Genomic DNA, 57,671 nt, shown 5'->3' with positions numbered 1-57,671 from the left:
AAATGATATGTACATAAACCAAGTAAAAATCAATAAACTTAAAAAAGAGCTAGAAATACTTAAAGAAGATTATGCTCGAATGATTGTTAAGTCCTATAAAAGTAGGTCAGAAGAGAGTAGAGCGATGTTTTTATTGTCTTCTGAAAATTTCTTGCAAGCTTACAAGCGAGCGCAATACATGAAGCAGTATTCTAGTTTTCGAAAAATGCAAGGTGAAGAGATTAAATCCAAATCACTCGAATTGCAAGACTACAATGGCCGTTTAGCTATTCAGAAAAAGGAAAAGCAAAAGATTATTGCCGAAAGAGAAAAAGAGCGTTTAGCATTAGAAAAACAGAAGAAAGAACAATTGCGTTTGGTCAATGCTATCAAGAAAGACAAAAACAAAATTATGGCTGCGATTCGTAAAAAACAATCCGAAACCAAAGCCATTGACCGTCAGATCGATCGATTGATTAGAGAAGCCATTGCCGAGGCTAACAGAAAAGCGGCCAAAGACGGAACGGCAACAGGTGGATCGTCCTCAAGAATTGCATTAACAGCTGAGGCTAAAATTTTGGCCGATAACTTTAGAGCCAACAAAGGCAAGTTACCTTGGCCAGTAGAAAAAGGGTTTGTGTCTCTAGGTTTTGGTAAACAGCCACATCCAGTTTATCCAACACTTGTAATCAACAATAGTGGTGTAGAGATTACTACAGAGTCAGGAGCTTATGCACGTTCTGTTTTTGCTGGAGAAGTGACCAACATTATGGTGCTTTCTCCTGTAAACAAAGCGGTAATGATTCAGCATGGAGATTGTTTTACGGTTTATCAAAACTTAAGTTCTGTAACGGTTTCTAAAGGTGATAAAGTAGGGATTAAGCAAAATTTAGGAAAAATTAGAACCAACAGCGAAGGGAAAACGGTACTTAAATTTACCATCTCTCAAAATGCTACTTATAATAATCCAGCAAGTTGGTTATACAATATGTAATCTTTTTTTAAGTTATACTAAAAGCACTATTTTATCTTAAGATTAAATAGTGCTTTTTTAAATTCTACTTTAGAAATAACTATTTTTGCAAAAAAAATAAAGCTACATGCCTAAGTCTCTTTTTAGTTTAGTATTACTTGGTTTTACCACTTTTGTATTTGCTCAAAAATCCCAACAAGAAAATCTAGAACTCCGAAAAGCTAAGATTCAAAAAGAGATTATTGATAATGAAAAGAAGTTACTGACCGTAAAAAAGAAAGAAAAAACGGCCGTTGAAGTAATGGATTTGCAAACGAAAAAGATAAAACTCAAAGAAACTTTAATTCAAACTACCGAGAAGCAAACACAATTGTTAAGCAATGATATGCAGACCAACGAGTTGAAAATTGACCGTTTAGACAATGAATTGAATTTGCTAAAAGTTGATTATGCTGAGATGATTCTCAAATCCTACAAGAGTCGTTCAGAAGAGAGTAAGGCGATGTTTATACTGTCGTCTTCTAGTTTTTTGCAAGCCTATAAAAGACTTCAATATATGAAGCAATATGCGAGTTATCGCAAAGCACAAGGCAAAGAAATTGAACTCAAATCAAAAGAATTAATGAGCTTTTATCAACAGTTGAAAGCTCAAAAAAATCAAAAAGAACGTCTTATAGCCGAAAATGAAAAAGAAAAACAATCATTGGAGGAGGCCAAAAAGGAACAACAGAAAATTGTGAATTTGCTACAAAAGGACAAAAAAAAGATTGCTGCTGATATCAAAAAGAAACAGCAAGAGGCTCGTAATATCGACAGAGAAATAGACCGATTAATACGTAAGGCTATAGCCGAAGCCAATAGAAAAGCAGCTTTAGCCAGAGCTGCCAAAGAAAAAGCACTCAAAGAAAAAGCTGCTAAAGAGAAGGCTTTGGCAGATAAATTGGCTAAGGAAAAAGCTTTGGCCGAAAAAGCCAAAAGTGGGAGTAAGAAAGATGCTAAACCGAAAGAAATAGTTGTTCCTGTTAAAGACAATCCATCCAAAGCTGTAGCCATTGCCCCCGTTTCATCAACCAAAATGGAGTTGACTTCAGAAAGTAAATTAGTTTCTGATAATTTTAAAGCAAATAAAGGAAGATTACCTTGGCCAGTAGATCGAGGCGAGGTTTTTATTGGTTTTGGTACCCAGGCCCATCCCGTATATAAAACTCTTACGATTCAAAATAGTGGATTGTCTATTGCGACTTATAATGGCGCTCACGCAAGAGCGGTTTTTGCAGGAGAAGTATTTTCGGTTATTGCTATTTCAAATAACAAGGCGGTGATGATTCAGCATGGGGATTATTTTACCGTGTACCAAAACTTGAGTACAATTAATGTCAGTAAGGGCGATAAGGTAAGCACTAAACAAAGTCTAGGAACTATTCGTACCAATTCTGATGGAAAGACCATCTTGAAATTTACTTTATGTCAAAACGTGCATTACATTAATCCTAAACCTTGGTTGTCTCCAAAATAATGTAGGATTTAAATTTTCTTGCTCGATTTTTTTTACAATTCGTATTCAAAATTCCTTACTTTTGAAACCATGAGAATTTTGAAAGTATTTTTTTGGATAATTTGGAGGGTTTGGTTTTACATTTTGATAACCATTCCTATTTTGGTAATGTTTCCTTTTTTGGTTATCTCGATTCTTACAGAAAGTGGGTATCCATATTTTTTTAAGATGGCCCGAGTTTGGGCAAAATTTATTTTGTTTGGAATGGGTTTTACTTACAAAGTAAATCAAGAGCCAATTTTAGAGGCTAAAACAAGTTATATGATTGTGGCCAATCATACTTCGATGGTAGACATTATGTTGATGTTGGCCATCATAAAAAATCCTTTTGTTTTTGTTGGAAAACAGGAATTGTCTAAGATTCCGTTGTTTGGATTTTTCTATAAAAGAACTTGTATTTTGGTTGATCGTGGTTCAGCTAAAAGTAGAAGAGATGTTTTTGAAGCTGCCCAGCAGAGAATTAACAGAGGTCTAAGTGTTTGTATTTTTCCAGAAGGGGGCGTTCCTGACGATGAATCTATTGTGTTAGATGAATTTAAAGATGGCGCTTTTAGACTAGCCATTGAACATCAGATACCGATTTTGCCCATAACTTTTCCAGACAACAAAAAGCGTTTTTCTTATACTTTTTTTAGTGGAAGTCCGGGTTTAATGCGTGCATATATTCATGCTATTGTACAAACCAATGGTTTGACAAGTGAATATAGAAAAGAAATAAAAGAAAAGGTCCGTTCGATTATACTTAAAAAATTAATAGACTTTGAAAAGTAAGGTAGAACTATTTTTTCTGTTCTTCTTTATTTTTTAATATTTCGACACGCTACTCAAATTTTTTTAAATATGCGATTCTCAATGATTTTAAAATTAAGTTTTTTTCTTTCTTTTATGAGATAGTATGGTAAAAAAAAGCTATCTGTTCATAAACAAAGTAGAAAACAGATAGCTTTTTTTATTTTTTGAATGGTTTATTCGTTAGCCAATTCTTTGATATGTGCTTTTATTTTTATTTCTAATTCATCGGCTAATTCTGGATTATCTTTGATTAAAGTTTTTACCGCATCACGACCTTGACCTAATTTGGTTTCACCATAGCTAAACCAAGACCCAGCTTTTTTGATAATTTCAAATTCTACAGCAAGATCTAGAATTTCTCCAGTTTTAGAAATTCCTTCACCATACATGATGTCAAACTCAGCCACTTTAAATGGTGGTGCTACTTTGTTTTTTACAATTTTGACTTTGGTACGGTTTCCTAAAACATTTTCGCCATCTTTAATTTGTGTAGAACGACGAATGTCTAAACGAACAGAAGCATAAAATTTCAAAGCATTACCACCTGTTGTTGTTTCTGGGTTGCCAAACATCACACCGATTTTCTCTCTTAATTGATTGATAAAAAACACGGTACAGTTTGTTTTGCTAATTGTTCCAGTTAATTTTCTTAAGGCTTGTGACATTAAACGAGCATGTAAACCCATTTTTGAATCTCCCATTTCACCTTCAATTTCACTTTTTGGAGTTAAGGCAGCAACAGAGTCGACTACTACAATATCGATGGCTCCAGAACGAATTAAATTTTCGGCAATTTCTAGGGCCTGTTCTCCATTATCGGGTTGAGAAATAATTAAATTTTCAATATCAACTCCTAATTTTTCAGCATAATTTCTATCAAAAGCATGTTCAGCATCTATAAATGCTGCAATTCCACCAGCTTTTTGTGCTTCTGCTATAGCGTGTAAAGTTAGTGTGGTTTTACCCGAAGATTCAGGACCAAAAATTTCGATGATTCTCCCTTTTGGATATCCATTAACTCCTAAGGCTAAGTCAACGCCCAAAGAACCAGAAGAAATGGTTTCTACTTCTTCGATGGCTTTATCGCCCATTTTCATTACAGTTCCTTTACCGTAAGTTTTGTCTAATTTGTCTAGCGTTAATTGTAACGCTTTTAATTTGGCTTCTTTATCTGAACTCATCTTTTCTTTCATCTAATTTTATAGGTTTATAACTAATTATTGGCGTATAGGTTACTATTTTTTATGGTCACAACAAAAGGGTTGTTATATTTAAGTTGAAGTAAAAATACATTTTTTTTTCATGCTAATGATGCATCATTGAGTATTCAACATAAAAAGAAATTTTATTATGTCTAACTAAATAAGGCTTTCAATTCTGTAGCGTCATGAGGGTTCATTTTTCCTGCTAGAACCAGGCTTAATTGCTTTCTTCGTAAAGCGGCATCAAATCGTTGTTTCTCTAATTCGGTCTCTGGAATAATTGCAGGTACTTCTACAGGTCTACCCGTATCGTCCACAGCAACAAAAGTGTAGATTCCTTCATTTGCCTTAGTTCGGTTACCAGATTCTCTATCTTCAATCCATACGTCAATATAAATTTCCATAGAGGATTTGAAGGATCGGGACACTTTGGCTTCTACCGTAACTACACTACCAATAGGGACTGCTCTGTTGAATGCAACATGATTTACAGAAGCCGTTACAACGATTCTTCTTGAGTGCCTGCGTGCTGCTATACTTGCTGCACGATCCATACGGGCCAAAAGTTCCCCGCCAAAAAGGTTGTTCAAGGGATTAGTTTCACTTGGTAAAACTAAATCGGTCAAAATGGTTAACGACTCTGAAGGATGTTTTGGAATCATATCGGTAATAATATATTAAAATTAAATTAGTTGAGCCAATAAACAGCAATTACAGCTGGTATAAAATAAATTACTATAGTTCTTGCTCCATCATAATCTTTGGCTAAACGCTGGCCAAAAAGCAACATTAGCAAAGTAATACACGAGAATAAGGCACCATAGTATCCGTACAGTTTTCCATTAGTCATGTATAATTCGATGCTTCCAACAATACATAGAATGCCAGAAATTAATTCGAGTACTAATATATGTGCCAAAGCAAGAGGTACTTGATTTTTTAATTGTGTTTTCGAAAAGTGTTCTTTAAGCCAGTTTACATTGTCTTTCCAATAGAATATCTTGTCATATCCTGATTGGATGAAGGTAATGGCCAAAAATACTAATAATAGAAGTGAGGCTGTATTGTTCATAATTGTTATTTTTTATGTAATAATCGAGTTAATTGAATGGATAAATCAGTTAAAATAATCTTTGCATTTCCATTTCTTTCGATATGGTACAATGCCTCCGAAAGTTGATGAAAAATATCATTGATGTTATTTCCATGAATGAATGGAGCAAAATTTTCCAATTTAAATTTATCAACTTTAGGAGATAAATAAACTAATGGATGAGCTTGATAATTAAATAATAAAGCTTGACGAAACATTTCGATGCAGAACTCTAAGAATTTTTTTTGTTTTTCTCTACCCAATAGAGCGATCTGTTCACTCCATTGTATCAGATCTTGAATAGCCGATGCATTTCCTTTTGCTTTAAATGCGGCTCTGACCCAAACGACAAACCATTCTTCAAAAACCAAATCATCAGCATCTTGATTAAGTAAATGCAAGGCTTTATTATAATTTCCTTGAGCTTGATGCGCTAGATTTTGAGCCAAGCTTGGGTCAAGTTTGTGCAAATCGATTAAGGCTTGAGTGATTTCTTGTTCAGGAATACCGTTAAAATGAATGGCTTGACATCGGGAACGAATGGTCGATATGATGGCTTCTTCATTTTCAGTAATCAATAAGAAAACAGTTTTTTCAGGAGGTTCTTCCAAAAGTTTTAACAACTTGTTTGCCGCTGCCGTATTCAATTTATCGGCCATCCATATAATCATTATTTTGTAGCCGCCTTCGTAGGATTTTAATGCTAAAGATTTTAGCATTTCTTGTGCGTCATCTACTCTAATTTCTCCTTGTTTGTTTTGTACACCCAAAAAAGTGTACCAGTCCAGTAAGCTACCATAAGGATTTTGTAGTACAAATGAACGCCAATCTGAGACGAAATCGATGCTTTTAGGTTTGCTTTTTACCTCTTCTGTACTAACTGTTGGGTAAATAAAATGAAGATCTGGATGAGCTAAATTTTGAAATTTCAAATTGCAGCTTTCATTCCCATGTTCATTCACGCCATTTGAATTATTACACAATATATATTGAGCATAGGCTATTGCCAAGGCTAATGTGCCACAGCCCTCTGGTCCTACAAATAACTGTGCATGAGGTATTCTTCCAGATTCGGCACTTCTAATGAGGTGATTTTTAATGTGTTGTTGACCTAAGATAGATGAAAATTGCATGAAGCAAAGATAAAAGAAAATGATTGAGACGAAAACTTTCTAGATTAAACTTTCAGTCGAATACTAAGCCAAGTTAGACTTTTTTTATTTGTAAATAATTACTGTTTATTAACAATTTGTAATTGTTAAATTTTTGATTTTTTCAACTCAGGTTCTTGTTAAATTAAGGTTAATGCATTACGTATAAACACCTATAAAACAAAGGATTAACTTCTGTTTTTATCGACGAACTACATTTTTTTTTAATATATGTACTATTTTTTATTCATAAAATTATCGTAAAAAGTTGTGAGTTAAGTTAATTTGTTTATTTTTGTTATTAACATTTTAATTAACAAAAAAGAAAAGCATGAAAGGGAAAATTATTTTTTTTGGGTTAGTATTATTTTTAATGGTTGGATTCGCTTCGGCTCAAACCAAAGTGCCTCAAAGTATTATTAGTAGAACAGCTTTAGTAAAGAAATACTACTCGAAGCCGGAATTGGAGCAATTACAGAAAGGACCTTTGTTGGAATTGTACATCGAGAGAATTAAAGTATTAGTTAAAACGTTACCTTATATTGCATTAGTAAGTAAGCCAGGTGTTACATTGACAGATTTAGGTATTCCTGAAGATGCTAATAACACGAAAGCTTTGACTGTTCAATCAGAAAGTATGAACTCTTTCTTGGATGTTACAGTTGATTTTCAAAGAAAAATGGTGCCTTATGCAGACAAAGGAAATTTAATTTCTGCCATTTTGTTTTATGAAGAAACTTTAAAATCATTGAATTCTTTAGGTGAAAACTAGAAGTTTTCTTTAAATAAAAGTTTTATTCGTTTAACCAATGTCTTAAACTTTTATCACTCTTTAATAGGAGTGAAAAAATAACCCACCCCTAAATCTTAACCTTATGAAAAAGAGTATTCAATTTTTAGCTTTGTTGCTATTAGTTTTTTGTGGTGCTTCGGCACAACAAGAGAAAGGTATCATAGGTTCTACAAATTGGTTGAGCAATTGGACTGAGTTTAAACCTGCAAAAGTAGATTATGGTGAGCCAAATCAAATTTTGGCTGGAAATATTTCGACCAACACCAAGTTGTTAAAGAAGAATGTGTACCTGTTACAAGGACCAGTTTATGTAGACAACAATGCAGTACTTACTATTGAGCCAGGAACAGTAATTATTGGTGATTTTGATTCTGGAGCAGCATTAGTAATTACGAAAGGTGCTTCTATCATAGCAGATGGTTTAGAAACCGATCCTATTGTTTTTACTTCTAATCGTAGTGTTAAAAAAGCAGGTGATTGGGGAGGTATTGTAATTTTAGGAGATGCTCCAATCAATAAATTTGGTGGTGTAGCTTCAGTTAATTATGATTTAGATAATGCCATGACAGTTTATGGAGGAAATAATCCTGTTGCTTCATCTGGTGTTTTACGCTTTGTACGTATTGAGTATGCTGGTAAAAAAGTAAGAGGTAGTGGTAACTTTAATGGATTGTTTTTAGGTGGCGTTGGAAACAAAACAGTTATTGAAAATGTAATGGTAAGCTATTGTGCTGGAGATTCTTACGAAGTGTATGGTGGCGATGTAGTAATGAATAAAATGGTATCATTGAAAGCTAACGGAATTGATTACAAATTCAATTATGGTGCACAATGTAAAATAGATAATTCATTAGCCATTCGCTCTTCTTATATTTCAAGCAACACTTCAGCTTCAAGATGTTTTGACCTAGCTTCTTATGAGCAAAAAAGTGAAGTAGATTTTAATAAAAAACAAACTAATGTAGTAGCTACTAATCTTACTTTTGTTAATGATAGTGGAGATTTAGCAGCAGATATGCAAAATGGTTTAATTAAAGACGCAGTTCGAGTAGCTGAAAACACCTTTTTGGAATTAAAGAAAAGTGTTATTTCAGGTTTCAATCCTGCTGTAGTTCTGGATGCTAAAATCGAGGTTACGGCACCAAACTTGAAGAAAATTAAATTAGAACAATTGTACATTAATTTCTGTAAAGGAAATATTTTTACCGAGTTTAACCCAGAGAATGAAGAGTTAGAAAATTGGTATGGAAATAGTGCCTTCTTTAATGTATACGATAAAAAGAACAACTCCGAAGCATTTATTGATTTTTCAAATGAAAAAAGACCTGATTTCAGATTAAGAATCTCTAAAATTACAGCTTCAAACAACAACTAAATTGTTATAATAAATAAAAACTTTGGTTGCCCCCCAACAATCGAAGTTTTTATTTTTTTATCTAAAAACCTTGTAAAAACCCCCAAATTTAAGCATGAAAAGGTACAATAAGGTCTTTTTTTTGGTACAATTTTTTTTTTATTTTTCAATTGGCTTAACCCCTTTTGTAAATAAACTTCAGGCACAAATCGCAATAGGAAAACCTACTTTCCCATTTACTCAGATTTGTGCAAATCCATCTTTCAATACTTTTGATGTAAATTTTAGTTTCACTCCAACGAATGGAATTAATGCTTCTAATCAATTTATTGTAGAGATGTCTGATGGTAACGGAAGTTTTGCTTCACCCACAGTTTTACATACTTCTGTTGCAGGAGCTATAACGACTTCGCCTGCCAAAATTACTTTTGCTGTTCCAGTTACAACAAGTGGAGAGGGGTATAGATTACGTATCCGAAGTACTTCACCTGCAGCAACCAGTCAGCTTTCAAATCCTTTTCCTGCATATTACAAACCACAAGACAGTCAATTTACCATCAATAATAGTGTTTCTAATGTGGTAATTTGTTCTGGTGGATCATATGTACTTTCGATTGACAACCCTGGAGTAGGAACCAATGATTCACCGTTAAAATATCCAGGTCTTACTTTTAATTGGTTTAGGGACAACGGACCGACAGTTTTGCCTACTAAAGTTGCTGCTGCAACAGGTGGAAATTATACTGTGACTTCTCCCGGAGTCTATTATGCCGAAACCAATTATGGCACATGTACTTCCGATTCCTATTCTAATCGTGTTACCGTAACTTCTTCAAGTTCTGGAGCTACAGCTGTTATTACTTCTAGTTTGGGTAATCCTTTTTGTACTAGTCAAGGTCCAACAACTTTGTCGGTTACCAAAGGGAATACCTATCAATGGTATAAAGATAATATTGCGATAGCCAATGCTACGAATCAGACCTATTTGGCTTCTACACCGGGTCAGTATAGTGTGAAAGTTGGTTTTGGTACATGTGAAGCCAATGCTAGTATTAATTTGCAAGAAATAACATTTAATGCAAGTCTAAATGTGGCTGCTACTAATGCTATTGTTCCTGGAGAAAGTTTAGCAGTGGCTGTAACTACAGATGCAACTAATCCAAGCTATAAGTGGTTTTTAAATGGAGTTCAAATTCCTAACGTTACTGCTAACTCATATAGTGCCACAGTCAAAGGAACATATAAAGTTACCATTACACAACCCGGAAGTTGTACGGTTGCCAAAGATTTAATTTTTGATATAACCTATACAACAGATCCTGATCCTTTCCCTAATGTTGCCGAAATCCCTAATGTAATCAGTCCAAATGGAGATTTTATCAATGATACTTGGGTGATTCCACAAGCATACGTTAGCGGCACTAATACCGAGGTTTTAATTATTAGTGCTTTGGGTGAGGTTGTAGTTCAAACCAATGACTATCAAAATGATTGGCCTAATGTAACGAGCCCTATCGATTTTAAAAATGTAAATCCCATTTATTATTATATTATCACTACACCAGATAAAAAGGTAAAAAAAGGGTCAATAACTGTGATAAAATAATATGAAGAAAATTTTACTATTCATTGCTTTTTTTTATGGTATGCACCACGAACTCTATGCTCAAGCTACACCCGCTGAGGATGGAGTTGTTTCGTTTTCACTGCCTATTCGTACTTCCTTAAAATATAATCGTTTTGTACTTAATCCTGCATTTAGTTTTGTTCGTGAACAAAATGCTGTAGCTACGCTATTTAGCAAACGACAATGGGTTCAATTTGATAATGCTCCGACCACTTATTTTGCTAGTTTTTCTGGGCGTTTTTTAGAAAATCAAGGTATTGGTTTAGGTGTTTTTAAACAAAATTATGGTGTACTTGCTACCTTTGGCGCAGTAGCCAATTTTACACATAACGTCATTTTAGAACAAGATAGCAACCTTACATTTGGTTTAAATTTAGGAGCATATAAAAGTGGTTTGGATGCTGGTAAAGTTATTACTAATGGTGTTTCAGATCCTTCATTGAACACTATTCCTTCTAATTTTTTATTGACAGTTAGTCCAGGGATTAACTACGGAACCACTTTTTTTGATTTCGGTTTAGCATTAAACAACATAGTAAGTTATAATTTCAGCTCTTCCAACATCCTAAAGAATGATCCAGAAAAAGCGGTACAAGCACATATCATGTACACGGGTTATTTGGACACTTACGGTTTTTTTGATAAAAGTAAATTTTCTACTCTGATACGTTCGGAATTCAAAAAAGATAAAACAGTTTTATCTGGCTTAGCCATGTTTTCCATTCCTTTAGGAGTATGGGCACAGGCTGGATATAATTCCTTATATGGTGTGTCTGGTGGGATTGGGATGAATATTACTTCTAATATCTCAATTGAATACAATTTTGAAAAAGCTATGGGTGGCTTTGATAATTTTGGAGCATCTCATGATATCGTTTTGGCTTATAAATTTAAGAATAAGACATACTATTATGGTGACGATGAGGAAGAAGGTGCTTTAATTAAGCCTAGTGAAGCACCATCTAAGCCAACTACTACACAACCGAAACAAAGTACCTTATTATCTCCTGTTGATAAAGCTAATTTAGAAGCAGCAAGAAAAGAAGCTCAAGCAGCTAGAGAGCAAATGCGTTTGGCTAAATTAAAAGAAATTGCTGATGCTAAAGCGAAAGCAGAGGCTGAAGCGAAAGCTAAGTTAGCTGCAGATGCTAAAACTAAGGCTGATGCAGAAGCAGCACAGAAAGCAGCGCTGGAAACCGAGCGATTAAATAAAGAAAGATTGGTAGCTGAAGCCAAAGCTAAAGCAGATGCCGAAGCAAAAGCGAAAGCAGCTGTTCCAACGGCTGCTCAAAAAGCAGCAGCTGAAAAAGCTCGTTTGGCTAAGTTAGCTGCGGATGCTAAAGTTAAAGCTGATGCAGAAGCTGCCCAAAAAGCAGTAGAGGCAGAGCGTCAACGTCAAGCCAAATTGGCTGCTGATGCTAAAGCTAAAGCTGATGCAGAAGCCGCTCAAAAAGCAGCGGCTGAAAAAGCTCGATTAGCGAAATTAGCAGCAGACGCTAAAGTAAAAGCCGATGCTGAAGCCGCACAAAAAGCAGCTGCAGAAGCGAAAGCCAAAGCTGATGCTGAAGCAGAGCGTTTACGTCAAGAGAAATTAGCAGCAGATGCTAAGGCTAAAGCCGATGCAGAAGCCGCACAAAAAGCAGCTGCCGAAGCGAAAGCCAAAGCTGATGCTGAAGCAGAGCGTTTGCGTCAAGAGAAATTAGCAGCAGATGCTAAGGCCAAAGCCGATGCAGAAGCCGCCCAAAAAGCAGCAGCAGAAGCGAAAGCCAAAGCGGATGCTGAAGCAGAGCGTTTGCGTCAAGAGAAATTAGCAGCAGATGCTAAGGCCAAAGCCGATGCAGAAGCCGCACAAAAAGCAGCAGCAGAAGCGAAAGCCAAAGCGGATGCTGAAGCAGAGCGTTTGCGTCAAGAGAAATTAGCAGCAGATGCTAAGGCCAAAGCCGATGCAGAAGCCGCACAAAAAGTAGCCGCAGAAGCCAAAGCAAAAGCTGATGCTGAAGCAGAGCGTTTACGTCAAGAGAAATTAGCAGCAGATGCTAAGGCTAAAGCCGATGCAGAAGCCGCCCAAAAAGCAGCAGCAGAAGCGAAAGCAAAAGCTGATGCTGAAGCAGAGCGTTTGCGTCAAGAGAAATTAGCAGCAGATGCTAAGGCCAAAGCCGATGCAGAAGCCGCACAAAAAGCAGCCGCGGAAGCCAAAGCAAAAGCTGATGCTGAAGCAGAGCGTTTACGTCAAGAGAAATTAGCAGCAGATGCTAAAGCTAAAGCCGATGCAGAAGCCGCTCAAAAAGCTGCCGCGGAAGCCAAAGCAAAAGCTGATGCTGAAGCAGAGCGTTTACGTCAAGAGAAACTAGCAGCAGATGCTAAGGCTAAAGCCGATGCAGAAGCAGCCCAAAAAGCAGCCGCGGAAGCCAAAGCAAAAGCTGATGCTGAAGCAGAGCGTTTACGTCAAGAGAAATTAGCAGCAGATGCTAAAGCTAAAGCCGATGCAGAAGCAGAAAAAATACGCTTGGCTAAGTTAGCCGCAGCAGCTCCAGTTGTTAAAGATGAGAGTGCCAAAGCAATAGATAATTTAGCGAAACAAGCAGAAGAATCGAGTAAAATGCAGCAATCGTTAATCGCTCAATTGGATCAAAAAGTAGCCAACAAAGCGAAAGAGTTGCGAGACATGAAAGAGGAAAATGATTTGAGTGAGCAAGGTATAGTAAGAGAGCCACAAGAAATTAAGAGCACTTCAAATGATAATGCAGCTATTGAATCGTTGAAATCTCAAATTGCGGCCTTGAACAAAATGCAAGAAGACAACATTGCAAAAATCAAGAATTTGTATGATGATCGTATCAAAAAAGGAGCTAGTGCTACAGATGCCTTGAGTGTAAGTTATTTAAAATCGATAGATCAATTAAAAGCAGAACAAGCTGCTAGTGTTCAAAGTAATAGCAAATTGGTTCAAACTTTAGAGAACATAAAAGTAGCAGTTGAGATTGAGAAAAAACGTAGAATCAAACGAGCAAATTCGTTGAATGATACCGACCGATTGGCGCAAGATCAAGCTACTTTGAAACGTATTAAAGAAACCACCAAAGTAAGTGCAACCCCACTTAAAGAAAGTGATTTTGATTTTGGTGAAGAACAATCCAACATGCAAATTATGAAGCGTGTAGCTAATACACCAAGTGGCTATTATATGATTATGGCGGTACATAAAGATATTGCTAAACGTGATGCCTTCTTGACAAAAGCCGTAGCTTCAGGAATGAAAAATGTAGCGTTCTATTATGATGCGAATACAAGTAGCTATTACATTTATAGTACGATGTTTGATAATTTACAAGAAGCGCAACAAGAAATGAAAACGAAGGCAAACAATCCATCAACAAGTAAAATGGTGATTGTAAAAGTTGAAAATTAATGACATAAGCATGAGATTGGGATCTCATTACAGATAGTTTTTTAAGTTAATTAATAGTAACCGTTACAAAAATTATATAAAAATATTTGGAACAAAATTATAAATAGTCTTTTCTTTAATGCTGGTTCCTTCCCCAAGGGAATTAGCTTGAAGATTTTTAATACAATGCCAAAACCATGAAAAAACCTACGATTTTACACCTACTATTTTTGGAGTGTTTTGCTTTTATGTCCAAGAATTTATCTTTGTTACTCAGGAGGCAAATATCTGAAATACAATTATTTAGCAATAATAAAAAAAGATTCCTATCCAATGCTATTGCAATGGTGGGAATTTTGCTTTTTATGACCCAAGCGTCGTATGGGCAGGTTGGAAAAACATTTTCTCCAAGATTACCAGGAGGTAATATGAGAATCAAAGGAGATGTAATTTTCGTTGGTAATAGTATGATGAGTAGAACCGTTACTCAGCCCACATTCAGTGCTTCTGATCCTAATGGTACCCCAACCAATTTAGCAACTCTTACTGCCGAAGCTAATCAGAATTTCAATACAGCTGCAAACAACAATGGTTTTAATCAGGAATATACAGATATTGATTCGGATCCAACTACTTTTGCTTCAAGTAGTGCAGAATTGCGAATCAATCAATCCTGTAAACGAATAGTGTATGCAGGTTTATATTGGACAGCTATTTATCCTTATGAAAGGAGTACTAACCCAAATTCTAATACACAAGGAACTCCAAGAAGAGATGATTGGAACCAAATAAAGTTTAAAGTACCAGGAGCGGCTAATTATATAGATATAGTAGCAGACAATAATCCTGATCCGGCTGGGGATGAAGATGATATCATTTATGATGATAATGCCGCTCCAGCATCAAGTAAAATGCCAAATACGCCTTATGCATGTTACAAAAATGTAACTGGACTTTTGCAATCTTTAGCAGATCCAAATGGTAATTATTTTGCAGCAAACATTAGAGCAGCGAAAGGGAAAAAAAGTTCTGGTTCTATGGCTGGTTGGACCTTAGTTGTCATCTATGAAAGCCCAACTTTACCGAGTCGTTATATTTCTACTTTTGATGGTTTTGTAGGAATTACTTCGGCTTTAAGGAATATTGATTTTACTGTTAATGGTTTTAGAACCCTTCCGGCTCCCCTACCGGTTAGAGCAACAATTGGAGTTGCGACACAAGAGGGAGAATCACGATTATTTGGAGATGATTTGCTGATTAAGGCCAATTCAAGACCTACTTTTACTTATGTAAATAACAATCTTAACCCGTTGAATAACGTTTTCAATTCGAGTATTACTGTTCCCACAACTACAGCACCATTTTCAGCTAATGTAAACACAAGGGTGCCCAATAGTTTAAATACCTTGGGATTTGATATGGATTTGATTAATGTTAATAATCCGAATAATGGTGTAATTCCAAATGGTGAAACAGGTGCTACTTATCGACTTACTTCTACATCAGATACTTATGCGGCTTACTTGACTACATTTGCTGTTGATATTATCGAACCTAAAATAGTATTGACAAAAGTCGTTAAAAATGCTGCAGGTGTTGATATTGGTAATCAAAATGTTACCCTTGGTGATTATTTAAATTATGAAATTGGATTTAAAAATGTTGGTAATGATGATGCCGATCAATTTACTATTAAAGATGTTTTGCCTATTAACATACTTTTTGATCCTAATTCAATTGTTATTCCAAACGGATCAGGTATCACTTATACCTACACAGCAGCAACTAGAACATTAATTTTTACTATTCCTAATGATTTAGTAAAGATTAATGGAAATCAATGGTTTATCAAATTTGGAGTACAAGTAGTTCCTAATTGTAATGATTTAAGTGATGCTTGTTCAGATCGAATTCAAAATCAGGCATTTGCTACTTATCGAGGGATAACAAATCCTTCTGTTATAACTGATGACCCTAGTATTTCTGTTTTTGGAAGTTGTAATTTGGCTGTTGCTGCTCCTACGAACTTTTTGGTAGGTGTTGATGGTTGTAAATACACCAAAAAGTATCAGTTATGTGGTTCAAGTGTTGCTATTTCGGCTGCCAATGGATATAACAAATATGAGTGGTCTACAAGTCCTTTTGTTAATGGCGTAGCAACAGGACCAATTATTGGTAATACGCAAACCATAACTGTTACTAATGTTGGGACTTATTATGTAAGAAATACAGCTTTAGCGCCATGTATTTCTATCGATGAGACGGTTACAGTTGAGCCATTTGGTACCACGGTAGTCAATCCAGTAATTCCATTTGCTTCAGAAGTAGTAACCTGCCCAAATAACGGTAAACCACTACCAAATATTTATTTATGCGGTGCCAATGCCAAAAAATATATTAGAACAGGTGTTACAGATACTGCAGATATAGTCTGGGAAAAAAGTAGTTGTGTTTTAGTTCCTAATACACTTTGTGCCGATGAAACAAATACTTGTACATGGACACAAGTGGCAACGGGACCCGATTATAATGTGGGCGATCAGGGTCAGTATAGAATTACTTTACGTTATGCAAATGGTTGTTTTAACCGTTACTTTTTTAATGTATATGAAAATAATTTAACACCAACCGCAACCTCAAGAGATATTATTTGTACAACTAATGGAGAAATTGTGGTGGGAACACCTGCTGCGGGTACGGGATATGAGTATAGTTTAGATGGTACCAATTACCAAGCTAGTAATATATTGCCTATTACTACTCCAAATATTTATACGGTTTACATTCGTTCAACTGCAAATGTGGCTAATGCGTGTGTCTTTACCATTCCTGGTATTCAAATAAGAAAACGTGATTTTACAGTAACTACTACAGTAAATAATCCTTTGTGTAATGGAGGAAAAGGTTCTGTGAAATTAGCAGCAAATGATGTAAGAGCTCAATACTTTTTTGAAATTTTTAATGCATCTGGAGTATCTGTTAGTAAAGTGGGTCCAATTACTCCAAACGACTACACTTTCAATAATCTCAATCCAGGTACTTATACTGTTACTGTTAAAACGGAAGACGGTTGTGATTATACTGGCACGGTAACTTTGGTAGAACCTGGTGTGTTAACAGCTACAGCTGCTATTACCAAACCCTTAACTTGTGAAAATGGTGAAATAACCGTGACACCAGTGGGGGGTACTGGTCCATTTACTTATTTTGTGAATAGTACTACTGATTTTCAAGGTTCACCAATAATTGATGTGGCAACACCTGGAGTCTATAACATACGAGTTGTTGATTTTAATAACTGCGAATTCACTTTAGCTCCTATCACTATTAATGCTACTCCAAAACCAGTATTCACAGTAACCAAAACCGATGTTCTGTGTTATGGTGCGAATTCAGGAGCCATCAATTTTAATGTGACTAACGCTAATGGCTATACCTTAGCCTATAGTATAGATAACGGAGCAACCTATGTGGCTAATGGTGCCTTCACTAATTTAGCTCCGGGAACCTACACCCCAATTCTTAGATATAGTTTGGGTGGAGTAGATTGTTTTGATCCTCAACCAGCTGTTACTATCACAGAACCTGCTGCTGCACTAACAGCTTCTGCTGGGGTATCTGAATTAGCGGGTTGTGGTATAGCTCCAAATCCTAAAAGTTATGGGAAAGTGCGAATCACCAACCCTCAGGGAGGTGTTGCACCATACGAATATAGTTTCGACAATCAGGCAACTTGGACAACGGTTAACGATGCTTATAAAGCACCAGGAACGTATACTTTGTATGTAAGAGATGCTAACGGTTGTATTTTTAGTGCACCAGTTACTTTAGATCCTGAACCTGCGGCACCGCAAATAGATGTTGCCACACCAGTAGATTTTAATTGTGATGGTACGGCTACAAGCACTGTTACAGTGGCAAATCCAGGAGGTTCAACCTATACTTATGATTATTATATGGATGGGGTAAAAAATACCAATACCCCTAATAATGTGTTTTTGAATGTGCCTCCAGGGACTCACTCTATTAAAGTTGAATACAAGCTAAATGCCGTTCCTACTTTTAGTAATTTGTTGTTTGAAAACTTTGGCTATGGGGACGATACGACTTCTCCTGGTATGAATGCTACTTATTATTGTTTTGAACGCCAAGTAGTAGCTACCCAATGTAGAGGAAGTATTCAAATAAATGATGGAGACTATTCTGTTACAGCAAGAATTGTCAGCCCTTTTGGTCCTTGGTTGCAACCAGGTGATCATACGCCTCCAACGGTTCCTCCAACACCTAAAGGAAGATGCTTGGTAGTGAATATTGGAGATAAAATACCAGTTACCGAGATTTTATACGAAAAAGTAATTAATAACATCATTCCAAATCAACCGATAAATGTCGAGTTTTTTGCAATGAATTTATTAAATAAAACTAATACACAATTTAATCCTGATTTAAGAGTGGCTCTTGTAGATGCTACTGGCACTGAAATTTCTTGGTACAATACAGGCGATATTCCAAAATCTGAAAAATGGGAAAATTATCCTAAAACGCCTATTACATTAAATCCAGGATCCAATACTACATTAAAGTTTATTGTACGTTCTAATGTTAGACAAACCAGTGGTAACGATGTAGCCATAGACGACATCAAAGTTTTCCAATTACCAAAAACTTGTTTGTCTACTAAAGACTTTACAATCGTTGTACCTACAGGTAAAGCCTTTACCGCTCAAATTTCTGGAACGAAAAACGTAACTTGTAATGGATTGACCAATGGTGAAATCACTATTAGTGCTACTAATTTTGATACCACTACAGGCTACCAATATTCTTTAGATAACGGAACGACTTGGAGTGCTGCTTTATTTACTTCTCCTGTAACTGTAAATAATTTGGCGGGTAACTTATACAAAGTAATCGTACGTCCTGTTGGCTCTTCTGTGGCGGCTTGTGCTAAACCATTTGATGTAACCATTAGTGCACCAGCAGCATTAACATTGAGTGCTTCGGTTACTAAATCAGCGACTTGTACTACTGGAGCTACTATCACAGCTATTGGTGGCGGCGGTACCCCAGCCTATCAGTACGAATTACGCCAGTCTAACGGAACAACTGTAGTAACAGCTTATAGTAACAACGGAGGTGTTTTTACCAATGTTCCTTCTGGAAACTATACTGTTTTTGTTCGTGATGCTAATTCCTGCCAGATTCCTGTTGGTGTAGCTGTTGCAGTAACCGCACCACCAGCATTAACTGCTGCCTTGGCAACTACGACAGACTATTGCTATACTACTGCTAATCCTGCTACTTTTGACGTAACGGTTACCGGTGGAACAGGACCATTTACGTATAAATTAAATAGCAATGCAGCGGTTGCTTCTGCGGCTACAAGTTATTCTTTTACTAATGTGGCACCAGGTACGCACACTATAGTGGTAACCGATAGCAACAATTGTACGGCGACTATTTCTAGTATTGTAATTGCACCACAAATAGGATTTACCGTTTCTTTAATCAATGACTTAACTTGTTTGGCTGATGCCACTATTGGTAACCCAGTAGTTACAGGAGGAAATGGAACTCCTTATACTTATACGGTTTCGCATAATGGAGGTGCTGCAACTGCCGTAACATCATTCCCTTACACAGCAACTACTCACGGTACTTATGTGTTTACTGTAAATGATAGTAGAGGTTGTCCGGCTACTAGTAACACTATTACTGTAACCCAAAAAACTACCCCAACGATTACCACGAGCAAAACCGATATTACGTGCAACAATGCCAACGACGGCACCATTACCGTAACGGCTTCGGGTGGGTTTACAAGTGCTTATACCTACGAAATCGCAGGACCAGTTAACATTTCTCAAACTACTAATAAATTTACTGGTTTGGCTGCCGGAGTATATGATGTAAAAGTAATTGATAGTAAAGGTTGTGAATCGGCAGTAACACAAGTGACGATTGTCAATCCGCCAGTTGTAACTGCTTCAATTGCAGCTACCGATATAGGATGTAGTCCAACAGGAACAGTACCGGCTGTAGTAACAGTTACTGCTTCTGGTGGTACAGGAATCTTACGATATAGCTTTAATGGAAATCCTTATACTACATCTAACACTTTTTCAACCACAACAGCAGGACCAGTAAACGTTCTTGTACGCGATGCCAACAACTGTCAGATTGGCCCATTGACTATTTCGATTACAGCCCCAGAACAATTTACAGGTATAACAATCACTGATTTTGGTTGGGATTGTAGAACCTCTCCTGCTGGTGGTCATGTGAATATTGCAGCTTCAGGGGTTTCGGCACCTAAAAGATACAGTATCATTTCTGGACCCGCTGGTTTTGATCCGGCAGAAAATTCAGATGGAGAATTCAAAGCCTTAGCTCCTGGAGCCTATGTCTTCCAAGTAAGAGATACCAAAACCAATTGTACACTAACCAGAGCTTATACCGTTAAAGGTACTCCAGACATCGTTGCTGGAGGTAATGTTACTACGCCAATACTTTGTTTTGGAAATTTAGGAGCGATACAATTTACCGTAAGTGGATTGAACGGACATCGTTATGATTATGTAGTTACTAATACTGCAGGTGCGACAGTTGATAGTAATAACAATCAATCGGCACCTACTATTAGTTTAGCTAATTTACCAGCTAGTGCATACACTATTGTAGTGAAAGATCGTACTACTGATTGTACGGCTACTTACACTATCAATTTAACGCAACCAACAGCTGGATTAGCGATTGTATCAGCAACACCTACAAAGGTATTTTGTAGCAAATATACTTCGCAAGTTACGGTAGTAGCTACTGGAGGAACCCTAAGCTATACCTATGCTTATTTACCTGCTGGAAGTACCGCAACTCCAACGTATGCCCCTGGTAATGTTTTGAACATTAATACCAATAACGGAGCAGATTTATCTTGGGATATTTATGTTCGTGATGCGAATGGTTGTACCACTAAAATAGTTACGCCAGTAACAATACCAATAGATGCAACACCTACTATTTCTGCCACGGCTAACCAATGTACCGCCACTAGCAATAGTTTTACCATTACGGCCACAGGAATAGGATTTGCACCATTAACGTATAGTTTAAACGGAGGGGCATTCCAAACGAGCAATACATTTACCAATCTAGCGCCAGGAAGCTATACGGTAACGGTAAAAGACGGTAACGGTTGTACAGCAACTACTGCACCTTTGAATATAGCATCACGACTAACTTTAAGTGCTGCTTTAGATAAAGATATTACTTGTGTGGTAGGTGACGAACCTGCGAGAATCACACTTACCAAAGTTGGTGGTGCTGGTACCTTTACTTATGAGTTTTCAACAGATAATGGAGTAAATTGGACTACGACAACTGCTACAGCGCCTTTTACAACGACTAGCACAGGAAGTTATATCTTTAGAGTTACTGATAGTAATGGATGTACAGTAACTACAACTATTCCTGTTATCGTTTCTGCACCAACGCCAGTTACAGCAACTGAAACACATGTTGACCCAACTTGTAATGGATTTACTGACGGCTCAATTAGATTAACGGCTACTGCAGGCGTTGCTCCATTTACTTATGCCATCGCATTTTCACCAACAACACCATCTTCATTTGGTTCAGCAAATGTTTTTGGTGGATTAGCTTCGGGTATTTATAATTATATTGTAAGAGACGCCAAGGGTTGTGAGGCAACAGGAACTATTGTATTGAATAATCCACCAGCAATTGTTGCAAATATTGTTTCTAATCCAATTCAATGTAATTCTAATGCTCCTGGTAGCATTGATGCATCAATAACTTCAGGTGGTGTAGGACCTTTTACATATACTCTTTACAATAATACTTTTACACAAATTGCTACAACAGGTCCTATCGCAGCAACAACACATAATTTTGGAGGCTTAAATTTTGGTGATTATTTTGTAATTATAGTTGATTCAAAAGGATGTGAATTTAAAAGTGCTAAGACTAGAATTTTAACTCCACCAAACATTAATGCTACAGGATTAGCTAGTTCAGGCACTTGTTTATTAGGTGCTTCTGTTGATATTAATGTTTTAATAGGTGCAGCACCCTTTACTTATCAAATTTATGGTCAACCATTAACATCTGTTGGTCCTATTGCAGCAACAACTCATACATTTACGGGGTTAGACCATGGTGTTACCTATCAGTTTCAAGTTATTGATGCAGGTGGTTGCTTTACCATTGTTGATGTTACTACTCCAACATTATCTGCAATTCAGGTTGATCCAATTGCAACAACTAATGTTACATGTAATGGCGGATCTGATGATGGAATTGTAAGTTTTACCATTAAAAATTATAATCCAACTGTAACTCAATTGTTAGTGGAAGTAAGAGATCAATTAACAAATTTACCAGTTGTTCCACCAAAAAATATAACATTTTCTGGTTTAACTGGTAGTGATGTAAGCGGTAGTTTAACTGGGTTAAAAGCCGGGACTTATAATTTATTTGTTAAAGAAGTTGATGGTACACAATGTAATACTTCCGAATTGTTCCAAATTACTCAACCTGCTCAACCACTTACATCAGCAATTGCTTCAAATGTAAATGCTACTTGTAATTCAGGAGCACTGGTAACCTTAACCACAACAGGAGGAACAGGACCATATACTTATGCCTATGCGCTTGGTGCTACTCCGCCAACAGGTGGTCATGTTGCAGGCAATGTAATCACTTTGGATTACAATCTTGGTACAAGTTGGACTATACAAGTAAGAGATGCTAATGGTTGTACAGTTAACGTACCTGTTACGATTGCAAAAGACCCAGAGCCAACTATTGATCCAATAGCTCCTGTTTGTTTTACTGGCGCTCCAGTTACTATTACTGTTACTGGGACTTCCTTTGGTACGCCAACGTATAGCATCAATGGTGGTGCTTATCAGGCAAGTAACGTGTTTACAATAAATGCTGCTGGATCTTATATTTTTAGAATTCAGGATAGTAATGGTTGTGAGATTGCTTCTCCACCTTATACTATTCAACCACAATTGACTTTACAAGCTAATTTGACTGCAGATTTGACCTGTCCAAATCCAGCTAGTGTTACTTTGGTACCAGCAGGTGGAACCAACAGTTATACTACTTTTGAAGTAGATAATGGAACGGGTTATGGTCCTGCTGTTAATCCATTTACAACAAGTATTCCTGGAACTTATAAATTTAGAGTGACGGATTCTCAAGGATGCCAAGCAGAATCTCAAGACGTTATTGTTACGCCAAATACAACTCCAACATTTACTACTGTTGTAACTAATGTAACTTGCGATGGTGGTTCAGATGGCACCATAACGATTACACCAGCTAATGGTATAGCACCTTATACTTTTACGCTTACTGGTCCTGTGATTAATACAACAGGAGATAGCACGGGTGTTTATTCGGGATTGCCAGTTGGATCGTATACTGTTGTGGTTACAGATGCTAAAGGATGTCCTTCTACGGCAGCACCTGCTATTCCAATTACGGCACCAGCTGCTGTAACAGTTACGCCTAGTCTTGTTCCATTTGGTTGTAACAGCAGTAATGCACCAACAGATGCTATTGTAACACTTGCTCCGGCTGGAGGAACACCAGGATACACCTATAGTTTTGATGGTGGAATTACTTGGCAAAGTTCCCCTTCTTATTCTGTGAATACTGCGCAAACCATAAGCTATATGGTAAGTGATTCTAATGGATGTAAAAGTGCAGTAGGAACAATACCTGTACCTGCTTACACCCCACCAACAGATATGGATATATCCCAAAGTATTATTTATTGTAATACACCAGGTTTGGCGGCAACAGTTACCGTAAATAGTGTAACGGGAGGTGTAGGTCCATTTGTGTTTGAAATTATATCCCCCACTGCAACTACCCCAAGCGCACCAACTGCTGCACCATTTGATTTTAACAATTTGGTTGCCGATACTTATGTAATTAAAGTAACGGACGCGAATGGTTGTAGTACAACTAAAGCTTTTGTAGTAGAAGAAGCGGATAAAATCTCGGTTACCGCTCAAGTAATTAATGATGTATTTTGTAATGGAGACAGCACAGGTACCATTGCCTTTACGGTAGCAGATTACATAACTGCAAATAGTTATACTGAAACTTTATCCCCTGCTTTAGGTACCTTAACTAAAGTAGGTGATGTCTTTACCTACTCAAATTTACCAGCAGGTAATTACACATTCACAATCACAGATAATATATCCGGTTGTGTTGCTCAGATTATTGATTTTACGGTTAGCCAACCAGCAGCAGTTTTAGATTTTAACGCTACTGCTACAAATATCAACTGTAATAATGATGAAGCTACTATAACCGTAACAGCTACTGGAGGAACACCAGTGTATAAATATGCGGTGGTTCCAACTACAGCTTCAGCCCCAGCCCCATCGGCTTATGGCTTAAGTAATCAATTGACTGTAGATACAAATTCAGGAGCCAATATGGTTTGGGATGTGTATGTGATGGATGCGAATGGTTGTCCACTTAATAAACCACAAACTATTGTTTTAGATGCTAATCCAAGTGCAATATCCGTTGCACCATTTAGCGAATGTCCAGATCCGATCAATGGAACGTATACGTTTACTATCAATACTCCAACTGGAGTAGGACCGTTTGAATACAGTATTGGCGGTGGTTTCCAAACCAATCCAACCTTTGTAGTCAACGCTCCTGGAAGTTATGATGTAACGGTGAAAGATGCTAACGGTTGTACAACAACAGTAACAGGATTAGTAGTGATTCGTCAACCACTTATTTTAACGCCAACGGTAACGACACCTGTTTCTTGTGCGAATGGTGATGGTGTAATATCTGTAAGTACAACAGGAGGATCTGGCAATTATGAATACAGAATTGATGGAGGTGCTTGGACTACTTCAACACCATTTACTAATGTTTCCTTTGGCACAAGAACTATTGAGGTTCGAGATACAGTTACTACTTGTATAGTAGGGGCGTCTGTAATTTTACAACAAGCTACACCAGTTACAGGTTTTGCTTTAGCCAAAACAGAGGTGACTTGTAACGGAGGAAATGATGGTACAATCACCGCTACTATGGCTACTCCTGCGCCTGGTGTAAATGATAATCCAGTGTATACGTATACTTTATCAGGAACTACAACTGTGGGTAGTTTACCAGTAACAAGACCAGCACAAGCATCACCATTATTTAGTGGTTTAGCTGCGGGTACGTATACGGTTGTAGTAACATCAGAAAGAGGATGTACAGCTACAGCCACTATAACTATAATTGAACCAGGATTAATTACGGTTCCTGCTCCAGCAGTAGTTCAATTTGGTTGTACATCAGGAAATACAGGTAACTTGGCTACCCTTACGGTTACAGGAGTTACCGGAGGTTCAGGTACATACTTGAATTATGAGTTTATCAAAAATGGTACTTCAGTACAATTTGGTAACAGCAATGTATACACCGAAGCGAATCTTTCAGGAGGTTCTTATGTTGTGAATGTATATGACGATAAAGGTTGTATGGGCACATCAACAGCAGCAATCACTATTGCTCCTTATATCCAATTGGATAAAGTGAATGTGAATGTTACTAATGCGATAACATGTACTAATCTTGAGGATATTGCAGTTTCGGTTAGCGCAATTGGTGGTACACCTGCTAATTTGCAATTTACGGTTCGAGATGTAATCTATGATAATAGTGTTACTCCTCCAACAGCAATTAAAGGAACTGCATATAGTTTAACTCCAGTTTCAGTAGTTGCTGGTGTTGCTACATTCACCGATTTACCAGTTGGTAATTACGAAATCACAGTAAGAAACTTAGATACGAATTGTGAAATCATTGGGGTACACTACGTAAACGAACCGAACACTTTCGACTTAACCATTGACAATGTAGTGGATGTTACTTGTTTAAATGGCACCAACGGAAGTGCGAGAGTGACTTTAATTGATAGAGTTCCTACTCCAGTAGATAATGCAGGACCATTTACTTATACGGTTACAGGACCTACACCTAGTTCGGGTACGGCTACTTCTGCTGCACCTATTAGCTTGACTAATTTAGCCGCAGGAACTTATACCGTAACGGCAGTATTGACCAATACACCTTACTGTACCGTAAGCAAAAACTTTACGATAACAGGACCTAATGCAGCTTTAGTAATTAGCGAAACACATACTGAAATTACTTGTGTAGCAGGTAATAATGATGGTTCAATTGCTGCGACTGCTACTGGTGGATGGCCAGGTGGTTATGAATTCCAATTAGAAAATGGTGCTACTATCGTTACTCCATGGTCTACGGTATCCAATTTCAATGGTTTAACAGCAGGAACGTACACCGTGAAAGTAAGAGATCCAAAAGGATGTGAAGTGTTCGCTACTATAGTATTGAATAACCCAACACCAATAGCCTTTACAGCAACGCCAAGTACTACTTTGTTAACTTGTAAAGGAAATACAAATGCTACTATTACGGTGAGTGTTCCAACTGGAGGTCAAGGATCAAATTACTTATATACTTTGAATACGACCTCGGCTACGCCAATGATTAGCTCTGGACCACAAAGTGGAAATGTATTCAATAATTTAGGAGCAGGAACCTACACCGTAACGGTAACTGATGGTTGGGGTTGTGGAACGACTTCGGCTCCAATTGTAATCAATGAACCAAATGAGGTTGTGGCAAGTTTAGTATTGGCAACAACACCAACATGTTCTACTCCAGCAACTATTACTCTTAGTGCAACTGGAGGAACAGGAGCCTATGAGTATAGTACTACAGCTACAGGTGTTTGGAGTCCTATGACAGGATCTTCTATTACCTTACCGGTAACAACAGGAACCTACCGTTATTATGTACGTGATACAAATGGTTGTATTAGTGTCATTTCTAATGATATTAAGGTTGAACCAGTTCCAACTTTACTAGTAGATTTAGATGTTGTAAATGCAAAGATCAATTGTAAAGGAGATACGAGTGGTGTGATTGTTGCTAAAGCAACTGGTGGTCTAGGTAATTATGTGTATACTCTTTTAAATGGTACGGGTGGGGCATTAGGATTTACTCCTGTACAATTAACTCCTGGTAGATTTACACAATTACCAGCTGGTAACTATCAAGTGAGAGTAGATAGTCAAGATTGTAATGTAATTTCAGCCATAATAGTTTCTATAGTTGAACCTGCTGATGCTTTAATTGCAAGCTCAGTTGCTACACCTGTTACTTGTAATGGTGCAGGAAATGGTATCATAACTATTACGGCTTCTGGAGGTACAGGAAAAATCAAATATGCTATCGAACCTCGTATGGATCAATTCTTTGATACGGGTGTTTTCAATGACCTAAAACCAGGTACTTACCAGATTATTGTACAAGATGAAAATGGTTGTTATGTGATTTTAACAGAAACCATCACCGAACCACAACCAATTTTTGTTAGTACAGTGGCAGGTTCTGAAGTACAAGAATTATGTGCAGGTGATAATAATGCTGCCTTTGATATTACCATCACAGGAGGTATAGCACCTTATAGTGTAAGTATTGATAATATTAATGGTACTTATGTAACAGGAGCTCTTGCACAAACGGTATTCAACTTCTCTGGTTTATCTGGAGGCGAACATACGGTTTATATCAAAGATGCTAATGGTTGTACTGCTGAATGGATTGTTACGCTAGATGAATCGGTAAACTTAGATCCAAAAGCGACAGTAGCCTATGGTTGTGATAACAATTCGCCAAGTAATACTGTTACGGTTACACTAGACGCTAGTATTACTAATCCAGCAGATGTAGATTATGCTTTAGATGGTTCGACAGTTTTCCAAGCGAGCAATATCTTTAGCAATGTAGCCCCAGGGTTCCACACCATTACAGCTAGACACACTAATGGTTGTGAGAAAACCACTATCCAGTTTGAAGTGTTAGGATTTACACCATTGGCCTTGACTTTGTCAGACGGTGGATTAAATGAAATTGTGGCAACGGCTACTGGAGGTGCAGGTAATTACCAATATTCATTCGATGGAGGAAATAACTTTAGTACAAGCAATAAACTCATCTACTATAAATCTGGTGACTATACTGTGATTGTAAGAGATGCTAATGGTTGTGAAGCTACAGCGACGCGTTACTTCGAATTTATTGATATCAAAATTCCAGATGTGTTTACACCAAATGGAGATGGCAATAATGATACTTGGACACCAACCAACACTATTAATTACAAAGACTTAACAATTAGTATTTTTGACCGTTATGGTAGAAAAGTTGCGACGTTAAGAGAAGGTCAAGGTTGGGACGGAAAATATAACAGTCTAGAGTTACCAACAGGTGATTATTGGTATGTATTAAAACTGAAAAATGTTCAAGATGATCGTGAGTTTGTAGGTCATTTCACTTTAATGAGATAAAGTAAAAAGACAAAAGGAAGACCCCAAAATAACAGGTAACCACGACGCTATGCCCCAATAGCGCGTGGTAATGCCAACAAAGAATCTACTGTATTATGAAAAAGAGTTTAATTGCATTGTTGCTTTTTATGAGTGTGGCAGGTCACACTCAAGAGTTGAATTTGCCCGTTTGGACACAGTATTTGGCCGATAACCCTTTTGTGTTGTCTCCAACCTATGCAGGAATAGGTGATAATTTTAGAATTCGTTTGAATGGATTGACACAATGGGTTGGAATCAAAGACGCCCCAAACAACCAATCTGTTTATGCCGATTTTAGAATTGCAGATCAATCGGGTGTTGGGATTTCTATGTATAATGATAAAAACGGGAATACGCGCCAAACTGGAGCTAAAGCTTCGTTTGCGCATCATATTATTTTGGATTATTATTCTAAACAATATTTGTCTTTTGGTTTATCATTTAACATTAACAATTTCAAAATTGATATAGATGATTTATCGCCTACGAATCCAGACCCATCTATCAATAATAATCGTTTTACATCCAACAATAACTTTGATGTTGGACTATTGTATCGTTTGAATAAATTTTATTTGAGTTTTAATGCTAGTAATATTTTACCCAAAGATTTGGATAAGTTTATTGCACTAGAGCCAGACTTGTTGCGTAATTATCAAGTGTACTCTGGATATGTTTTTAGCGATGGAGGATATAACCGCGGAGAAATTGAACCTTCAGTGTATTTTCAATACTTTGAATCGGATAGAAGATCAAGCACCGACATAAATATCAAATACAGAAAATATAACAGTTATGATGACTATTATTGGGTTGGAGCTTCCTATCGTTTTTTGAATGACCAAATAGGAAAACCACTAAATGTAGGACCAATGGTAGGTTTTAAAAAATCAGGATTTTATTTTGGATATGCCTACCAAATTACAATGAATGAGATGGCGGCTTACAATTCTGGTACGCATATGGTTACTTTAGGATTTGATTTCTTCCAAGGATTAAGTAATTGTCCTTGTACCCAAAATCCAGTTCACGAATAGTTTTGCAAATAGTATACTACTAGAGCCCTTTTCATTTTTTTGGAAAGGGCTTTTTTTTGTTCGTTAATCGGTTAGCTGTTCTATTGTTAAAGGTTTAATCGTTTAATTTGTTAACTGTTTAACTAGCTTAACTTTTTATTAACCCACACCTCACACCTCATACCTCATAACCGACAACCCAAAACTGACAACCCAAAACTGACAACCCAAAACTGACAACCCAAAACTGACAACCGAGAACTGACGACCGAGAACTGACGACCGAGAACTGACGACCGAGAACTCACAACTGACGGCTGAGAACTGACACCTGTCAAGCCATTATTCCTTAATTTTTTTAACCCTTTAGTTGTGATATTTATAAATTTACATCGATTTCGTTATTAATTAGCTATTTTTTAATAGTGGGCACTACAAATCAAAAACGTAAAATAGTGTATCTTTGTGAGACCATATACATTTTTAAATTAAATACATATATATAATGAAAACTTTAAACGATTTCAATTTCAAAGATAAAAAAGCAATTATCCGTGTTGATTTTAATGTGCCTTTAGATGAAAATTTTAATGTAACGGATGCCAACAGAATTGAAGCTGCAAAGCCTACTATTGATAAAATTTTAGCTGACGGTGGAAGCGTTATTTTAATGTCGCACTTAGGAAGACCAAAAGGAGCTGAAGACAAATATTCGTTACGTCATATAGTAGCTAAAACTTCTGAAGTTTTGGGTGTACCTGTTCAATTTGCTACAGATTGCATTGGAGAACCTGCTACTACTGCAGCTGCGGCTTTACAACCTGGTCAAGTGTTGTTGTTAGAGAATTTACGTTTTTATAAAGAAGAAGAAGCTGGCGATGTTGATTTTGCTAAAAAATTAGCGGACTTAGGTGATGTTTATGTAAATGATGCTTTTGGAACAGCACACCGTGCTCATGCTTCTACAACCATTATTGCTCAATTTTTTCCAACAAGTAAATGTTTTGGAACGTTGTTAGCCAAAGAAATTGATAGTTTGAATAAAGTATTAAAAAACAGTGAGAAACCTGTAACTGCCGTATTAGGAGGTTCTAAAGTGTCTTCTAAAATTACAGTAATCGAAAATATTTTAGACAAAGTAGACCATATGATTATTGGTGGTGGTATGACTTTTACTTTTATTAAAGCCTTAGGCGGATCTGTTGGTGACTCTATTTGTGAGGATGACAAGCAAGATTTGGCGCTTGAAATTTTACGTTTGGCTAAAGAAAAAGGGGTACAAATTCATATTCCTGTAGATGTAGTGGCTGCAGATGATTTCTCTAATACAGCCAATACACAAGTAGTAGATGTGAAGCAGATACCAGAAGGATGGCAAGGTTTAGACGCGGGACCAAAATCATTGGCTAACTTTAAAGAAGTAATTTTAGCTTCTAAAACTATTCTTTGGAATGGACCATTAGGAGTTTTTGAAATGGAAACTTTTGCCAAAGGAACGATTGCTTTAGGTGATTATATTGCAGAGGCTACTGCTAATGGTGCTTTTTCATTAGTTGGTGGAGGTGATTCTGTAGCGGCTGTAAAACAATTTGGTTTTGAACACAAAGTAAGTTATGTTTCTACTGGTGGAGGTGCTATGCTAGAAATGTTAGAAGGAAGAACCTTACCAGGAATTGCAGCGATTTTAGAATAATCAAAAAATTTGCGATTTTTAGAATTGCATAACTATTCGAATAATCCTACTTTAACATATTTTTTTAAAGTAAAATGGGCTTAAAAACCATAAATATTGTATATTTAACAATATTTATGGTTTTTTTTAGTTTTTACCAAGTAATTTTGCAAAACCAATTGGTTAATCAGCTGAAATAAAGCACATTGAAATCAAATTATATGAGTCTTAAAAATGCCACACTAAGCTTATTGTTCCTTATCTCGTTTGTTGCTTTTTCGCAGCAAGTCGCTGAAGTTAAATCGATTCAACCCTCTCCTATACCTCTTTCTTATTTAGATTCTATCAAACAAACTTTTGTTCGACATACTACTACTGAACAAGTCGATAGTTTATGGATGAAAGAGTTAACCAACTTAGATATTTACAACGACTTAACTAAGGATATTCAAACGATAAACACAGATCAAAGTGTTGATTTTGAATTGCCCACCGAGTTATTAAAACAAAGACTAGCGGCTATGGATGCCAAGTCTCCGTTTCATATTGAATACAATCAAGGATTAGAAAATTTGATTAAATCCTTTTTGAAAAACCGAAAGAAAGCTTTCGCTCGTTTAATGGCAACCTCTGAATATTACTTTCCGATTTTCGAAGAAGCTTTGGCGAAAAAGAACATTCCTTTAGAAATAAAGTATTTAGCCATAGTAGAATCTGCCTTGAATCCAAAAGCGGTTTCTAGAGTTGGTGCAACAGGACTTTGGCAATTTATGTATCATACCGGAAAACAATATAATTTACGAATCGATTCGTATGTTGATGAGCGGTCGGATCCGTTGAAATCTTCTGAAGCAGCGGCACAATATATGGCCAATATGTACCCTTTATTCAACGACTGGGATTTGGTTTTAGCCTCCTATAATTCAGGTCCAGGAAACGTAACCAAGGCCATAAGGCGATCGGGCGGTCAGCAAACGTTTTGGGACATAAAAAAACATTTACCACAAGAAACTCAAGGTTACGTCCCTGCTTTTTTAGCTACGATGTACTTGTATGAATACCATAAAGAGCACGGCATTAAACCTGAACGTGCTACTTTCAAACACTTCGAAACCGACACGATTCGTATCCAAAAAGAAATCTCCTTCAAACAAATTTCCGATTTAATCGATATCCCTGTAGTCGAATTGCAATTGTTGAATCCTTCGTACAAAATGAATGTTATTCCTGTTTATGGCGATCAACCTAATTATTTGCGATTGCCACAAAACAAAATTGCCATTTTTACTTCTAACGAAGATAAAATCTATGCTTACGTCGCTTATGATAATAACCAACGAAGACAACCTTTGCAATGGTCAAAATCAGCTTTAGCATCTAGAGGAAAAGCGGCAGATTCTTCGGATGTGGCTACTATCAATGAATGGTATAAAATCAAAAAAGGTGATAACTTAAACACAGTAGCTGCCGATTATAAAGTTACCGTAGCTGACCTTAAACGTTGGAATGGAATCAAAGGGAATTCGGTTCCTTTAGGTAAAATATTAAAAATTAAAACCTCTCGTCCTGGAGTTGAAACCAATCCTACAGCTATTGCGAGCACTGCCGTTGCTGGAGTTAAATCCGCAGAAAAAACTAAGGAAACTCAATTAGATTCGCTTTTAGTTGCTCCAACCACTACGCAATATATCGTCCAGAAAGGTGATAATTTGAATATGATTGCTCGTAAATACAATGTCTCGGTAGAAGATTTGCGTACTTGGAATCCAACTACAGCTAATAATTTGAAACCAGGAATGAGTTTTCAGGTTGGCGTTAGTCAAGCGGTTGCCGTTCAAGAAGTGACGAAACCAGAAGTAAAAGATATTACGTATACGGTTCAGGAAGGGGATAATTTAGGAACTATTGCCAAAAAATTCGGGACAACACCAGCTAATTTGATAGCTTGGAATGCTATTTCAAAACAAAAAGTACCTGTTGGAACAGCCTTAATTGTGGCCAAAAATGAGATTGCTATCATTACCAATAATGCTACAGCTGATTCATTTAAGAAAAAAGAATTATTTCCTTCTTCTAAAACGAAAGGAACCTCGAATGATTATTATGTAAAAAAAGGAGATTCACTTTTTAGCATTTCCAAAAAATATCCTGGAGTTACTATTTCTGATTTAGAGAAATGGAATGGCATTACCAGTCAAGATTTAAAACCCGGAATGAAGTTGAAAATAAACGGATAATACAATAAATTGGGCTACATTTGGGTTTTATTTTATAAGATAAAAATTATGAATAAAGCCCATTTTTTATACCTTTTAGTTTCGTTATTCTTGTTTTCCTGCGGAAAAAAACAAGAACCATTATTGCGTGAATCGGTTGGTAAAATCAATACGATTGCCGTGATTATGAATGATGCTTTATGGAATGGGGAAGTGGGTGATTCGCTGCGAAATAAATTAGCAGCCCCTGTTTTTGGGTTGCCTCAGGAGGAACCCTTATTTACCATCAATCAATATCCAGATAAATTAGTAGAAGGCTTCATAACGGATAGCCGTACCATAGTGGTTGTAAAAAAAGGGGTAACTACAGGATTTGAAGTCAAGAAAGACCAATATGCCAGGCCGCAAACTGTTTTTCATCTTACGGGAACTACTAATGATACGCTTTTGTATTTATTAGAAAAGCACAGTCCCGAAATGATTCAGATCATTAAAGAAGGCGAAATTCAAGCCAATCAAAAAATCAATAAGGAGTCATTATTGAATCCCAAAATTATAGAGAACAAATTTCATATTCGTCTGGATGTACCTTCAGATTTTGAATATGCGGTTCAAAAACCTCGTTTCATTTGGTTAAAAAAAGAAATTGTGAGCGGAAGTATGAGTCTGTTGCTTTATCAAGTTCCTCTAAATACCATCAAAACCAAAAACCCTATTGCCTCAATCATTCGAATGCGTGATTCTATTGGGAAGTTATACATCAAAGGTCGTGAAGCACAAACACCTATGATAACTGGCGAAGGCTATGCACCGTATTTGTTCAAAATAAAATTAGATAACCGTCCCACTTTTGAATCGAAAGGGACTTGGGAATTAAAGAATGATTTTATGTCTGGACCCTTCATCAATTATGTGATTTTTGACAAAGAGTACAACCGAATAATGGTGTTAGAAGGATTTTGTTACTCCCCCGCCGATGAAAAAAGAGATATAATGTTTGAGTTAGAATCGATTATTAAATCGGTTCAAATAATTGAAAGAAAAAAATAAAAGTTGTTATGAGTTTACAATGGGAAATTAAATCCTTCGAAGCGTTGACTGTTCATGAGCTGTATGATATTTTAAGATTAAGAAGTGAAATTTTTGTAGTTGAGCAAAATTGCGTCTATTTGGATTTGGACGGAAAAGATAAAAAAGCCCTACATCTTTTTGGAACGTATGAAGATAAAGTTGTAGCGCATGCTCGATTATTACCGCCAGGGATTAGTTTTCCCGAAGCCTCAATAGGTCGAGTAGTGGTTGATGCTAGGTATCGAGATAAAAAATGGGGTCATGAATTGATGCAAAACGCTATTGCTGGAATTGCAACTCATTTTAACGAATCAGTCATCACGATTGGTGCGCAATTGTACTTGAAAAAATTCTACGAAAGCCATGGTTTTGTGGCTATTAGTGAAATGTATTTAGAAGATGACATTCCGCATATCGAGATGAAGAGGGGTTAATCATATAAATTATGATTCTTAGATTTCTATTTTTTGTCACATCGAGCGCAGTCTAGATGCAGTAATGGTTCTCGACTGCGCTCGAACTGACATTAGTGTTGTTTTAAACTAATTTTTGATTTCTAAAACATTAGGAGAAGAATTTAAAGGACATTAAAACTAACTTATATGACCATAAATTTCTTATATGGTTCAAAAATTTTACACATTGACTTGAATACTTATACGCCTAATATGTTTAAGAATTGATGCTAATTTTTACTGCGTTCTCTTACATCTTCAAAATACTATTATACTCTGCCGAAGTATTCAACACGCTTACCGCCTTTTTAATTTCTGGATTGCTTTTGATGTAGTATTGGTAGAGCCCTTCTTGGTATTGGTAGCGTTTGATAATCTCGTCTAGCAATAAATTTTTAATTTCTTTTTGATTTTTGTCCAAAGCATTCCATTCACTTTTTTGAATAGCATTCAATAATTGTTGGTATTCCGCCGTAATGCTTTCGTCTATTTTTTCTTTTTTGGCAGCAGCCAAAGTCTTTTTCAAGTTTACTTCGGTTTCGGTATCCAAATTGAATTTTTTGTTTTTCAAAAACAGTTTGAAATCATTGTAATCCGCATCGGTGATAGTTGGAATGGTGTTGCCTAAATTTGGATTTTTGTAATAATACGTAGTGGCATAATCAAAGATGGCCTCGTTTCTCACTACCGCATTGGCTATAGCACTTACTTGTGTTTCTGCTAATTCAATGTCAGGCTGAATACCTCCTCCGTCGTATACGGTTCTTCCTTTTCTGGTTTTAAAAGCATTATAATTTTTTTCTTCTGTACGCGTAGCTACTCCATTTTTATCTTTTCTGGTGTAATCTAAAGCTTGTATGCAACGACCAGAAGGGGTGTAGTAACGAGAAATAGTTACTTTTACTTGTGTTCCAAAAGACATATCGATAGGACGCTGTACCAATCCTTTTCCAAAACTGCGACTGCCTAAAACCACCGCACGATCCAAATCTTGTAACGCTCCTGCCACAATTTCTGAAGCCGAAGCGCTTTTTCCGTTGACGATGATGACTAAGGGAATGTTCAAATCTACTGGTTCTCGAGTCGTTTTATAGGTGTTGTTGTATTTTTCTACTTTCGATTTGGTGGTTACTATGGTTTCGTTTTTGGGCACAAACAAATTGCAAATGTTCACCGCTTCATTCAACAGTCCACCAGGATTGTCTCTTAAGTCCAAAACGATGCGTTCGGCACCTTCTTTTTTGAGTTGTTCCAAAGCGTCTTTTACTTCTGAGGAGGCTTTTTTGGTGAAATGAGTAAGTACAATATAGCCGGTTTTTGCATCAATTTTCCCGAAGAAAGGAACCGATTTGATTTCTACTTCATCCAAAACCAATTGGGTGCTTAGGGTTTTTCCTTGACGAATATATTTAATGTCAATCTTAGTGTTTTTAGAACCTTTTAGCAATTGTGAAGCATCGTCTTTGAAGTCTTTTAGTACCACATCTCCAATTTGAATAATAGCATCGCCCGCTTTAAGACCCGCTTTGTCGGCAGGAAAATTTTTGTAGGGTTCTTTGATAATCAATTGGTCTTCCTTACGACTGATTAATGCGCCAATCCCAGTATATTCACCCGTGTTGTTGATTTTGAACTTCACCACATCTGCTTCATTGAAGTAGTTGGTGTAGGGATCCAAACTCGCCAACATCCCTTTGATGGCCTTATCCATCAAATCACCGGGATTAGTCTCATCTACATAATTAGAGTTGACTTCTTTAAAAAGAGTCGTAAATATTTCTATTTGCTTGGCAATTTCGAAGAAATCATTTTTAAAACTTACCCCAACAAACAAAAAGGCAGAAGCCAAAACGGGAATGATGTATTTTTTTTGGAAAAATGCGTTCATAATCTAAGTGTTGGTTTATAAATAGACCTCTAAATTAGTAATAAAAGAGGAATAATAAAGGGAATCCGTTTTTTTAGGACAATTCTGTGCTGGTTGAATCGCTGATTTTAGCTTCGTTTGCTTTTTTTTGAGCTTGATGTGCTACAAATTTTTCAAACAATTGAATCGTTTTGGTATTGATTTCATCGAAAGACAAACGCTCTTTGGTTTGGTAAAAAAACATAAAAGCATAGGGTTCATCCAAATGTGGAATCAGTATATGTTTGTTTAATCGATAAGTTTCTCTCAGTACGCGTTTGAAGTAATTGCGATCTACGGCTTTCTTGAAGTATTTTTTAGAAACGGAGACACCCATTTTTATTTTCTGTGTGGTTTCTTTTTTCTCTTGGCAATACACCAATCGCAATGGATATTTCGATACCGATTTGCCTTCGGTGAATAATAGTCCGATGGTGGTTTTGCTTTTGAGCTTTTCTTCTTTTGGGTAACTGAAATCCATTACATTCAATAAAACAGTATGCGAATTAGGGTACAAAGGTACAATTAAACCCCAAATGGATTATTGTTTAGGATTTAAATCGCATTAAAAAATTTAATTCGTACTTTTGGCCCTTTATTTCAATAGCATGCAAAAAATAATTTCGTACCCCTTATCCGTAATTTACTATTTGTGTTTTGGGCTTTGTCTGGTAATTTTTCACCCTATCCAATGGATTTGTTTTAATGTATTTGGATACCAAGCCCATAAAAAAAGTGTCGATTATTTAAACTTCTTTTTGGTTAGATGTACCAATATTTTGGGCACCACGTACCGATTTGAGAATTTGGATAGTGTACCTAAAAACGTTCCCCTAATAGTGGTAGCCAATCATCAAAGCATGTATGACATTATAGCAATTATATGGTACATGCGTCGTTTTCATTGCAAGTTTGTTAGTAAAAAGGAATTGGGAAGCGGAATTCCGAGTGTGTCCTATAATTTGCGTCACGGAGGTTCAGTTTTGATTGATAGAAAAGACCCGAAACAAGCCATACCAACCATCAAAGGCTTATCAGAATATATAGAAAAAAACACCCGTTCAGCCGTTATTTTCCCTGAAGGAACCCGAAGTAAAACAGGAAAACCAAAGGAGTTTGCGCAAAGCGGATTAAAAATATTATGCAAATATGCACCTTCTGCTTATGTGGTGCCTATCACAATAAATAATTCCTGGAAGATGGTGCGTTATGGTGCTTTTCCGATGGGTCTAGGAAATCGTTTAACGTTTACCATTCATGAGCCTATGGCAGTTAAAGACTATGCTTTTGAAGAGTTGATTCAGAAAACAGAAGCCGCAGTAGTAAGTAAAATTCAATTTTAATAAATAAATACCATGTCAATAAAAAACATCCGATTAGAAGTGATGCAGTTTTTAGAAAAAAACGTCGACAGTTTTGTGGATCAATTTCTAATTCCGGTAGAAAAAATATGGCAACCTTCTGATTTTTTGCCTAATTCTGAGAGCGATACTTTCTTAGAAGAAGTAAGAGAATTAAGAGAAATTGCTAAAGATTTGCCTTATGATTTCTGGGTAGCTCTTGTAGGAGATACCATTACAGAAGAAGCTTTGCCAACCTATGAATCTTGGTTGATGGAAGTAGAAGGAGTAGATAACCAAGAGCGCAATGGTTGGTCTAAATGGATTCGCCAATGGACAGGTGAAGAAAACCGCCACGGAGATTTGTTGAACAAATATTTGTATTTGTCAGGGCGTGTAAATATGCGTGAGGTTGAGGTTACAACGCAACATTTGATTAACGACGGTTTTGATATCGGCACGGGAACTGATCCGTATAAGAACTTTGTGTATACTAGTTTTCAAGAATTAGCTACCTATGTATCTCACAATCGTGTGTCGCAATTGGCTAAGAATTTTGGGGACAAGAAATTGTCTAAACTTTGTAAAATGATTGCAGGTGACGAAATGCGTCATCATTTAGCCTATAGCGAATTTGTAAATCAAATTTTTAAAGTAGATCCTAGCGAAATGATGTTGGCTTTTCAATACATGATGAAACAAAAAATAGTGATGCCGGCTCACTTTTTAAGAGAATCTGGACAAAAGATAAGTTCTGCTTTCGAGCAATTTTCTGATTCTGCTCAACGTATAGGTGTGTATACTGCTACGGATTATGTAGAGATTATGCAAAAATTAATCGATAAATGGGAAATCGATAAAATTGGAGGATTAACTGACGAAGCTGAAAAAGCAAGAGATTATTTAATGAAATTACCAGCAAGAATGGCAAAAATTTCAGAACGTTTGGTAATCCCAGCTGAGTCGTATATCTTTAAATGGGTAGAGCCTGCAAGATTGTAATCCTTAATTTTGAGCTATTTTAGATATAAAGTAAGATCATAAAGAGAACTGATTTTTTTAGGAACTCCCTTTAAAAATCAGTTTTTTTATAAAAAAAACACCCCAAATGAATACCGCTAAACTAATTCACGATACAATTCTTTTTGTAAAACAAACACTTGCCAATGCAGAGGGAGGACATGATTGGTTTCATATAGAGAGGGTGTATAAGAATGCTTTACTCATAGCCAAGTCAGAGTCTTGTGATACACTTGTTGTTCAGTTAGGCGCTTTACTACATGATATTGCAGATAGTAAATTTCATGGAGGAGACGAGACCATAGGTCCAAGAACGGCGAGAAATTTTCTGGAATCGCAACACGTAGCCGAAGAAGTGATTGCACATGTAGTGCAAATCATTGAAAATATTTCTTTTAAAGGCGGTAAAACTAAGCGCAGTTTTTCATCTATTGAATTGGATATTGTGCAAGATGCAGATCGTTTGGATGCGATTGGTGCCATTGGAATTGCCAGAGCGTTTAATTATGGAGGGTTCAAAAACAGAGCTCTGTATGACCCAGAGATTGCTCCTAATTTGCACATGACCAAGGAAGAATATAAGAACAGTCAAGCGCCAACCATCAATCATTTTTATGAGAAATTATTGTTGCTTGCTGATAAAATGAATACCCAAACAGGCGCAGTGTTAGCAACGAAAAGGCATAAATACATGGAAAACTTCTTAGCTCAGTTTTATGCCGAGTGGGAAGGGGAAGTCTAGTGCTCACTTGGTCGTTATTAGTATTCAGTGGCTATAGTACAGCAATATGGTAAAATCAAATAGCACTAAAATTACTTATTTTCACTAGCTTTTAATTCCAGCATAACATCAGAAGCATTTTTAAAAGTAGGCTCGCTTTCTGTCAAACTTCCTGCTCTTTTTTTGTTCAATTTGAATGTCAAATCCATTTCTGAAGTAAAAAGTAAGGCGGTCAAAAACGGATTATTCATATACGGACTCAATACCAAAAAGGCTTCCTCTAACGAATGGAAACTTTCTATTTCTTCGGTTTTATAGCGCGCAATTATTGAAAATTCTAAAGTATTCTGAGCGGTTATAATAGGGCGAGCATAAATATTTTTTAACTCGGTATCCCCAATGGTTTTGGCCAAAGTCAATTTAGCAAAAGTACGGTCTTCGATACTCTCGATTACTTTTTGCCAAAATTCAGCAAATACAGGTTGGAAGGACATGGCAATAGGTTTAGGTTTATTCTATTTAAATTTAAAAATATAATTATTTGATATTCAAATATCAAAAAATATAATAATATGATATTTGAATATCAAAAAGACCTTGTTTTAGCAAACTGATTACTAAAACCTGACCACTGCTTACTTATTTACTTCCCTGTAAAATTGGCTTTTCTTTTTTCTAGGAAAGCAGTAGTTCCTTCTTTAAAATCAGCTGTTCCAAAACATTTTCCAAAGTTTTTGATCTCGGTTTCGAAACCATTTTTGCCGTCCTTATAATTAGCGTTGATGGCTTTTATAGCTCGACCAATGGCAAAAGGGGAGTTTTTCATGATTTTTTGAGCGATTCCTTTGGTAAAATCCAACAATTCTGCTTGAGGTACTACATGATTTACCAAGCCATAGTTTTTGGCGGTTTCTGCGTCAATCATGCTGGCGGTCATAATCAATTCCATAGCGCGACCTTTTCCAATGAGTTGTGGTAAACGTTGTGTTCCTCCATATCCTGGAATTACGCCTAAGGAAACTTCTGGAAGTCCCATTTTGGCATTGTCTGAAGCAATTCTGAAATGACAAGACATAGCCAATTCTAATCCACCACCCAAGGCAAAACCATTGATAGCTGCAATGACTGGTGTTTTTAGATTTTCGATTAAATCGAATAATTTTTCTTGCCCTTCACTAGCGAGTTGAGCACCTTCGGCAATGGTAAAATGAGCAAATTCAGAAATATCGGCGCCAGCAACAAAAGCTTTTTCACCACTTCCTGTAATTAGTATCACTTGAATTTCTTTGTTTTTCCCCAATGTTTTTATGGCTTTGTGAAGGTCATTTATGGTGTCAATATTCAAAGCATTTAACTTTGAAGGTCTATTGATGGTAAGGATGGCAATATTGTTTTCTAGTTCGATTAAAATATTTTCGTAGTTCATAACGCTATTTTTTTTTAGAATTGAATTATGGGCAAAGTCACTTTAAAAGTAGTGCCTTTTCCTAATTGTGTATCAAAGGTAATTGTTCCGTTGTAATTTTCTATGATGTTTTTGATAATTCCTAGGCCGAGTCCCATACCGCTTGTTTTGGTAGTAAATTTGGGTTCGAATATTTTGGGCACTGTTTGCTCTGCAATTCCTACTCCGTTGTCTTGAACCAAAATAATGACTTGGTTGTGTTCTCTTTTTACGACCACTTTGATAGCTTTTTCTTGCTGATTTTCTGGAATGGCTTGTATGGCATTTTTGACCAAATTGGTGATTACACGAATGAGTTGAGAGCGGTCCATACTCGAAATTATGGACGGATATTGACTTTCAAAAACAATATAATCTTCATTGAAAATATCCAAAGCCAGTTCGACTACTTCTACTACATTCAGTGTTTCGTTTTGTTGGGCTGGCATAGAGGCAAAGTTCGAAAAAGCAGAAGCCACGGCACTCATGATATCAATTTGCTGAATTAAGGTTTCGGAATATTCGTTGAGTTTTTGTTTTACATCTACTGCGTTTGGGTCAAATTTTCTTTGGAAACTTTGTACCGTCAATCGCATGGGTGTTAACGGATTTTTGATTTCATGCGCCACTTGTTTTGCCATTTCACGCCAAGCTTCTTCTCTTTCGCTTTGCGCCAGTTTAAGCGCACTTTTCTCTAATTTATCGACCATTTCGTTGTAAGAACGAATCAATAAATTAATTTCACGGCTATTGGCATCCAAAACAATTTTTTCGTTTTTCTGCTCAATATTCGTTTCGCTCATTTTGTCGGCGATTGTTTTTAACGATTTGGTGATGTACGTAGCCAAGAAATAAGCCAAAGCAAAAGCAACAATCAGCATAAAAGAATAGACTTGTCCTAATCGTATGAGGAAGTTGTGTAGTTCTTTTTCATAAAAACTATCATCTTCTACATAAGGCAAATTTAATACGCCGAGTGGTTTGAATTTATCGTCTTTGATTTGGCTATACGACGAACGATTTTTAACGCCGTCGACAGTTTTGATGTCTACAAAACGTTTGTCAATCGAGGAACGAACCAGTTTCAGAATGTATTTTGGAATAGGCGGAGCCATTTTATCGATAGAAAAGGACTCTTTTGATGATTTTAAAAGATGACCGTCTAGGCTATAAATATTGATTTCAATATTGTGAATTTGGGATAATTCGTGAATTTTATCCTTAAAAATTAATTCTAAATTTTTAGGTGTCAATGGGTATGTGGTGGTTGACAAGACATAATTAATATGCTCTTTAATTGCTGTCTCTTTTCGCTCTAATCGTTCTTGATGGTAATCTCTCGCTTCACTCTTGAATTGTAAAATTGAAATAGAGGCTAGCAAAATACTTGAAACTACAATAACAACTATCATCGATAGGAAAATCCTAGTGCGTAAGGAAAGCATCGATAGGTTGAAGTTGTTTAGCATAATAGCCCCCTAACCCCCAATGGGGGAATTTGATTTTTAATTTGAAAGTTCAATGATTTCATAGTTGCCTGCTCCTATTTTGGAGATTGGTTAGTTTCTCTAATTTTTTTGTAAAAACGAAATCCCAACATGATTATGATTGAAAATAAAAAAATACCAATCACACCATACACCCAGTTAAAAGCATTTTTGAGTACTACCAAAAACACCACAGCAAATAAAATAAGAGTTGCTCCTTCATTCCAAAGGCGCATTTGATTGGTGGTATATTTTACTTCATTGCGTTGCAGTTGCGTAAAGATTTGATGGCATTTAAAATGATACAAATACAACAAGAAAACAAATCCTAGTTTGACATGCATCCAAGGCATTTGCAACCAGCCTCTACCTAAATCAGTAAAAAGTAACAACCAAAAAGCAACAAAAAACGTAATAACAGCAGATGGCCAAGTGATGATGTACCACAAACGATAGGCCATCAGATTGTATTGTTTTTGCAAAATCTCTTTCTCTGGCGAGGGCTTGTCGGCAGCTTCAATTTGGTAGACAAACAAGCGAACGATATAAAAAAGACCCGCAAACCAAGTAACTACAAAAATGATGTGTAAGGATTTAAGGTAGTTGTAGAGTTCCATTTATTTTGATTTCAAGTTAAAGGTTTGAAGTTTTTATAGCGACTTCAAACCTTTAACAAATTTATACTTTCTTGAATTCTTTAATCCAATTGGCTACCACACTACACCATTCGTCTTCATCATTCATACAGGGTACTGCCAAAAATTCTTCTCCACCATGATGAAGGAATTGCTCATTGGCTTCCATAGCGATTTCTTCTAGCGTTTCTAAACAGTCAGCCACAAAAGCTGGGGTTACCACTGCTAATTTTTTAATGCCTTGTTCGGGCATTTTATTGATTTCTACATCGGTATAAGGAGTAAGCCATTTGTCACCAGCCAATCGCGATTGGAAAGTTTGGCTGTATTTGCCTTCTGGAATTCCTAATAATTTTACTACTTGCTTGGTAGTTTCATAACATTGATGACGGTAGCAAAACTCATGTGCAGGTGAAGGCGTGTTACAACAAGAACCATCAATTTTACAATGAGAATTCGTCACATCAGTTTTGCGAATATGACGTTTTGGGATACCGTGATAAGAGAATAATAAATGATCGTAATCAAATCCTTCCAAATGCTTTTTGATAGAATTAGAAAGTGCCTGAATATAATCAGGTTTGTTGTAGAATGCAGGAACATTCGTAAAGGTCATTTCTGGAAAATACTTTTGACGTAATTCTTCAGCTAAAACCACAATAGTAGTTGTTGAAGCCATCGCGTGTTGTGGATACAAAGGCAAAAGCATTACTTCAGTTACACCTTGGTCTTTGAGTTCTTGCAAGCCTTTTTGAATGGTCATCGTTCCATAACGCATCGCTAAAGCTACTGGAATGTCTACCAATTGTTTCACTTTTTGATGCATTTTTTTCGAAATTACAATCAAAGGAGAACCTTCGCTAGTCCAAATTCTAGCATAGGCTTCGGCCGATTTTTTGGGACGGGTTTGTAAAATAATACCACGAACCAACAAAGCGCGCAATAGATAAGGGACATCTATCACATATTTATCCATTAAAAATTCGTCTAGATATGGTTTAACATCCTTAGCAGTTGGACTTTCTGGGGAACCTAGGTTGACTAATAATACACCTTTCATGTTTTTGTTTTATTTATTGGGATGAAAACTTGCGTTTATTGATTTTGGTTTCAAAAATAGATAAACACTGTTTTTATCAGTTATAGGACTTATTCTTTTTTATGTCTATGTGATAGTTAAAACTAATGGTTTATAGTATGGATGAGTTAATAGACATCAAGTATTTCTTAGGTGTTGTACCAAATTTCTTTTTGAAAGCAGCTATGAAATGACTCCCGGTACTGTAGCCAATTTTCAAGCCTACTTCGTTTACATTATAGGAACCACTATCTAATAATTGACGGGCATAATCCATTTTGTAATCGAATAAAAAGCCGTAAACGGTATCGCCGTAAATTTGCTTGAACCCCATTTTTAGTTTTTTTAAATTTAATCCAATCGTATCGGCTAGTTCTTGTAAGCCGGGAGGTTCGGCCATATTGGCAATGATGATTTCTTTCGCCTTTTTGATTTTCATCACATTGTCTTCATCAATCAAAAAAGGACATTGCTCAGCATTGGGATCTTCGGAACGGTTGAAATATAAGCTCAATAACTCATAACCTTTACCTTTATAATATAAATTTTTAATCGAAGGATTTAAATTGTAATGAAACAACTGCGTTAGCACAATAGCCATAGAAGGACTAATATCGCCTTCTTTATAATATTTTTTATCCTTGTTTTCGTTGCTCAAAAAAGGAATGTGGCTGGCTTCGGTAGAAAACAAACCATGAAATTTTTGAATCGAAATCAAAATGGTAATCACCCAAGTGTTGGGCGCTAATTCTAGATTGAGGGGTAATTCTTTTTGAGGATTGTAAAACAAATAGGACTTTTCTTCGTTCATTTCTAGAGCATAACTGCCTTGATTGAATAAAAATTTTGCTTTTCCTTTCAATCCAAAATGAAATTGAATCAAACCATTGCTTACCTCATGATGCGTTTGAAAAGGGGTTACACCATCATTTTGAAAACGCAATAAAGTGAAATCTTCTTCTATTTTTATAATTTCTTGTGAACTCATAGCGACATTTTTTAAATAAAAAAAAGTTTTTCACGAATCCTATTTATTTAGAATGACTCTAAATAAATCATTGTTTAAGCCGTATATTTGCTACAAAAATAAACGTTTTTGCTTGTAAATAACGAAATAAATCCAAAAAAGCATTGAGCGACACAAAAAGAACTTTTAGCGTTGTTTTTATACGAGCGATAGTTCTAGCTTTGTTCCACTTTTACAGGAACTGTATTTATGGAAAAAAATCAAGGTGCTAAGCACCACTATTTTTACTCGGTTGGATTAAGCTATAAAAAAGCCGATGCTGCGATCAGAGGTAAATTTAGTCTGGATGCATTGGCCAAAACCAATTTGCTACAACAAGCAAAAAACGAGGGAATTCCTGCTTTAATCGTTACTTCTACGTGTAACCGTACCGAAATTTATGGTTACGCTGAGCATCCATTTCAATTGATTAAATTGCTGTGTGAAAACAGCCAAGGCACCGTCGAAGAATTTCAAAAAGTTGCCTACGTTTTTAAAAATCAAGACGCCATCAATCATATTTTTAGAGTAGGAACCGGATTAGATAGTCAGATTTTAGGCGATTTCGAAATCATTAGCCAACTTAAAAATGGTTTTATCGAGTCGAAAGCTATGAATTTAACCAATGCTTTCATGGAGCGATTGATTAATTCTGTGATACAGGCTAGCAAAAAAATTAAAACCGAAACCGAAATAAGTTCTGGAGCTACATCAGTTTCTTTTGCTTCGGTTCAGTATATTATCAAAAATGTTCCAGATATCGGGAACAAGAATATTCTACTTTTTGGTACTGGAAAAATTGGCCGAAATACGTGTGAGAATTTGGTAAAACATACAAAAAACGAACATATTACACTAATTAATCGAACCAAAGACAAAGCCGAAAAATTAGCAGGTAAACTAAATTTGATTGTAAAAGATCATTCCGAATTGCACCTAGAATTACAAAAAGCCGATGTGGTAGTGGTAGCAACAGGCGCACAAAATCCAACGGTGGACAAAGCGATTTTGAATCTGAAAAAACCCATGCTGATTTTAGATTTGTCTATCCCAAAAAACGTTCATGAAAATGTAACGGAAATAGAAGGAGTGACTTTGATTCATTTGGATCACTTGTCTCAAATGACCGATGAAACCTTAGAAAACCGAAAATTACACATTCCAGCTGCAGAAGCCATTATTGAAGTCATTAAAAATGAATTTTTAGCTTGGACCAAATCTAGAAAATTTGCTCCTACTATTCATGCCTTGAAAGAAAAACTCAACGCCATCAAAGAGGCCGAATTGAACTTTCAAAGCAAGAAAATAGCCGATTTCAACGAAGAACAAGCCGAAATCATCAGCAACCGTATCATTCAGAAAATCACGACTCATTTTGCCAATCACCTCAAAGATGAAGAAACTATGGTCGATGAAAGCATTGAATGGATTGAAAAAGTTTTTCAAATAAATCCTGCCCCCTAGCCCCCAAAGGAGGAATAACATAAGTTGTCGAATAACTGTATAAATTAATGAACAAGAAATCAAATTCCGCTTCTGCTATTCCCTCTTCGGGAAGTAATAGGGCCATTCGTATTGGAACCCGCGATAGCGAACTCGCGCTTTGGCAAGCCCACACGGTCGAGAAAAAACTAAACGACTTAGGGTACAAAACAGAGATTATCGCAGTGAAATCAGAAGGCGATATCATTTTGGACAAACCACTATATGAATTAGGAATCACCGGAATTTTCACCAAAACTCTTGATGTCGCTATGATTAGCGGTCAAGTCGATATTGCGGTACATTCTATGAAAGATGTGCCCACCGCATTGCCACAAGGCATTGTGCAAGCTGCCGTTTTAGAGCGTGCAAACACCTTAGATATTCTGGTACACAAAGGCAATCTAGATTTTCTAGAAGGTAGCGGTACCATCGCCACCGGAAGTTTGCGTCGCCAAGCCCAATGGCTCAACAAATATCCTAATCATAAAGTGGTCGATTTGCGAGGCAATGTCAATACTCGTATGCAAAAATTGCAAGACAGTGACTGGAGTGGAGCCGTTTTTGCCGCCGCAGGATTAGAACGCATCAATTTAAAACCAACGGATTTTATCAATTTGGATTGGATGATTCCCGCACCTGCGCAAGGAGCAATGGTAGTGGTTGCCATGGCCGAGGACGAGTTTTGTCGCGAAGCCGTATCCGAATTGAACGATATCGAAACCGAGGTGTGTACCCACATCGAGCGTCAATTTTTACGCCGTCTCGAAGGAGGTTGTACCGCGCCCATCGGAGCCTTGGCAACCTATAACGAAGACGAAGACACCATTCATTTCGAAGGCGTTCTTTTTTCTATCGACGGCCAACAAAAAATAGCCATCAACAAAGTTGTACCCATCGAAGAGTGGAAAAATCTAGGCTACCATTCAGCCGAAGAAATCCTCAACAATGGCGGCACCGAGTTGATGAAAACGATAAAAGAAACCTTGAAAAAGTAAGGAGCGAAACAAAAGGCTTTTTTGCCAATATGGGTTCCCGCTGTCCTTCCTATCTTTTTTGTCCCGAAAAAAATCGGCACAAAAAAGGATATTCCCTCCCATCGGGGCTAAGAGAATAACAAAAGGCTTTTTCAGAAAACAAACATAAAAATGAGTCAATCCATCCGAATATTATCTACCAAAACACTTTTGCCTAATCAAAAGCAAGCTTTGCTGGACGCTCATTTTGAAGTAATCGAAACCAATTTTATTCAAACCACCGCCACGGATTTTTCTTTAGATTCGGTAAACGAGCATTTGATTTTCACCAGTCAAAATGCCGTGAAAAATTTCTTGAAACATCCCAAAGCAGCAGAATTTAAACAAAACAAAGTTTTTTGTGTTGGATTAAAAACCAAAATAATGCTCACCGAAGCAGGTTATGAAGTAGTTGCTTACACCGGATATGCCGAAGATTTGGCCGAGATTATTGCGTTAATTTATGGCAAGGCGAGCTACACTTTTTTTAGCGGAAACCTTCGCAGAAATACTTTGCCCGAGGCCTTGCAAAGCGCGGGTATTGTTTTCAACGAAATTCAGGTTTACACGACCACTTTGTCTCCCAAACCGATTCAGGAAAAAGTAGAAGGCATTTTATTTTTTAGTCCATCTGCGGTCGAAAGTTATTTAGCAGCAAACAAAATAAAAAACGAAATTTGCTTTTGCATAGGCGAAACCACCGCCGAGGCTTTAGAAAAAAATAAAATCAAGAACATTATCGTAGCCTCTCAACCTTCTATAGAAGATGTAATCGAAGAAGTGCTACAAGAATATACCTAAAAGAACAAAAAAAATAATAATTTAAGGTGTTCAGACTGAACACTAAAATACTGAACACTGATTACTATGTTAAAGAACGACCTATTTTTAAAAGCATTACGAGGAGAAACAGTAGAACGTCCACCAGTTTGGATGATGCGTCAAGCCGGAAGATATTTACCAGAATTTCGTGCTTTGCGTGACAAATACGATTTCTTCACCCGTTGCGAAACGCCAGAATTAGCTGCTGAAATTACCGTACAACCTATTCGTATCGTAGGGCCAGATGCAGCGATTTTGTTTTCGGATATTTTGGTAGTGCCTCGTGCTATGGGAATTCACGTAGAATTAAAAGACAATTTAGGGCCTATAATTCCAAATCCTATTCGTACTATGGAGCAAGTCAATCAAGTGATTGTTCCCAATATCGAAGAAACCTTAGGTTACGTTATGGATGCGGTGAAATTGACCAAAGAAATGCTAAATGATGAGGTGCCTTTAATTGGTTTTGCAGGTTCACCTTGGACAATTTTCTGCTATGCAGTAGAAGGAAAAGGTTCTAAAAGCTTTGATACGGCCAAAGGTTTTTGCTTCTCAAACCCAGTAGCGGCGCATACCTTATTGCAAAAAATCACCGACACGACTATTTTGTACTTGAAAGAAAAAGTAAAAGCGGGAGTAAACGCCGTTCAAATTTTTGATTCTTGGGGTGGAATGTTGTCACCAGTAGATTACCAAGAATTCTCTTGGAAATACATCAACCAAATCGTTGAGGCTTTGGCTGAGGTAACGCCAGTAATCGTGTTTGGAAAAGGATGTTGGTTTGCTTTGAACGAAATGGGAAAAAGCAAGGCTTCTGCACTTGGTGTAGATTGGACATGCACGCCTAGAAATGCTCGTTATTTATCTGGTGGAAACATTACTTTACAAGGGAATTTCGACCCATCCAGATTATTGTCACCAATTCCAACCATCAAAAAAATGGTACACGAAATGATTGACGAATTTGGTTCCGATAAATACGTCGCTAATTTAGGACACGGAATTTTACCAAACATCCCAGTAGATCACGCCAAGGCTTTTGTTGATGCGGTAAAGGAATATAGAAAGAAATAGTTAGGTCATATCTTTTCCTGCAAGGTTTTTTTAACCTTGTAGGTATGTTTGGGAGTTCAGCTAAAAAGGAATACCTACAAGGTCTAGAAAAAGACCTTGCAGGATAACACAAAATAATTAAAATGCTAAGCAAAGGATTGCGAGATAAAGAAAGTACCCGAATAGACCATTGTCTAAAGCAGTTGCATTCTTTAGTATTGCCACCTTTGGATTGGAATTTAGACATAAAAGAGGCACTCGAAGTGGAGTTAAAAGACTTCGCAATGGATTTGGAAAGTCTGAATGATTTTACACCAGAGGATTTGATTCTTCATTTGCAACGCCTTCATTTCGATTGGAACCAAATGGAATCCTTTGCCGATTTTTTAATGGCTTTTTCTCCAGCAAGTCCCTTTTCTTTTTCAGAAAAAGCACTTGCTGTTTATCGTTTTATCCAAAAAGAAAGTAAGGTATTTTCGTTTGGGATAGCAAAGAAAATGAATGATTTATTTTAAAAATGGTAAGTGTAAAAAAGGGGATAGAATTTCTCGCATTATTAATACTAGGAATCTTTTTCTTTGGAGTCTTTTATTTTCAAATAGTAATAGAAAATAGAAAACCAAACTATTTTGTTACTACGAACACAATAGATTCTGTTTATATTAGAGAAATACAAGGGGCAAGGTCTAATCTTAATGCATTAGCTATTAAGTTGGCAAGAGATAGTTCTAATTTTATATACTATAAAGCAAATCAGAATTATGTCGATTTGCTTGGAGCGTTGAAAAAACATGATACTGTTACGCTTTTCTTTACTGAAGATTATGGAAATAATCGATTTAAAATTATTCAATTAGAAAAAAGCAAAGTAGAATTAGTTAGTATAAAGGATGAAGATAGCAAGCAGAAAAAAATTGGATATTTTTGTCTTTTCGCTGGTATTATGACTATTATTTATGCTTATAAAAAAGTATTCAAACAATGAAAAACAAATTTTATACTTACATCCAAAACCTTCAAGACCAAATCGTAGCTGGATTAGAAGCGGTTGATGGTCAGGCCAAATTCAAAGAAGACCTTTGGGACCGTCCAGAAGGGGGAGGCGGCAGTACACGCGTAATCGAGAACGGTGCTGTTTTCGAAAAAGGCGGCGTCAATATTTCGGCAGTACACGGCAAACTACCAGACAGTATGCAAAAATTGTTCAACGTTGGTGAAGCCGATTTTTTTGCCTGCGGTTTGAGTTTGGTATTGCATCCTAAAAATCCAATGGTGCCAACGGTACACGCCAATTGGCGTTATTTTGAAATGTATGATGACAACGGAAATGTTATCAATTCTTGGTTTGGAGGAGGACAGGATTTAACGCCATATTATCTTTTTGAAGAAGATGCTGTTCATTTTCATCAAACTTGTAAAACCGCTTGCGACAAGCACAATCCTGAGTTTTATCCCAAATATAAAAAACAGTGCGATGCTTATTTTTGGAATGCACATCGTAACGAGGCGCGAGGAATAGGTGGATTATTCTTTGATTACTGCAAAGCTTCTGAAACGATGAGTATGGAAGATTGGTATAATTTCGTAACTGAAGTAGGCAATAGTTTTCTTCAAGCTTACGTTCCCATTGTGGAAAGAAGAAAAAATTTGCCCTATAATCAAGAACAACGTACTTGGCAGGAAATTAGACGTGGACGCTATGTTGAATTCAATTTGGTACACGACAAAGGCACTTTGTTTGGCTTGAAAACCAACGGAAGAATTGAGAGTATTTTGATGTCTTTGCCACCGCACGTGCAATGGGTGTACGACCATCATCCAGTCTCGGGTAGCGAAGAAGAAAAATTAATTACCACTTTAATGCAGCCAAAAGAATGGGTTTAAAAAAAATAGTATTTTTTTGGTTGGTTGGACTTTTGTGTTGCAAGGCACAAGAATCCTCAACGCAAAAAGACTATTTTAAATCCTATGACGAAAAAGTAATTGGAAGTATTTATTTTTTTAATACATCAAATAATTTTCAATTTACTTCTACAGCCAATGGAAAGACTACCTATTTGGATTTGATTCCCAATAGGAGAGAACAAATCGGATTTAGTTTGAGTTATAAACTTCTCGATATTAGTTACGGTGTTTCACCACTTTTTTTTGATGTAAATAAGGATAATTCCAATTCTCGTTTGGTCAATTTTGGAACGCGTTTCATCATCAAACAATGGATGCAGACTTTATTGTATTCCAATCAAAAAGGGTTTTATGCAGTAGATGAAACTTTTAGTGCTTCTTTCCCTAGAATGCGTTCCATTAAGATAGGAGGAACGACATCGTATATTTTTAACCCTAAATTTTCATTCAAAACCATTGCCAATCAAAACCAATGGCAAACCAAAAGTTCGGGTAGTTTTATCCCAACCTTGTCAATTTATAATACCTATCTTAATTTGAATGATGGGATTGAAGATAATAAAAGTAGAATTTGGCTGGTAACTTTGGCGCCTTCTTATTACTACAATTGGGTCATCAGCAATCGTGTTCTAGTCTCTTCGGGGATTGCTATTGGTTCGGGTTTTAATACAATTGATGGTGATTTTTCAGGAATTATTGAGTCTACTATTAACCTAAAATTAGGCTATAACTCAGATTCCTTTTTTACTTTTGTAAACTTAAATTATTCAAATTTTGTTCAGGATAACAACAATCCTGTTCGATTTAATGAAAACATTGCCACTTTTAGAGTGACCGCTGGCTATCGATTTGACCCACCAATAAAGGTTAAAGAACTATATGACCAAGGTATTAAGGCTATTGGTTTATAAAAAAGAAGGCGATTTCAAATGTAGAAATCGCCTTCTTTTTTGTTATTTCTGACTGATTTCATCAATCAAGTCTAGTGTTTGGAGCATGATGTTTTTGTCTCCTTTTACCGTATTCAATCGAAGGTCAACTTTTAATTTATTATCCGTTACTTTTTTAGGAGATTGCATGCTAATGGTTTTGAATTTTGAAGCAAAAGCGTTCAAGTACTTTTTATCTTTTGTGTTATTTTTTTCGGTCTTCAAATAAGTGTCTGCCATTTTCTGAATATCAAATGCTGCCGAAATGGTGTTTTGCTTTAGACTTTTTTGAATGCCATTTTTAAAATCCCCCTCGTTGGTTTGGGTTTGTTCCAAAAGGTTGGTTACCACAAGCACATCTTGATTTTTTACGATATAAACGGTACCAAATTCGCTTGTGCCAACTATTTCATAAAAACCGTTTTTAGACAACAACATTTTTTTGCGAACTCCCAAATCAATCAATTTATCATAAAATGTAGCATGGGTAGCGGTAAAAATCATTGTAAACTCAGGAATCGTTTTGGTTACCATTTTTTCAACTTCAACGGATTCGTAGTTTTCGTCGTATTCAAAAGTTTTGGTTTTTACTTCCTTCGATTTCACTTCGTGTAGAAACAAACTAATATCACCATCAAATAAGGTGGCGGTTGCTTTTTCATCGACTAAGGTGGTAATCAAATCGGTTACAAAACTAAAATCTTCGTTCATAAAGACTGTGTTCGAAAAAATTTCACCAATCATATGGGGCATATTTTCTAGCAAAGCTCTTGAATTAAAATGATACGAAAAATAGCCTAAAGGTTCTTGTTCAGGGAAGTAAGCAAAGATTTTTTTATTTATTTTTCGGTCGTTTATTTTCCCCATCATATCCGCAATTGGCTTTGAGTATTCGATGGTTTCTTCTATACGAGCGTTGTCATTGTCAAAATAAAAATCAAAATTCATCCCTTTGATAAACGTGTCAATTCCTTTTTGCAAAGGCAAATATTTACCGTAGGCACCTAACTGAGTTAAAGTAGAAAAGGAAGAACTCAAATTGGTTAGGAATCCGCCATAATTTACCCACGACGAAATATCGGCGGTTGGGTTTATTTTGGATGAAGTTGGGGCAACAAAACCTTTCTCGAAAAGTGATTTTGTAAAATTGATTTGTTTTATTTTTTGAATGCTATCAAAAGCAATTCTTTGGGTTTCGTAGGCTGCGTAATAAGTGTCGTTGGAATAGGTGTCTTCTGTTGTAGCATCATTCGTTTCGTAAACAACTGGAGCATCAGCAGGAGGCGCAACATCAACCACAACTTCTTCTTGGACTTCTTCCACAGGAGAGGTTTCGGCTGGGTCGCCATAGGTTTTACCTGTTACTGTTGGTGCAGCAACCGAATCTACAACTACGTCTCGCTTTGGAGCAATATCGCTATATTTTTTGGTCAATTCAAAAAACACTAAATAGCTATCATTCCAAGCTATGGTAAACTTTTGGTCACTGGAGTTTAGCATCGCATAGGTGCCAAAGTCTTGAATTTCGAATTTGGTTATCGAATCAGAAAGTGCTTTTTTTTCATTTCTTTTGGTCAAAAAAGCTTTTAATTTTTCTTTATTTCTAATTGGAATTGTGGCTTGATAATAGGCGATACTGTCGGTAAAATTACCCACAATACTTGCGTTTTTTTCTAAATCAAAAAGAGCGGTAAACTCATTCGTATCAAAGTCAGTATTTTCTTTTTGCAACTTATTCAATAGTGGATGATTGGTTAGTTGCTCTATTTTGACTTTTTTGGTGAATTGTGCACCGTTGTATTGTACAAAATAGTCATAATTTTTGGAAGGTTGTTGACAAAGGCCAATGTAGCTTATCAATAAAAAGAGATAGGTCAATAACGATTTCATGGGTGAATTTTAGATTTAGGGATTGAGTTGAATAGTATTGTTCATTAATGAAGATTTCTTGAGTACGTTGTACATGCTTTGTTTCAAGAAAATGGTTTTTTTGTTTTTGGCAATTTTACTATTACCGTTTGTTGCGCCTGCTATGTCTTTGTCAAAAGTGTAAACGGCGATAATATTGGCTTGTTCTAAGTCGGTCTTCTTTTTGGGGTCTTTTACCAGTTTTTCAGGAACAGGATAAGAAGCTATTCGCTCGAAGGTTTTGCCATTGCTGTTGAAATGTACTTGGTTTTTTTGTTTATTAATCACATTCACCACTGCATTCAAGGCTTTGAGATTTTGGTAAGTGAATTGAATGGTAAAAATATAGTGTTCAAAGTCAGTTTTCGTGCTTAGGTTAGCAATACCTTCAATTTTTGAAGCGGTTCGTTTAAAGTCGAGTAATTTTTGGGTAATCTCTTCTTCATTTGGAATTTTGACACCATCGACTTCTTCCAACCACATAGCCGATTTGGTTTTGAACCAAGATTTAGAAAAATCTACAATAAGCGTATAGTCACCACTTTGATTGTCGTGGTGTTTTATTTTTTCTGTAATTTCAAAACAACTAGTTAAGAGCCAACAGCAACATAAAACAAGAATTTTCTTCATTTCGCAAATTTAGACGAAATAAATAGAGCTATGGTGTGTTTTATTAAAATAAATTGGACAAATTCACGCCCTGAAAGGTAAAAAAAGCGCTATTTATAGTGTCTTAGGATTCTTTCTTTTCGCCTATTTTCCTTATTTTTACGGTTCCGATTCATAAGGTTGAATTGGTATCAAATATAAAATACACCTACATGTTTCCACTACACAGAAACCGTCGCTTAAGAGTGAACGAATCCATCCGAAGCTTAGTTAGAGAAACCACTTTAAGTCCTACCGATTTTATGTTTCCCATGTTTATAGCAGAGGGCGAAAATGTAAAAGTCGAAATTCCTTCTATGCCAGGAATCTACCGACGTTCGATTGATTTAACAGTTGCAGAGGTCAAAGAAATTTATGCATTAGGCATTCGTGCGGTCAATATTTATGTAAAAGTTAGCGAAACGCTAAAAGACAATACTGGTAAAGAAGCTTGGAATCCCAACGGATTAATGCAACAAGCCATTCGTGCCATCAAAGCGGCTTGTCCAGAAATGATAGTGATGCCCGATGTGGCTTTAGACCCTTATTCTATTTATGGTCACGACGGAATCATTGCCAATGGCGATGTAGAAAATGACACGACCAACGACGCTTTGGTAAAAATGGCTGTTTCACACGCGGAGGCAGGTGCCGATTTTGTTGCACCAAGCGATATGATGGACGGACGCGTATTGCGTTTGCGTCAAGGATTGGATGCCGCAGGCTATCATCACGTGGGGATTATGAGTTATTCGGCCAAGTATGCTTCGGCATTTTATGGTCCGTTTCGAGATGCGCTAGACAGTGCTCCAAGAGAAGCCGAAATCGAAGTGCCCAAAGACAAAAAGACCTACCAAATGGATTATGCCAATCGCATCGAAGCCATCAAAGAAGCCTTGTCTGATGTGGAAGAAGGCGCCGATATGGTGATGGTAAAACCCGGAATCGCTTATTTGGATATCGTGCGTGAGGTAAAAAATGCCGTGAATGTACCCGTTACAGTTTTCCATGTTTCGGGCGAATATGCTATGATTAAAGCCGCAGCAGAGAGAGGTTGGCTCGATCATGACAAAATTATGATGGAACAATTAATGTGTATCAAGCGAGCTGGAGCTAGTTTAATCTCGACGTATTTTGCCAAAGAAGCTGCGATACTTTTAAATCAATAAAACATGAAAAAATTAGTAATTATTGCAGTAGCTTTAGCCCTAAGTTCTTGCAAAAAAGAAAGCGCCGAGCCCTTTGGCACTCCAACAACAACTGATGCAGCTACCGAAGCAAAAACCGAAACAGCTACAACGCCCGAGGCATTAGGCAAAGAACTTTTTGAAGGGAAAGGAGCTTGTATTGCCTGTCATAAAGTAGACACCAAACTTATTGGTCCAAGCTTGCAAGACATTGCCAAAACGTACAAAGAGAAGAACGGAGACCTAGTTGCCTTCCTCAAAGAAGAAGCAAAACCCATCATGGACCCAAGTCAATACGACATTATGAAGGCCAATTTCGCCATCACCAAAGCCATGTCCGACGAAGAATTAAAAGGATTAGAAGCCTACATCTATTCCAATTTGAAATAAGAACAATCCTAATCTAAGTCGAAGGATTAGGAGCTATTTCCTGCTCTACACTATATCTTTCCCGCCGAACCCCGGCGGCAAAGGATGCCGTTACGATCAGGGCTAGGATTCAGATTAACACAAAACCATCTCCTTTTCAGAGGTGGTTTTGTGTTTAATTTACTTTATCCCTCCAAATGCTCCAAAACAAGCATTTTTATGTAAAATTTCTGTGCTCGAAAAACCAACTTTTTTCATTAAATCCAACTGATATGTCATAGAGCGCGGAGAGTCTTCCTTTTCGATATAATCAAATACTTTCTGCTGGTATTCTATGCCTCCGTGCTGTTCCAAATACTTGCCATATCTTTCCCAAATCAATTGGTTTACTCCTTCGTGATCTTGAACCAATAAATCTGAAATCATCAAACAACCGCCAGGTGTTAAACTATTATACAACTTTTGGAAAATAAATTCCCATTCGGAGTCTTCTCTTAAATGGTGTAAGACGGCACCAGCCAAGATGATATCAAAATGATTTTTCGGCAATTCAATATCACGTATATCACCTTGAATCGTTTGTACTTTCCCTGTTGTTGCCTCGGAAACACGTTCTTGAGCTTTTTCTAACATGTTCTGGCTCAAATCAATCAAAACAGCATTTAAGTTGGGCACTTTGGTAAGCATCTTCAAAGTATAATTTCCTGCTCCGCATCCTATATCCAAGACATTGACAGCATTTGGTTGTATAATTTTTGCAGCCGATGTTAAAAGCTCTAACGAAATTTGCGCATCCATTGTTGCTACCTGACCTGTTTCTAAGTTTGCAAAACGTTCGACATCATTTTCAAAACGTTCCTTGATTTCGTTTACTGTTGATTTTTTCATAACATTTATTTTAGTTTTTCTTCCCGCA

The 57,671-nt window shown here is 36.7% G+C and carries 41 protein-coding genes (1 of these 41 only partly in view); 26 read left to right on the top strand and 15 right to left on the bottom strand.

The window, feature by feature from the left end; translation table 11 throughout:
- The 3 genes from ACZ1AQ_RS07810 to ACZ1AQ_RS07800 form a co-directional block, all read left to right on the top strand.
- Positions 1–973: the 3' portion of a murein hydrolase activator EnvC family protein gene (locus ACZ1AQ_RS07810; protein ID WP_489632369.1), read on the top strand. It extends 251 nt beyond the left edge of the window; the window shows 973 of its 1,224 coding nt (coding positions 252–1,224); the start codon falls outside the window, past its left edge; its stop codon occupies positions 971–973.
- Between the two features lie 106 nt (positions 974–1,079).
- Entirely contained in the window at positions 1,080–2,468 is a 1,389-nt protein-coding gene (locus ACZ1AQ_RS07805; protein ID WP_489632368.1) for a murein hydrolase activator EnvC family protein, read from the top strand.
- Positions 2,469–2,537: 69 nt separating this feature from the next.
- Positions 2,538–3,278 carry a lysophospholipid acyltransferase family protein gene (locus ACZ1AQ_RS07800; RefSeq protein ID WP_489632367.1) on the top strand — a complete coding sequence of 247 codons (741 nt, stop codon included), beginning with the start codon at positions 2,538–2,540 and terminating at the stop codon, positions 3,276–3,278.
- Between the two features lie 194 nt (positions 3,279–3,472).
- Here the strand turns inward: ACZ1AQ_RS07800 and recA are convergent, their stop codons facing one another.
- The 4 genes from recA to ACZ1AQ_RS07780 form a co-directional block, all read right to left on the bottom strand.
- Positions 3,473–4,480 (bottom strand): recombinase RecA, encoded by a 1,008-nt coding sequence (recA, locus tag ACZ1AQ_RS07795; protein ID WP_489632469.1) that lies wholly within the window; start codon positions 4,478–4,480, stop codon positions 3,473–3,475.
- A 173-nt stretch (positions 4,481–4,653) separates the two neighbouring features.
- Positions 4,654–5,163 (bottom strand): acyl-CoA thioesterase, encoded by a 510-nt coding sequence (locus tag ACZ1AQ_RS07790; RefSeq protein ID WP_489632366.1) that lies wholly within the window; start codon positions 5,161–5,163, stop codon positions 4,654–4,656.
- Between the two features lie 26 nt (positions 5,164–5,189).
- Complete coding sequence (locus tag ACZ1AQ_RS07785) at positions 5,190–5,573, bottom strand: DoxX family membrane protein (RefSeq protein WP_489632365.1); 384 nt, start codon at positions 5,571–5,573, stop codon at positions 5,190–5,192.
- A 5-nt stretch (positions 5,574–5,578) separates the two neighbouring features.
- Positions 5,579–6,727 (bottom strand): DNA polymerase III subunit, encoded by a 1,149-nt coding sequence (locus ACZ1AQ_RS07780; RefSeq protein ID WP_489632364.1) that lies wholly within the window; start codon positions 6,725–6,727, stop codon positions 5,579–5,581.
- 349 nt (positions 6,728–7,076) lie between these two features.
- On the opposite strand from ACZ1AQ_RS07780, the gene ACZ1AQ_RS07775 reads away from it, so the two are divergent.
- The 10 genes from ACZ1AQ_RS07775 (at position 7,077) to ACZ1AQ_RS07730 (ending at position 34,778) form a co-directional block, all read left to right on the top strand.
- Complete coding sequence (locus ACZ1AQ_RS07775; RefSeq protein WP_489632363.1) at positions 7,077–7,517, top strand: hypothetical protein; 441 nt, start codon at positions 7,077–7,079, stop codon at positions 7,515–7,517.
- Between the two features lie 103 nt (positions 7,518–7,620).
- A complete protein-coding gene (locus ACZ1AQ_RS07770; RefSeq protein ID WP_489632362.1) occupies positions 7,621–8,913 on the top strand; it encodes a hypothetical protein in 1,293 nt (430 codons plus the stop codon).
- Positions 8,914–9,007: 94 nt separating this feature from the next.
- Positions 9,008–10,498, top strand: coding sequence for a T9SS type B sorting domain-containing protein (locus tag ACZ1AQ_RS07765; protein ID WP_489632361.1), 1,491 nt, complete (start codon positions 9,008–9,010; stop codon positions 10,496–10,498).
- 1 nt (position 10,499) lies between these two features.
- The gene (locus ACZ1AQ_RS07760) at positions 10,500–13,928 is read left to right on the top strand and encodes a PorP/SprF family type IX secretion system membrane protein (RefSeq protein ID WP_489632360.1); all 3,429 of its coding nucleotides are present in this window, start codon (positions 10,500–10,502) and stop codon (positions 13,926–13,928) included.
- Positions 13,929–14,104: 176 nt separating this feature from the next.
- Entirely contained in the window at positions 14,105–28,348 is a 14,244-nt protein-coding gene (locus ACZ1AQ_RS07755; protein ID WP_489632359.1) for a T9SS type B sorting domain-containing protein, read from the top strand.
- 95 nt (positions 28,349–28,443) lie between these two features.
- Positions 28,444–29,406 carry a PorP/SprF family type IX secretion system membrane protein gene (locus tag ACZ1AQ_RS07750; RefSeq protein WP_489632358.1) on the top strand — a complete coding sequence of 321 codons (963 nt, stop codon included), beginning with the start codon at positions 28,444–28,446 and terminating at the stop codon, positions 29,404–29,406.
- A 484-nt stretch (positions 29,407–29,890) separates the two neighbouring features.
- The gene (locus tag ACZ1AQ_RS07745; protein WP_489632357.1) at positions 29,891–31,078 is read left to right on the top strand and encodes a phosphoglycerate kinase; all 1,188 of its coding nucleotides are present in this window, start codon (positions 29,891–29,893) and stop codon (positions 31,076–31,078) included.
- 200 nt (positions 31,079–31,278) lie between these two features.
- Complete coding sequence (locus ACZ1AQ_RS07740; protein ID WP_489632356.1) at positions 31,279–33,294, top strand: lytic transglycosylase domain-containing protein; 2,016 nt, start codon at positions 31,279–31,281, stop codon at positions 33,292–33,294.
- 48 nt (positions 33,295–33,342) lie between these two features.
- Positions 33,343–34,323, top strand: a complete 981-nt coding sequence (locus ACZ1AQ_RS07735; protein WP_489632355.1) for a DUF4837 family protein — start codon at positions 33,343–33,345, stop codon at positions 34,321–34,323.
- A gap of 8 nt (positions 34,324–34,331) precedes the next feature.
- A complete protein-coding gene (locus tag ACZ1AQ_RS07730) occupies positions 34,332–34,778 on the top strand; it encodes a GNAT family N-acetyltransferase (RefSeq protein WP_489632354.1) in 447 nt (148 codons plus the stop codon).
- 271 nt (positions 34,779–35,049) lie between these two features.
- Here the strand turns inward: ACZ1AQ_RS07730 and ACZ1AQ_RS07725 are convergent, their stop codons facing one another.
- Together ACZ1AQ_RS07725 and rnpA are read right to left on the bottom strand one after the other, a co-directional pair.
- A complete protein-coding gene (locus tag ACZ1AQ_RS07725) occupies positions 35,050–36,687 on the bottom strand; it encodes a S41 family peptidase (protein ID WP_489632353.1) in 1,638 nt (545 codons plus the stop codon).
- A gap of 73 nt (positions 36,688–36,760) precedes the next feature.
- Positions 36,761–37,186: a ribonuclease P protein component gene (gene rnpA, locus ACZ1AQ_RS07720; protein WP_489632468.1), complete on the bottom strand. Its 426-nt coding sequence runs from the start codon at positions 37,184–37,186 to the stop codon at positions 36,761–36,763.
- A 127-nt stretch (positions 37,187–37,313) separates the two neighbouring features.
- Here rnpA and ACZ1AQ_RS07715 point away from each other — a divergent pair, with 127 nt between their 5' ends.
- From ACZ1AQ_RS07715 to ACZ1AQ_RS07705, 3 genes are all read left to right on the top strand, one after another.
- Positions 37,314–38,048 (top strand): lysophospholipid acyltransferase family protein, encoded by a 735-nt coding sequence (locus ACZ1AQ_RS07715; RefSeq protein ID WP_489632352.1) that lies wholly within the window; start codon positions 37,314–37,316, stop codon positions 38,046–38,048.
- A 12-nt stretch (positions 38,049–38,060) separates the two neighbouring features.
- Complete coding sequence (locus ACZ1AQ_RS07710) at positions 38,061–39,047, top strand: acyl-ACP desaturase (protein WP_489632351.1); 987 nt, start codon at positions 38,061–38,063, stop codon at positions 39,045–39,047.
- Positions 39,048–39,153: 106 nt separating this feature from the next.
- Positions 39,154–39,807 (top strand): HD domain-containing protein, encoded by a 654-nt coding sequence (locus ACZ1AQ_RS07705; RefSeq protein WP_489632350.1) that lies wholly within the window; start codon positions 39,154–39,156, stop codon positions 39,805–39,807.
- Between the two features lie 71 nt (positions 39,808–39,878).
- Here ACZ1AQ_RS07705 and ACZ1AQ_RS07700 read toward each other — a convergent pair whose 3' ends face one another.
- The 6 genes from ACZ1AQ_RS07700 to ACZ1AQ_RS07675 all read right to left on the bottom strand — a co-directional run bounded on the left by ACZ1AQ_RS07700 (position 39,879) and on the right by ACZ1AQ_RS07675 (position 45,418).
- Positions 39,879–40,280, bottom strand: coding sequence for a hypothetical protein (locus ACZ1AQ_RS07700; RefSeq protein WP_489632349.1), 402 nt, complete (start codon positions 40,278–40,280; stop codon positions 39,879–39,881).
- A gap of 149 nt (positions 40,281–40,429) precedes the next feature.
- Entirely contained in the window at positions 40,430–41,212 is a 783-nt protein-coding gene (locus ACZ1AQ_RS07695; protein ID WP_489632348.1) for an enoyl-CoA hydratase/isomerase family protein, read from the bottom strand.
- A 14-nt stretch (positions 41,213–41,226) separates the two neighbouring features.
- Positions 41,227–42,642 (bottom strand): sensor histidine kinase, encoded by a 1,416-nt coding sequence (locus ACZ1AQ_RS07690; RefSeq protein WP_489632347.1) that lies wholly within the window; start codon positions 42,640–42,642, stop codon positions 41,227–41,229.
- A 131-nt stretch (positions 42,643–42,773) separates the two neighbouring features.
- Entirely contained in the window at positions 42,774–43,334 is a 561-nt protein-coding gene (locus tag ACZ1AQ_RS07685) for a CopD family protein (protein ID WP_489632346.1), read from the bottom strand.
- Between the two features lie 61 nt (positions 43,335–43,395).
- Positions 43,396–44,412: a ferrochelatase gene (gene hemH, locus ACZ1AQ_RS07680; RefSeq protein ID WP_489632345.1), complete on the bottom strand. Its 1,017-nt coding sequence runs from the start codon at positions 44,410–44,412 to the stop codon at positions 43,396–43,398.
- 130 nt (positions 44,413–44,542) lie between these two features.
- Complete coding sequence (locus ACZ1AQ_RS07675; RefSeq protein ID WP_489632344.1) at positions 44,543–45,418, bottom strand: helix-turn-helix domain-containing protein; 876 nt, start codon at positions 45,416–45,418, stop codon at positions 44,543–44,545.
- Positions 45,419–45,646: 228 nt separating this feature from the next.
- On the opposite strand from ACZ1AQ_RS07675, the gene hemA reads away from it, so the two are divergent.
- From hemA to ACZ1AQ_RS07635, 8 genes are all read left to right on the top strand, one after another.
- Positions 45,647–46,900, top strand: coding sequence for a glutamyl-tRNA reductase (gene hemA / locus ACZ1AQ_RS07670; RefSeq protein ID WP_489632343.1), 1,254 nt, complete (start codon positions 45,647–45,649; stop codon positions 46,898–46,900).
- Between the two features lie 47 nt (positions 46,901–46,947).
- Positions 46,948–47,916: a hydroxymethylbilane synthase gene (gene hemC / locus ACZ1AQ_RS07665; RefSeq protein WP_489632342.1), complete on the top strand. Its 969-nt coding sequence runs from the start codon at positions 46,948–46,950 to the stop codon at positions 47,914–47,916.
- A gap of 150 nt (positions 47,917–48,066) precedes the next feature.
- Positions 48,067–48,735: a uroporphyrinogen-III synthase gene (locus ACZ1AQ_RS07660; protein ID WP_489632341.1), complete on the top strand. Its 669-nt coding sequence runs from the start codon at positions 48,067–48,069 to the stop codon at positions 48,733–48,735.
- Between the two features lie 66 nt (positions 48,736–48,801).
- Entirely contained in the window at positions 48,802–49,830 is a 1,029-nt protein-coding gene (gene hemE / locus ACZ1AQ_RS07655) for a uroporphyrinogen decarboxylase (protein WP_489632340.1), read from the top strand.
- Positions 49,831–49,952: 122 nt separating this feature from the next.
- A complete protein-coding gene (locus ACZ1AQ_RS07650; RefSeq protein ID WP_489632339.1) occupies positions 49,953–50,324 on the top strand; it encodes a hypothetical protein in 372 nt (123 codons plus the stop codon).
- 2 nt (positions 50,325–50,326) lie between these two features.
- Complete coding sequence (locus tag ACZ1AQ_RS07645) at positions 50,327–50,794, top strand: hypothetical protein (RefSeq protein WP_489632338.1); 468 nt, start codon at positions 50,327–50,329, stop codon at positions 50,792–50,794.
- Positions 50,791–51,693, top strand: a complete 903-nt coding sequence (gene hemF, locus ACZ1AQ_RS07640; RefSeq protein ID WP_489632337.1) for an oxygen-dependent coproporphyrinogen oxidase — start codon at positions 50,791–50,793, stop codon at positions 51,691–51,693. Before ACZ1AQ_RS07645 ends, hemF begins: the two co-directional genes overlap by 4 nt.
- Positions 51,684–52,625 (top strand): DUF4421 family protein, encoded by a 942-nt coding sequence (locus ACZ1AQ_RS07635; protein ID WP_489632336.1) that lies wholly within the window; start codon positions 51,684–51,686, stop codon positions 52,623–52,625. The genes hemF and ACZ1AQ_RS07635 overlap by 10 nt, the downstream gene beginning before the upstream one ends.
- Before the next feature lie 42 nt (positions 52,626–52,667).
- On the opposite strand, the gene ACZ1AQ_RS07630 is transcribed toward ACZ1AQ_RS07635, so the two are convergent.
- Both ACZ1AQ_RS07630 and ACZ1AQ_RS07625 read right to left on the bottom strand, forming a co-directional pair.
- Entirely contained in the window at positions 52,668–54,533 is a 1,866-nt protein-coding gene (locus ACZ1AQ_RS07630; RefSeq protein ID WP_489632335.1) for a hypothetical protein, read from the bottom strand.
- Between the two features lie 15 nt (positions 54,534–54,548).
- Positions 54,549–55,181 carry a hypothetical protein gene (locus ACZ1AQ_RS07625; RefSeq protein ID WP_489632334.1) on the bottom strand — a complete coding sequence of 211 codons (633 nt, stop codon included), beginning with the start codon at positions 55,179–55,181 and terminating at the stop codon, positions 54,549–54,551.
- A gap of 191 nt (positions 55,182–55,372) precedes the next feature.
- On the opposite strand from ACZ1AQ_RS07625, the gene hemB reads away from it, so the two are divergent.
- The gene (hemB, locus tag ACZ1AQ_RS07620; RefSeq protein WP_489632333.1) at positions 55,373–56,368 is read left to right on the top strand and encodes a porphobilinogen synthase; all 996 of its coding nucleotides are present in this window, start codon (positions 55,373–55,375) and stop codon (positions 56,366–56,368) included.
- Positions 56,369–56,371: 3 nt separating this feature from the next.
- The gene (locus tag ACZ1AQ_RS07615) at positions 56,372–56,776 is read left to right on the top strand and encodes a c-type cytochrome (RefSeq protein WP_489632332.1); all 405 of its coding nucleotides are present in this window, start codon (positions 56,372–56,374) and stop codon (positions 56,774–56,776) included.
- A gap of 159 nt (positions 56,777–56,935) precedes the next feature.
- On the opposite strand, the gene ACZ1AQ_RS07610 is transcribed toward ACZ1AQ_RS07615, so the two are convergent.
- Positions 56,936–57,643 (bottom strand): class I SAM-dependent methyltransferase, encoded by a 708-nt coding sequence (locus ACZ1AQ_RS07610; protein WP_489632331.1) that lies wholly within the window; start codon positions 57,641–57,643, stop codon positions 56,936–56,938.
- Positions 57,644–57,671 lie beyond the last annotated feature (28 nt).

Source organism: Flavobacterium sp. UM26 (assembly GCF_057922445.1).
The sequence above is the reverse complement of the archived record's forward strand: the minus strand, read 5'-3'. Positions and strand labels throughout refer to the sequence as shown.

Coding starts and splice junctions, on each gene's coding strand:
- ACZ1AQ_RS07805 (WP_489632368.1), top strand. CDS start 1,080: ATGCCTAAGTCTCTTTTTAGTTTAGTATTACTTGGTTTTACCACTTTT.
- ACZ1AQ_RS07800 (WP_489632367.1), top strand. CDS start 2,538: ATGAGAATTTTGAAAGTATTTTTTTGGATAATTTGGAGGGTTTGGTTT.
- recA (WP_489632469.1), bottom strand. CDS start 4,480: ATGAGTTCAGATAAAGAAGCCAAATTAAAAGCGTTACAATTAACGCTA.
- ACZ1AQ_RS07790 (WP_489632366.1), bottom strand. CDS start 5,163: ATGATTCCAAAACATCCTTCAGAGTCGTTAACCATTTTGACCGATTTA.
- ACZ1AQ_RS07785 (WP_489632365.1), bottom strand. CDS start 5,573: ATGAACAATACAGCCTCACTTCTATTATTAGTATTTTTGGCCATTACC.
- ACZ1AQ_RS07780 (WP_489632364.1), bottom strand. CDS start 6,727: ATGCAATTTTCATCTATCTTAGGTCAACAACACATTAAAAATCACCTC.
- ACZ1AQ_RS07775 (WP_489632363.1), top strand. CDS start 7,077: ATGAAAGGGAAAATTATTTTTTTTGGGTTAGTATTATTTTTAATGGTT.
- ACZ1AQ_RS07770 (WP_489632362.1), top strand. CDS start 7,621: ATGAAAAAGAGTATTCAATTTTTAGCTTTGTTGCTATTAGTTTTTTGT.
- ACZ1AQ_RS07765 (WP_489632361.1), top strand. CDS start 9,008: ATGAAAAGGTACAATAAGGTCTTTTTTTTGGTACAATTTTTTTTTTAT.
- ACZ1AQ_RS07760 (WP_489632360.1), top strand. CDS start 10,500: ATGAAGAAAATTTTACTATTCATTGCTTTTTTTTATGGTATGCACCAC.
- ACZ1AQ_RS07755 (WP_489632359.1), top strand. CDS start 14,105: ATGAAAAAACCTACGATTTTACACCTACTATTTTTGGAGTGTTTTGCT.
- ACZ1AQ_RS07750 (WP_489632358.1), top strand. CDS start 28,444: ATGAAAAAGAGTTTAATTGCATTGTTGCTTTTTATGAGTGTGGCAGGT.
- ACZ1AQ_RS07745 (WP_489632357.1), top strand. CDS start 29,891: ATGAAAACTTTAAACGATTTCAATTTCAAAGATAAAAAAGCAATTATC.
- ACZ1AQ_RS07740 (WP_489632356.1), top strand. CDS start 31,279: ATGAGTCTTAAAAATGCCACACTAAGCTTATTGTTCCTTATCTCGTTT.
- ACZ1AQ_RS07735 (WP_489632355.1), top strand. CDS start 33,343: ATGAATAAAGCCCATTTTTTATACCTTTTAGTTTCGTTATTCTTGTTT.
- ACZ1AQ_RS07730 (WP_489632354.1), top strand. CDS start 34,332: ATGAGTTTACAATGGGAAATTAAATCCTTCGAAGCGTTGACTGTTCAT.
- ACZ1AQ_RS07725 (WP_489632353.1), bottom strand. CDS start 36,687: ATGAACGCATTTTTCCAAAAAAAATACATCATTCCCGTTTTGGCTTCT.
- rnpA (WP_489632468.1), bottom strand. CDS start 37,186: ATGGATTTCAGTTACCCAAAAGAAGAAAAGCTCAAAAGCAAAACCACC.
- ACZ1AQ_RS07715 (WP_489632352.1), top strand. CDS start 37,314: ATGCAAAAAATAATTTCGTACCCCTTATCCGTAATTTACTATTTGTGT.
- ACZ1AQ_RS07710 (WP_489632351.1), top strand. CDS start 38,061: ATGTCAATAAAAAACATCCGATTAGAAGTGATGCAGTTTTTAGAAAAA.
- ACZ1AQ_RS07705 (WP_489632350.1), top strand. CDS start 39,154: ATGAATACCGCTAAACTAATTCACGATACAATTCTTTTTGTAAAACAA.
- ACZ1AQ_RS07700 (WP_489632349.1), bottom strand. CDS start 40,280: ATGTCCTTCCAACCTGTATTTGCTGAATTTTGGCAAAAAGTAATCGAG.
- ACZ1AQ_RS07695 (WP_489632348.1), bottom strand. CDS start 41,212: ATGAACTACGAAAATATTTTAATCGAACTAGAAAACAATATTGCCATC.
- ACZ1AQ_RS07690 (WP_489632347.1), bottom strand. CDS start 42,642: ATGATAGTTGTTATTGTAGTTTCAAGTATTTTGCTAGCCTCTATTTCA.
- ACZ1AQ_RS07685 (WP_489632346.1), bottom strand. CDS start 43,334: ATGGAACTCTACAACTACCTTAAATCCTTACACATCATTTTTGTAGTT.
- hemH (WP_489632345.1), bottom strand. CDS start 44,412: ATGAAAGGTGTATTATTAGTCAACCTAGGTTCCCCAGAAAGTCCAACT.
- ACZ1AQ_RS07675 (WP_489632344.1), bottom strand. CDS start 45,418: ATGAGTTCACAAGAAATTATAAAAATAGAAGAAGATTTCACTTTATTG.
- hemA (WP_489632343.1), top strand. CDS start 45,647: ATGGAAAAAAATCAAGGTGCTAAGCACCACTATTTTTACTCGGTTGGA.
- hemC (WP_489632342.1), top strand. CDS start 46,948: ATGAACAAGAAATCAAATTCCGCTTCTGCTATTCCCTCTTCGGGAAGT.
- ACZ1AQ_RS07660 (WP_489632341.1), top strand. CDS start 48,067: ATGAGTCAATCCATCCGAATATTATCTACCAAAACACTTTTGCCTAAT.
- hemE (WP_489632340.1), top strand. CDS start 48,802: ATGTTAAAGAACGACCTATTTTTAAAAGCATTACGAGGAGAAACAGTA.
- ACZ1AQ_RS07650 (WP_489632339.1), top strand. CDS start 49,953: ATGCTAAGCAAAGGATTGCGAGATAAAGAAAGTACCCGAATAGACCAT.
- ACZ1AQ_RS07645 (WP_489632338.1), top strand. CDS start 50,327: ATGGTAAGTGTAAAAAAGGGGATAGAATTTCTCGCATTATTAATACTA.
- hemF (WP_489632337.1), top strand. CDS start 50,791: ATGAAAAACAAATTTTATACTTACATCCAAAACCTTCAAGACCAAATC.
- ACZ1AQ_RS07635 (WP_489632336.1), top strand. CDS start 51,684: ATGGGTTTAAAAAAAATAGTATTTTTTTGGTTGGTTGGACTTTTGTGT.
- ACZ1AQ_RS07630 (WP_489632335.1), bottom strand. CDS start 54,533: ATGAAATCGTTATTGACCTATCTCTTTTTATTGATAAGCTACATTGGC.
- ACZ1AQ_RS07625 (WP_489632334.1), bottom strand. CDS start 55,181: ATGAAGAAAATTCTTGTTTTATGTTGCTGTTGGCTCTTAACTAGTTGT.
- hemB (WP_489632333.1), top strand. CDS start 55,373: ATGTTTCCACTACACAGAAACCGTCGCTTAAGAGTGAACGAATCCATC.
- ACZ1AQ_RS07615 (WP_489632332.1), top strand. CDS start 56,372: ATGAAAAAATTAGTAATTATTGCAGTAGCTTTAGCCCTAAGTTCTTGC.
- ACZ1AQ_RS07610 (WP_489632331.1), bottom strand. CDS start 57,643: ATGAAAAAATCAACAGTAAACGAAATCAAGGAACGTTTTGAAAATGAT.